Source organism: Pseudomonas sp. R25(2017) (assembly GCF_002112565.1).
Taxonomy (GTDB): Bacteria; Pseudomonadota; Gammaproteobacteria; order Pseudomonadales; family Pseudomonadaceae; genus Aquipseudomonas; species Aquipseudomonas ekonensis.
Map to the genome: position 1 here is coordinate 170340 of NZ_NEHZ01000011.1, position 49466 is coordinate 219805.

The window sequence follows — 49466 nt, forward strand, 5'->3', positions numbered from 1 at the left end:
GCCCTGACGCTCTATAACGGCCAACACAAGGAAGTCGGCGACGCGGTCGCCAAGGCTTTCGAAGCCAAGACCGGCATTCACGTCAACGTGCGCAAAGGCAGCAGCAACCAGCTCGCCAGCCAGGTCATCGAAGAAGGCGACCGCTCCCCCGCCGACGTGATCTACACCGAAGAGTCCCCGCCCCTGAACAACCTCGGCGAACTGGGCCTGCTGGCCAAGGCCGACGACACCACCCTGGCGGTGCTGCCCAAAGAATACGTGGCCGGCAACGGCACCTGGATCGGCGTCACCGCGCGGGTGCGTGTCGTGGCGTTCAACCCCAAGCTGATCGATGAGAAAGACCTGCCCAAGTCAGTGCTGGACTTCGCCGATCCGCAGTGGCAAGGCAAGGTCGGCTTCGTCCCGACCAGCGGCGCCTTCCAGGAACAGGCCGTGGCGATCATCAAAAAGCACGGCCGCGACGCCGCCGAAGAATGGCTGACCGGCCTGCGCGCCTTCGGCAAGACCTACAGCAACAATATGGTCGCCCTCAAGGCGGTGGAAAACGGCGAAGTGGCCACCGTGCTGGTGAACAACTACTACTGGTTCGCCCTGCAGCGCGAGAAAGGCAAACTGGATTCGAAACTGCACTACTTCACCGGCGGCGACGTCGGCGGGCTGATCACCGTATCCAGCGCCGCGGTCCTCAAATCCAGCAAGCACCCCAAGGAAGCCCAGCAACTGCTCGCCTACATGGCCAGCGAAGAAGGCCAGCGCGTGATTACCCAGACCACTGCCGAATACCCGCTGCACAAAGGCATGGAATCGGATCGCGGGCTCAAGCCGTTCAGCGAGCTGGAAGCGCCGGACGTGACCCCGGCCGACCTCGGCAACGCCGAAGAGGCGCTGGACCTGGAACGTGAAGTCGGCCTGAACTGATGGCCGCCCCGCTCTCCGCCCCCGCCCGCGGCGGTTACTTGCCGCGGCGCAAACGGCCGTCGGTCTGGCTGTTGCTGCCGGTTTTGCTGCTGGTGGTGCTGAGCCTGCTGCCGCTGGCCTACGTCGGCCTGAAGGCCTGGCAGGCCGGCTGGGCCCAGGCGCTGCACTTGTTGTGGCGCCCCTACGTGTTCGGCCTGCTGCGCAATACCCTGGCGCTGATGGTCGGCGTGACGCTGGCCTGCGGCGTGATCGGCCTGTCGCTGGCCTGGCTGCTGGAACGCAGCAACCTGACGGGGCGGCGCCTGTGGGGCGTGATCCTGTGCCTGCCGTTCGCGGTGCCGGCGTTCGTCAGCAGCTTCACCTGGGTGTCCCTCAGCGCGCAGTTCGAAGGCCTGGGCGGGGCGATCCTGGTGATGAGCCTGTCCAAGTATCCGCTGATCTTCCTGCCGGTCGCGGCGACGCTGCGCAACCTCGACCCGTCCCTGGAAGAGTCGGCCCGCACGCTGGGACAGAGCCGCTGGGGTGTGTTCTTTCGCGTCACCCTGCCGCTGCTCTGGCCGTCGCTGCTGGCGGGTTCACTGTTGATCGCGCTGCACATGCTGGTGGAGTTCGGCGCACTGTCGATCATCGGCCTGCAGACCTTCACCACCGCGATCTATCAGCAGTTCGAACTGGAATTCAGCAACGCCAACGCGGCCATGCTGTCGGCGGTGCTGCTTGCCCTGTGCCTGACCCTGCTTTGGCTGGAACTGCGCATGCGCGGCAAGGGCCGCCACGTACGCACCGGCCAGGGCGCCGCGCGCCGGGCCGAACAGGTGCGCCTCGGCGCCTGGGCGATCGCCGGCCAGTCGTACTGCCTGTTGCTGGCGGTCGTGGGCAGCGGCATTCCTCTCGGCATGCTGGGCTACTGGCTCGCCGTGGGGTCTTCGGCCGCGTTCCCGGTCGCCGCCATCAGCGAAGCGCTGCTGTCGTCGCTGGCGCTGTCACTGGGCGGCGCAGCGTTGTGCCTGGTGCTGGCGGTGCCGGTCGGGTTGCTGGTGGTGCGCCACAAGGGCCGCCTGGCGATCTGGGCCGAGCGCCTGCCGTACCTGCTGCATGCGCTGCCGGGACTGGTGATCGCGCTCACGCTGGTGTATTTCGCCCTGCATTACGTGCCTGCGCTGTACCAGACTTCGGCGCTGCTGCTGATCGCCTATGCCTTGCTGTTCCTGCCGCTGGCCCAGGCGCCGATCCGCACCGCGCTGAACAAGGCCGCGCCGCAGCTGGAAGAAGCGGCGCGCACGCTGGGCGCGTCGTCCTTCACTGCGTTTTGCCGGGTGACCCTGCCGATCATCTTCCCGGCGCTGGGCGCAGCGTTCGCGCTGGTCTTCCTGGATGCGATGAAGGAACTGACCGCGACGCTGCTGCTCAGTCCGACCGGACTCAACACCCTGGCGACCGAAGTCTGGGCCCATACGGCGAACGTGGAGTTTGCGGCGGCGGCGCCTTATGCGGCGCTGCTGATCGTGGTGTCGGGGTTGCCGGTCTATCTGCTGACCACCCGGATGTACCTGAGCCGCTGAGACCGCCCCCACAGGATCCGTGTTGCACACGTATCCTGTGGGAGCCAGCCTGCTGGCGATGGCGTCAGCCCAGACACCACACGGCAAGGGCAGAATGCTGCCCCCACATGGATTGGCGCCGGGCGCACAGCCTGTGGGAGCGGGCTTGCCCGCGAAAGGGCCCGCCCAGACAACCGCTAGGCCCGGAACTGCCCCAGGCTCGCCTTGAGCTGCGCCGCCAACCCGTCCAGCACCTTGCCGCTGGCCGTGGTCTCCTGAACCGCCTGAGCCGCTTTCTCGGCCTGGGCATGGATCGTCTCGACCCGCCCGCGCACCGCCTGCGCGCCCTGCGCCTGATGCGCCGCCGCCTGGGTGGCCAGACCGATGGCCGCATGCACCTGCTCGACCGACGCCTGCACCGACTGCTGCAGCCGCGCGCTGTCGCGCAACACCAGCAAGCCTTCGCTGGCCTGGCGTCCGGCCTGGCCGATGGCGTCCACCGCCTCGCGCGCGCCCTGCTGCAAGGCCACGATGTGCGCCTGGATGTCGCCGGTGGAGCTTTGGGTCTTGCTCGCCAGCGCCCGCACTTCGTCCGCCACCACCGCGAACCCGCGTCCGGTCTCGCCGGCCCGCGCCGCCTCGATGGCCGCGTTGAGCGCCAGCAGATTGGTCTGCTCGGCGATGCCGTGGATCACGGTCAGCACCACTTCGATCTGCTCGCTCTGCTGGGCCAGCCGCTCGATGACCTTCGCCCCAGTGTCGACCTGCCCCGCCAACGCTTCGATCAGGCTGCCGACCTTGGCCGAGGTGCGGGTGTTCTCGTCGGTGGCCTGACGGATGTCGACCACCTGCTGCAGCGCCGCCTGCATCGCCTGGCTTTCCGACTGCGCCTCGTCGGCCATCTGCGACAGCGCCCGCAGGCTTTCGGCGACCTCATCGCGCTGCATGCCGGCCGCCGCGTCGGCCCCGGCATTGCGCAGGGTCATCGCGCCGATTTCCACGCCCGTGCGCTGGGCCACATCCCCCGCTTCGCGCACGATCGGCTGCAACTTATCCACAAAGCGGTTGACCGCCGAGGCCATGTCGCCGATCTCGTCCTTGCTGTTGATCTGCACACGCTTGGTCAGGTCGCCCTCGCCTGCCGCCAGGTCGTCCATCGCCGTATTGAGCATCTTCAGGCGGTTGACCACCCGGTGTCCCAGCACCACCGCCAGCAACAGCAGCACACCGCAACCGACCAACGCCAGGCCCATACCGATGCGCCAGCGCAGCGTCGCGGCGGCGTCCTGCACGGTGCTGGCGGTGTTGGCCTTCATTTCCGCGGCCGTGGTCTGCGCCGATTGCAGGCGCGCGCGCATGGCCGCGGCGCTGTCGGCGGCGGCGCCCTTGAGGCTGTCGCCGACCAACTGGTCGCTGCTGGCGATCAGAGCCGAGAAGCGCTGGTCGAGGGCGGCCAGGTCGGCATCCACCGACGCCGTCGAGACACCCATCAGCACCTTGCCGATCTCCACACCGTTGGGGTTGATCGAGGCTTCGAGGTAAAAGACCGACGGATCGCGCTTGGCTGCATCCAGCAGCTTGTCCAGCGCCCGCTCGCCCTGGCCTTTCTCCAGCAATGCCTTGTTGATCGGGTTTTCGCGGTTGAGGTAACGGGTCAGGTGCTGGCCGGTGGCGTCGTCGTAGACCACGAACAGCACGTTGGGATTGCGCTGGGCCCGGCGGGCGAACTCGGACAGGGTCGGCACGTCGCTGTCCCACATGGCGCGGGGCGCGACCGAGGCCAGCAACTGGGCCATGTCGTTGGCCGAGTCCTTCAGGTCCTTTTCCAGGGTCGCACGCAGCTGGGCCTGTTCGTCCTTCAGGCGCGAGGACAGGCCGGCGGTGAGCCGCTGACGGGTATTGGTCGAGAGCGTATCGAGACTGGAGGTGACTTCGCGCCCGGCCTGCTCCAGCTCGCCGGAGAGTTTCTGGCTGTCGGCGCCCAGGCGTGTGCCGAGGTCGGCCTCCAGCGCCGTGACGGTGCTCCGTGTCAGGGCAACGGCCACCAGCACTTGCACCAAAAGGGCGATACCGAGGGTAACGAACACAGGCCGCAGCAAACGGCTTTGTAACAGTGAGAGAACAGCCGACACTTTGAATCCCTCTACTTTGACGCCATTAAATTGATGGCACTTCTTGTGGGGATATTTGCAGCAAAGGTCATGCCGTCCAACAGGCATAAACGACAAAGGCCCCGATCAAGGGGCCTTTGTGTTTTTACATCAATGACTTATCAAGCGAACGGATGGCGCAGAACGATGGTTTCGTTGCGGTCCGGACCCGTCGAAATAATGTCGATCGGCGCGCCGACCAGCTCTTCGATGCGCTTGATGTAGTTGCGCGCAGCCTGCGGCAGCTCTTCCAGGGTCTTGGCGCCCAGGGTCGATTCGCTCCAGCCCGGCATCTGCTCGTACACCGGCTCCAGGCCGATGTAGCTGTCGGCGTCGGTCGGCGCGTCGATCACTGCACCGTCCTGGTTCTTGTAGCCGACGCAGATGTTGATGGTTTCCAGGCCGTCCAGCACGTCCAGCTTGGTCAGGCACAGGCCCGAGATGCTGTTGACGTCGATGGCGCGACGCAGGATCACGGCATCGAACCAGCCGCAGCGGCGGGCACGGCCGGTGGTGGCGCCGAACTCATGGCCGCGCTTGGCCAGGAACGCGCCGACGTCGTCGAACAGTTCAGTCGGGAACGGGCCCGAACCGACGCGGGTGGTGTACGCCTTGGTGATGCCCAGGATGTAGTCCAGGAACATCGGGCCGACGCCGGAACCGGTGGCGATGCCGCCGGCGGTGGTGTTGGAGCTGGTGACGTACGGGTAGGTGCCGTGGTCGATGTCCAGCAGCGAACCCTGGGCGCCTTCGAACATGATGTCCTTGCCGTCGCGGCGCAGGCTGTGCAGCTCGGCGGTGACGTCGAGCATCATCGGCTTGAGCAGCTCGGCGTACTCCATGCACTCGTCCAGGGTCTTCTGGAAGTCGATGGCCGGCTCTTTGTAGTAATTGACCAGCACGAAGTTGTGGTAGTCCAGCAGCTCGCCCAGCTTGGCGGCGAAACGCTCGCGGTGGAACAGGTCACCGATGCGCAGGCCGCGGCGCGCGACCTTGTCTTCGTAGGCCGGGCCGATGCCGCGGCCGGTGGTGCCGATCTTCAGCTCGCCGCGGGCCTTTTCACGGGCCTGGTCCAGCGCCACGTGGTAGGACAGGATCAGCGGGCAGGAAGGGCTGATGCGCAGGCGCTCGCGCACCGGCACGCCTTTTTCTTCCAGCTTGTTGATTTCCCGCAGCAGGGCGTCGGGTGCAACCACCACGCCGTTGCCGATCAGGCACTGCACGCCTTCGCGCAGCACGCCCGACGGAATCAGGTGCAAGACGGTTTTCTCGCCGTCGATCACCAGGGTGTGGCCAGCGTTGTGGCCACCTTGGTAGCGCACTACGGCGGCAGCATGTTCGGTCAGCAGATCAACGATCTTGCCTTTGCCCTCATCACCCCACTGGGTGCCCAGGACTACGACATTCTTACCCATAACACTTGTCCTCATTCGCGCAAACTTGGTGCCGGCACCTGCCGGCAGGAAAACTCAAGAAGCCAGTGGCGATACTTGCCAAAGCCCGTTCTGCTGGATCAATTGACGGTCGCAGTCCGCTTCACGGGCGGCGGCCAAAGGTTGCCCAGGCAAGGCCTGGACGACACGCTGACCCTCACTGCGCAACTGGCAGACCTGCTGCCAGAGTGCCGCATCCGTACTGTCAGGCATCCAGATACCGCCGGACGGTAGCTCGATCTCAGCACGCCCCAGGGTCACCAGGGTTTTCAAATCGGTGGAGAAGCCGGTGGCCGGACGGGCGCGGCCGAAGTCGGCGCCGATGTCGTCGTAGCGGCCGCCCTGGGCGATGGACTGGCCCACGCCCGGCACGAACGCCGCGAACACCACACCGGTGTGGTAGTGGTAGCCGCGCAGCTCGCCCAGGTCGAAATACAGCGGCAGCTGCGGGAAGCGCGCCGCCAGGCGCTCGGCGATCGCCAGCAGATCCTCCAGCGCCGCCAGCACCGGCGCCGGCGCATTGGCCAGGCGCTCGCGGGCGGCGGTCAGCACTTCACGGCCGCCGCACAGGTCCACCAGCGCGCGCAGCATGCCCGCCAGCTCCGCCGGCAGGCCTTCGGTCAAGGCTGTGACCTCGTCGATGGCCTTGCGTTGCAACGCGTCGAACAGCTGTTGCTCGACCTCGCCGGACAGTCCGGCAGCACGGGCCAGGCCGCGGTAGATGCCGACATGCCCCAGGTCCATGTGCACGTCCGGCACATCGGCCAGCTGCAGCATGGCCAGCAGCAGGCTGATGACTTCGACGTCGCTGCTCGGGCTGGCGTCGCCGTAGAGCTCGGCGCCCAACTGGATCGGGCTGCGCGAGGACGACAGCGCACGCGGCTGGGCGTGCAGCACGCTGCCGGCGTAGCAGAGGCGGTTTGGGCCTTCGCGGCGCAGGGTGTGCGCGTCGATGCGCGCCACCTGCGGGGTGATGTCGGCACGGAAGCCCATCTGCCGGCCCGACTGCGGGTCGATGACCTTGAAGGTACGCAGATCCAGGTCCTGGCCCGCGCCGGTCAGCAAGGATTCCAGGTACTCGATATGGGGAGTCACGACGAACTCGTAACCCCAGCTCTGGAACAGATCCAACACCTGACGACGCGCCACTTCAATGCGCGCCGCTTCCGGTGGCAGCACTTCTTCGATGCCATCTGGCAGCAGCCAGCGGTCTACCGTTGCCATTACGCCATTCCCCTTTGATCCGGGCGGCCAGCCCGAGGGCGAGCCTTGAGTGAAGCAGAAAATGACTGGCCTGCGCAAAAGACACGCGCATGGGCGACGAAGCGAAAAGCCCTGTCACCGGCTTCGCCAATCACTTTCCTCGAAAAACCGTCGGGCCCTCGGGCCCGCGCCCTGCACCAAAAACAGCAATCAAACGTGCAGACGCAAAAAAGCCGGGAATTTCCCGGCTGCCGCATCATACACACGTTTTCCAAAAGGATCACCCCGCCCGAGGTTTTAGCCGCCGGGCGGAATGACGCAGGTCAACGTCGAATCAAGGCTTGGCCTTCTCCAGGTACTTGAAGAAGTCGCTGCTCGGGTCGAGCACCATGACGTCGGACTTGTTCGCGAAGCTTTCACGGTAGGCGCGCAAGCTACGGTAGAACGCGTAGAAATCCTGGTCCTGGCCGTAGGCCTTGGAGTAGATCGCAGCGGCCTGGGCGTCGCCGTCACCGCGAACCTCTTCGGACTCGCGATAGGCTTCGGCCAGCAGCACGCGGCGTTGGCGATCGGCGTCGGCACGGATGCCTTCGGCCAGCTCGTTACCCTTGGCACGGTGCTCGCGGGCTTCACGCTCGCGCTCGGTGCTCATCCGCTCGAACACGCTGCGGTTGACTTCCTTCGGCAGGTCGATGGCCTTGACCCGGACGTCGACCACTTCGATGCCCAGTTCCTTCTCCGCCATCTTGTTCAGCGACGCGGTGATGTCGGCCATCAGCGCATCGCGCTCGCCCGACACCACTTCGTGCAGGGTGCGCTTGCCGAACTGGTCACGCAGGCCCGACTCCAGACGACGGGACAGACGCTCGTCGGCGATCTGCTTGAGGCCGGAGGTCGCGGTGTAGAAACGCTCGGCGTCCTTCACCCGCCATTTGGCGTAGGCATCGACCATGACGGCTTTCTTTTCCAGGGTCAGGAAGCGCTGCGTCGGTGCGTCCAGCGTCATCAGGCGGGCGTCGAACTTGCGCACCTGGTTGACGTACGGCACCTTCACATGCAGGCCCGGCTGGACATCGGCCTGGACCACGCGACCGAATTGCAGCAACACCGCACGCTCGGTCTGAGCCACGATGTAGAAGCAGTTCCAGGCAGCGATCGCCACGACCACGCCGACGATAAGGGCGATCAGCGATTTATTGCTCATCAGCGACTCTCCCGGGTACGTGCCTGCTGTTGCTGCAGATCCGCTGCGGCACGCACATTGGCTTCATTGCTGGTGGCTGCCGCACCGCCGCTCACCGGAGCGCTGGTGTTGCGGCCACTTTCGACCATCTTGTCCAGCGGCAGGTAAAGCAGGTTGCTCTGGCCGTTCTTGTTGCCGGTCACGAGCACCTTGCTGGTGCTGCTGAAGACTTCCTGCATGGTGTCCAGGTACAGGCGCTGACGGGTGACCTCAGGTGCCTTGCGGTACTCGGCGACCAGCTTGGTGAAGCGGTCGGCCTCACCCTTGGCGCGGGAGATCGTCTCGTCGCGGTAGCCGTTGGCGTCCTCGATGATGCGCTGGGCCTGGCCACGGGCTTCCGGCACCACGCCGTTGGCGTAGGTCTCGGCCTGGTTGCGGGAACGCTGCTCGTCTTCACGGGCACGGATCACGTCGTCGAAGGCTTCCTGGACTTCGCGCGGCGCCGCGGCGCTCTGCACGTTGACCTGGGTGACGGTGATGCCGGTGCGGTAGGTGTCGAGGAAGCGTTGCAGGCGCTCCTTGATCTCGCTGGCCATCAGCTCACGGCCTTCGGTCAGCACCTGGTCCATGGCGGTGGAACCCACCACGTGGCGCAGGGCGCTGTCGGTCGCATGCTGCAGGCTGATTTCCGGCTGGTCGACGTTCAGCACGAAGTCCTGCAGGTTGCTGATCTTGTACTGCACGGTCAGCGGCACTTCGACGATGTTCTCGTCTTCGGTCAGCATCTGACCCTGCTTGGTGTACGCACGCTCACGCGTGACGTTTTCCATGTACTTCTTGTCGATCGGCGGGAAATAGATGTTCAGGCCCGGGCCGACGGTCTCGTAGTACTTGCCGAAGCGCAGCACCACGGCCTGCTCCTGCTCGTCCACCACGTACACCGCGCTGTACAGCCACACGGCCGCCAGCACGACCAGACCGATGCCGAGCAGGCCGCCGAAGCCGCCGCCCTTGCCCGATCCGCCCCCGTCGTCACCCCGTTTCTTGCCACCACCGAACAACCCGTTAAGGCTTTCCTGCAGCTTGCGGAAGGCCTCGTCGAGATCCGGCGGGCCCTTGCGGTCGCCATTGTTGCGACGCTTGCCACCCCAAGGATCCTGATTGTTCGAGTTGCCACCCGGCTCATTCCAAGCCATAGCGCTCTCCATCTGATAAAGCAAAGACGCGCCCACGGCGCGCCGCCCCATGCTACAGAATGCCTGTCACCGCGGCACAACCGCTTTTTCAGGCTTTTATTGCAAAGTGTGTTGCTCGATGAAGTCCACCGGCTGCAATCCTTCGCGGCTCACCAGCCGGTTCAGCTCGATCCGCGGCAACCGGACGGCCAGCAGGCTGGCGCCTTCGTCGTCGTGTTCTTCTTTCTGCACCGCGCCCAGTTCGAAGAACTGCGCGCGCAACCTGGCGAAACGTTGCGGCAAGCGCAGCGTGCCGACGAACAGGTCATCGCCGAGCAGCTCGGCCACCGCCTGCTTGAGCAGGTCCAGGCCGGAGCCGTCCCGCGCCGACAGCCAGACCCGCTGCGGCCGGCCATCGGCGTCGCGCTGGATCTGCGGCTCAACGCCCTCGAGCAAATCGAGTTTGTTGTATACCTCCAGGATCGGCAAGTCTTGCGCCCCGATCTCGTCGAGCACCACCATCACCTGCTCGATCTGCTCCATCCGGTCCGGCTCGTGGGCGTCGATCACGTGCAGCAGCAGGTCGGAGTTGCTCGACTCTTCGAGCGTAGCCCGAAACGCCTCGACCAGTTTGTGCGGCAGGTGACGGATGAAGCCCACGGTGTCGGCCAGCACGATCGGCCCGAGGTCTTCCAGATCCAGACGGCGCAGGGTCGGGTCGAGGGTGGCGAACAGTTGGTCCGCCGCATACACCTCGGACTCGGTCACCGCGTTGAACAGCGTCGATTTGCCGGCGTTGGTGTAGCCCACCAGCGACACCGTCGGGATGTCCGCGCGCTTGCGTCCGCGCCGCGACTGCTCGCGCTGGCTGCGCACTTTCTCCAGCCGGGACTTGATCTGCCGCAGACGAACCCGCAGCAGGCGCCGGTCGGTCTCGAGCTGGGTCTCGCCCGGGCCGCGCAGGCCGATGCCGCCCTTCTGCCGCTCAAGGTGGGTCCAGCCGCGCACCAGCCGCGTGCTCATGTACTCAAGCTGGGCCAGTTCAACCTGGAGCTTGCCTTCATGGGTGCGGGCGCGTTGGGCGAAAATATCGAGAATCAGACCCGTGCGGTCGATCACGCGGCACTCGAACTCGCGCTCGAGGTTGCGTTCCTGACTGGGTGAGAGGGTGTGATTGAAAATCACCAGGTCGACCTGTTCGGCCTTGACCAGGTCGCGCAACTCCTCGACCTTGCCACTGCCAATCAGGGTCTTGGCGGTTGGCCGATGACGCGGCACGCTGAAAAACGCGACGGTCTCGGCGCCAGCCGAAAGTGCCAACTCCTGAAACTCCTGCGGATCTTCGCGCGCCTCAGGGTCCTGACCATCCAAGTGAACGAGAATGGTTCGTTCACCACCACCGTGGCGCTCAAAGAACAAAGGAGACTCCTATCAGGCGTTACCAGGCTCTGCGTCACCTGCATCGGATTCGGTTGCGCTTGGCAGACGAATTGGACGGACCGGCACGACGGTAGAGATAGCGTGTTTGTAGACCATCTGGCTGACGGTGTTCTTCAGCAGGATGACGAACTGGTCGAACGACTCGATCGTACCTTGCAGCTTGATGCCGTTGACCAGGTAGATGGAAACCCCCACTTTCTCTTTACGTAAAGTATTCAGGTAAGGGTCTTGTAGCGAATGCCCTTTTGACATGTGCCGCACTCCTTTAAGGATTCAATAATAAAAAAATAGGTAAACGGGTGGCTTTTGCCGCCACACCCCCAAGGATAGACGGCAATTGCAGGGACTCAGCTCAATATGGAGATCGTCCCAAGGTATTTCAAGGCGCGTGGCAGATTGTCGCAATCCAGACTGTCGAGCCAATGCAAACCATCCCAGCTGCGCAGCCAGGTGAACTGGCGTTTGGCCAATTGGCGCGTGGCGATGATGCCCCGCTCCTGCATTTCGGCCGACGTCAGCTTGCCGTCCAGATAATCCCAGACCTGGCGGTAACCCACCGCACGTATAGACGGCAACCCGGCATGCAGGTCACTTCTATTGCGCAGGGCTACGACCTCGTCGATGAATCCCTGTTCCAGCATATTTGTGAATCTTTGTTTAATGCGCTCGTGCAGTACCTGGCGATTTGCCGGAGCGATCGCCAGATTCGCGACAGTATAGGGCAATTGTTGCCGCCCCGATGCGGCTGCGTCGGCACTTTGCGCAGATTGTTGCTGGCGCAGCGCGGTCATGCTCTGACCGCTGACCCGGTAGACCTCCAGCGCACGACTCAGGCGCTGCGGATCGTTCGGGTGAATCCGCGCCGCCGACACCGGGTCGATGGCCGCCAACTGCTCGTGCAGGGCCTGCCAGCCAAGGCGCGCCGCCTCTTCTTCGATCTGCGCACGCACTTCGGGATCGGCCGCCGGCATGTCGGCCAGGCCCTCGACCAGCGCCTTGTAGTAGAGCATGGTGCCGCCCACCAGCAGCGGGATCTTGCCCCGGGCGGTGATGTCGGCCATGGCGATCAGCGCATCACGGCGGAAATCCGCAGCCGAGTACGCCTCGGCCGGATCGAGGATGTCGATCAGGCGGTGGGGAAACTCGGCCAACAGTTCCTTGGACGGCTTGGCGGTGCCGATGTCCATGCCGCGGTAGACCAGCGCCGAGTCGACGCTGATCAGCTCGCACGGCAGCACCTTGGTCAGCTCGATGGCCAGGTCGGTCTTGCCCGCAGCGGTCGGGCCCATCAGGAATATCGCTGGAGGAAGCTGGCTCATCAACGACCGCGCAAAAACAGTTTGTCCAGGTCGTCCAGGCCCAATTGGGTCCAGGTCGGCCGGCCATGGTTGCATTGACCGCTGCGCTCGGTGTTTTCCATGTCGCGCAGCAGGCCGTTCATTTCCGGCAGGGCCAGGCGCCGGTTGGCGCGGACCGCGCCGTGGCAGGCCATGGTGCCCAGCAGTTCGTTCAGGTGCGCCTGGATCCGGTCGCTGGTGCCGTACTCCATCAGGTCGGCCAGCACGTCGCCGACCAGCCGGTTGGCCTCGGCCTGTTTGAGCAGCGCCGGAATCTGCCGGATCGCCAGGGTTTCCGGGCCCAGGCGCTGCAGTTCGAAGCCCAGGCGCTGGAACCACGCCGCGTGCTCTTCGGCGCAGTCGGCCTCGCGCTGGCTCACCGCCAGCGACTCCGGCACCAGCAGCGGCTGGCCGCTCAGGCCTTCACTGGCCATGGCGATCTTCAGGCGCTCGTACATGATTCGCTCATGGGCGGCGTGCATGTCCACCAGCACCAGGCCCTGGGCGTTCTCGGACAGGATGTAGATGCCCTTGAGCTGCGCCAGCGCGTAGCCCAGCGGCGGGATGTCGCCCTGACCGCTCGGCAGCGCATTGCCGCCGGCCGGGGTTGCGGTTTCCGGCAGCGGCGCGAAGAACTCGCGGTAGGCGGCCTGGGCTTCGGCGGCCGGCACGGCGGACTGCGGACGCGGCGTGTACTGGTACTGGTAGCCCGCCCCGCTGCCGCCGCCGGCCGGCGCGTTGAACGACGGCTGCGCCTGGGGTTGCTCCAGCAGGGTGTTGGCCGCCAGGCGCATCTCGCCCTGGGGGCCGAACTCGCCGGCTTCGAGGCCGGTCGGGCGGACGAATCCGCTGGAGGCGACCGGCGCCGCCACCTGATCCTCCGGACGCACATCGCCCAGCGCCCGGTGCAGGGTGCCGTAGAGGAAGTCGTGCACCATGCGCCCGTCACGGAAGCGCACTTCGTGCTTGGTCGGGTGGACGTTGACGTCCACCGCCGCCGGATCGACCTCGAAGAACAGCGCGAAGGTCGGATGGCGGCCATTGAACAGCACGTCGCGGTAGGCCTGGCGCACCGCGTGGGCCACCAGCTTGTCGCGCACCGCGCGGCCGTTCACGAAGAAATACTGCAGATCCGCCTGGCTGCGGTTGAACGTCGGCAGGCCGACCCAACCCCACAGGCGCAGGCCGCTGCGCTCGATCTCGATCGGCAGCGCCTGCTCCAGGAAGCCCGAACCGCAGATCGCCGCCACACGCCGGGCGCGGGCCGCGTCGTCGCGGGCCTCATGCAGGCTGAGGATGGTCTTGCCGTTGTGACGCAAATGGAAAGCCACGTCGAAGCGCGCCAGCGCCAGACGCTTGATCACTTCTTGCAGGTGATCGAATTCGGTCTTTTCGGTCTTGAGGAACTTGCGCCGCGCCGGTGTATTGAAGAACAGGTCGCGCACCTCCACCGAGGTGCCCACCGGATGCGCCGCCGGCTGCACCCGGGGCGCCATGTCGCGGCCTTCGGTCTCCACCTGCCAGGCCTGGTCGGCGTCGCGGGTGCGCGAGGTCAGGGTCAGGCGCGCCACGGAGCTGATCGACGCCAGCGCCTCGCCCCGGAAGCCCAGGCTCATCACTTGTTCGAGGTCTTCGAGGTTGCGGATCTTGCTGGTGGCGTGCCGGGCCAGCGCCAGCGGCAGGTCATCGGCGGAAATGCCGCTGCCGTCGTCGCGCACCCGCAGCAGCTTGACGCCGCCCTGCTCGACGTCGACATCGATGCGCCGGGCGCCGGAGTCCAGGCTGTTTTCCAACAGTTCCTTGATCACCGACGCCGGGCGCTCGACCACCTCGCCGGCGGCGATCTGGTTCGCCAGCCGGGGGCTGAGCAGTTCAATGCGGGCCGAACTCAACACTTGGTTCATTCCTTGGACGCCAGTTCAGTGCCGGGAATGGTCAGGTGCTGACCGACCTTGAGCTCATCGCTGCTCAGGTTGTTGGCGCTGCGCAGCGTGGCCGGCGACACCTGATAGCGCACGGCGATCATCGCCAGGGTTTCGCCCGGGCTCACCCGGTGGTCGCGCGGCCCCTGGGCGATCTTGCCCGAGTCACGCAGCCAGGCGATGTAGGTGCCCGGCGGCGGGTTCTGCTGGAAGAACTGACGCACGCCGCTGCTGATCGACCGCGCCAGCGCCTGCTGGTGGCTCGATGCCGCCAGCTTGGAGGCCTCGTTGGCGTTGGAGATGAAGCCGGTCTCGACCAGGATCGACGGGATGTCCGGCGACTTCAGCACCATGAACCCGGCCTGTTCCACCCGTTGCTTGTGCAGCGGTGTGACCCGGCCGATGTTGCTCAGCACCTTCTGGCCGACGTTGAGACTGGAGGTCAGCGAGGCGGTCATCGACAGGTCGAGCAGCACGCCGGCGAGCATTCGGTCCTTGTCGTCGAGGCTGACGTTGCCGGCACCGCCGATCAGGTCGGAACGGTTTTCGCTGTCGGCCAGCCAACGGGCGGTCTCCGAGGTGGCGCCACGGTCGGACAGGGCGAACACCGACGCGCCGAACGCGGCGGCCGAAGGTGCGGCGTCGGCGTGGATCGAGACGAACAGGTCGGCGCCCTTCTTGCGGGCGATCTCGGTGCGGCCGCGCAGCGGGATGAAGTAGTCGCCGGTGCGGGTCAGCTCGGCGCGAAAGCCCTTCATGCCGTTGACCTGACGCTGCAGCTCGCGGGCGATCTGCAGCACCACGTCTTTTTCACGCTGGCCGCGCGAGCCCGAGGCGCCGGGGTCTTCGCCGCCGTGGCCGGCGTCGATCACCACGATGATGTCGCGTTTGCCGGCCGGGGCCGGCGGCAGCTTGATCGCCGGTTCCGCCGGGGTCACCGGCACGGCCGGCACGGTGGCCACCGACGGCGTCGGCGCAGGCGGCGGCGCGGCGTCGGCCGGGTTGTCGAACAGGTCGACCACCAGACGGTTGCCGTACTGCGCATTCGGCGCCAGGGAGAAGCTTTTCGGGGTGACGGCCTTCTTCAGGTCGATGACCACCCGCAGGTCGGTCGGCGTACGCTGGGCCGAGCGCATGGCGGTGATCGGCGTGTTGGCGGTCTGTACGTTCAGCGGCGCACCGAGGGTGGCGCCGTTGATGTCGATCACCAGCCGGTCCGGCGCGGTCAGGGTGAACACGCTGTGCTGCACCGGGCCGCTCAGGTCGAACACCAGACGCGTGTTGTCCGGCGCCCGCCACAGGCGCACGCTGTTGACCTTTGTGTCGGCCACAGCGCTGACGGTCACTGCCATCAACATCAGCCCAGCGGCAGCCACCAACGCGCGAAAGCGCATACCTAACCCCATCATTTATTTGGATTCCAACGCCAAAGCGGCACACCAGGCCTCGCCGCGCGAGCCCTGGGACAAAATGGTCAGCGAACGCCCGCTGTCTTGCGGGCTAATGGTAATGGTCAGGTCAGGCTTTGGCAAAAAGCCTGCACCTTTGTCGGGCCACTCGATCAGGCACAGGGCATCGTCTTCGAAGTAGTCGCGGATGCCGAGGAATTCCAGCTCCTCCGGGTCGACCAGCCGGTACAGGTCGAAGTGGAAGGCGCGGATGTCGCCGATCTCGTAGGGCTCGACCAGCGTGAAGGTCGGACTCTTCACCGCGCCCTGGTGGCCCAGGCCCCGGATCAGCCCGCGGGACAGGGTGGTCTTGCCCATGCCCAGGTCACCCACCAGGAAAATCAGGCCATGCCCCCCGGTGATGCGGGCGATCCGTGCGCCAAAGTCGGTCATGGCCTGTTCATCGGCCAGGTACAGGGTTACTTCAGACACGGTGCATGCTCCTCCAACAGCTGACGAATGGCTGGAATCAGATCACTGGCCGCCAGCCCACGGCCGAATTCACCTTGTTGCAGACCCGCATTGGCATGCAGCCAGACCGCCAGGCAGGCGGCCTGGAAACTGTCCATGCCTTGGGCCATCAGTGCGCCGAGCAACCCGGCCAGCACATCGCCGAGGCCGGCGGTCGCCATCGCGGGGTGGCCCTGATGGCACACGGCCAACCTGCCGTCGGGATGGGCGATCAGGCTGCCGGCGCCCTTGAGCACCACTACCGCTGTATATTTCTGGCTCAACGCCAGGGCCGCCGCCGGCCGGTCGGCCTGCACTTGCGCGGTGCCGATCCCGAGCAAACGGGCCGCCTCCCCCGGATGCGGCGTGATCACGCAATCCTTCGGCAAGCTCACCCGGCCTGCGGCCAGTTGGTTCAGCGCGTCGGCGTCCCACACCTGGGGCAACGGCGCATTGGCCGCCGCCGACAGCAGGCTGCGCGCCCAACCGGCCTGGCCCAGCCCCGGCCCGACCACCAGCACCGAAGCCTTCTCCAGAAGCCCCATCAACTGATTGGCCGACGATACGCCCAGGGCCATGGCTTCCGGCACCCGGGCCAGCGCCGCCGGCACATGCTCTGCCCGGGTCGCCAGCGACACCATGCCCGCACCGCTGCGCAGCGCGCTTTCGGTGCTGAGCACGATCGCCCCGCCGAAGCCGTGGTCGCCGCCGATCAGCAGCACATGACCGAACCGGCCCTTGTGCGCCGTCGCTGCGCGAGGGGCCGGCCGCGGCAGGTTAGCGACGTCGAGACGACGGGCGGCAACGGGAATGTCACTGAAGGTTTCGGCCGGCGCCTGCAGATCGTTGAACGCCAGTTCACCGACATGGTCGGCGGCATCACCGGTGAACAGCCCCAACTTGAGGCCGATGAACGTCACGGTGAGGTCGGCACGCACCGCCACGCCCAGCACCCGCCCGGTGTCGGCGCACAATCCGGACGGCACATCCACCGCCGCCACCGACAGGCCGCTGGCGTTGATCCCGTGGATGGCCGAGGCATACGGCTCGCGCACCTCGCCGCTCAGGCCGGTCCCGAGCAGCGCATCGAGGATCACGCCGCGCAGTTCGCTCTGCGCATTCCAGCCCTGCACGGCCACCCCTTCGGCCAGGGCCTGCCCATGGGCCTGCGCCGCATCCCCCTGCAAACGCTGCGGATCGCCGACAGCCAGCACCCGCACATGCCAGCCGGCACGGTGCGCCAGCGCCGCCACCAGATAACCGTCGCCGGCGTTGTTGCCGTGGCCGGCCAGCACCGTCAGTTCGTTGGCCGCCGGCCAGCGGCGCACCAGCGCGCGCCAGGTCGCCCGGGCGGCGCGGTGCATCAGTTCCAGGCCCGGCGTGCCGGCAGCGATCAGCCGCGCGTCGATGTCCCGCACCTGGGCGGCGCGGTACAGCGCGTCGGGTAAATGATCTTTCGTGTGCGGCATGCGTCTTCGGGCTCCGATGTCTGGCAGAATTATACGCACCTCAGTTCCGGTTTCTCTCGCCTCATGTCCGCCATCACCACAGACCTCCCCGCCCTGGCCCAATCCATCAAGGACTGGGGCCGCGAGCTGGGCTTTCAGCAAGTCGGCATCAGCGGTCTGGACCTGGCCGAGCACGAGGGGCACCTGCAGCGCTGGCTCGAGGCCGGCTACCACGGCGAAATGGACTACATGGGCGCCCACGGCAGCAAGCGCTCGCACCCCGAAGAGCTGGTGCCGGGCACGCTGCGCGTGGTCTCGCTGCGCATGGACTACCTGCCGGGCGACACGCACATGGCGCAGCTGCTCGCCCAACCGGAAAAGGCCTACATCTCCCGCTACGCCCTGGGCCGCGACTACCACAAGCTGATCCGCAAGCGCGTGCAGCAACTGGCGGACCGGATCCAGGCGCAGATCGGCCCGTTCGGCTTCCGCGCCTTCGTCGACAGCGCCCCGGTGCTGGAGAAGGCCATCGCCGAACAGGCCGGCCTGGGATGGATCGGCAAGAACACCCTGGTCCTGAACCGCAAGGCCGGCAGCTATTTCTTCCTCAGCGAACTGTTCGTCGACCTGCCGCTGCCGGTCGACCCGCCCCACGCCACCGAACACTGCGGCCGGTGCAGCGCCTGCCTGGACATCTGCCCGACCAACGCCTTCGTCGGCCCCTATGTGCTGGACGCCCGGCGCTGCATTTCCTACCTCACCATCGAGCTGAAGAACGCCATCCCCGAAGACCTGCGGCCGCTGATCGGCAACCGGGTGTTCGGCTGCGACGATTGCCAGATCGTCTGCCCGTGGAACCGCTTCGCCCGCGCGACCGGGGAAAGCGACTTCAAGCCCCGGCACAACCTGGACAACGCCGAACTGGTCGAGCTGTTCCTGTGGGACGAAGATACGTTCCTCAGCAGCACCGAAGGCTCACCGCTGCGCCGCGCCGGCTACGAGCGCTGGCTGCGCAACCTGGCAGTGGGGCTGGGCAACGCCCCGTCGAGCATTCCGGTGCTGCAAGCGCTGAAGGCACGCCGCGACCATCCGTCGGAACTGGTGCGCGAACATGTCGAGTGGGCCCTCAGGCAGCATGCCGCACGCAGCGCATGAAATCCTTAAAGCTTTTTCCACTTGGCGCTGCGTCCCTTCCCTGTCGACTCGATCAATCCCTCAGCCTTCAGCGAACGTAAAACCATCCGCACGGTATCGCGACTGATGCCAGGGCAGGACACCTCTATCTCTGTGATGGAGAACGGCAGACTGCGCTTCAAGGCTTCGCCCCTGACTCTATCGCTCTTACCCCCACGACGCTTTTCTATCGTGCCGACACGTTCTTCGAGTTCCTTATATGCCCTGAGCAGCGTCCCCCAGAAGTAGTCAATCCATGGCCGAACGTCGTGCGTTGCGTCGTGCCACCCCTGGGAACTCAATTCGAGCGTTGAGTAATAGCTTTCCTTCGAATCTTCGAATATTCGCTCAAGGCTTATGAAGCGCCCGACGCGGTAATCAAATTGGTAAAGCAGCAACAATGTCAGCAACCGGGCAACCCGCCCGTTGCCGTCGGAAAAGGGATGAATGCAAAGGAAATCGAGGATGGTCAGCGGAACCAGCACCAAGGGATCCGTCAGATTCAGCTCCAGCGCCTGGCGATAACGCACCATCATTTCGCTCATGGCGATGGGCGCCATGTGTGCGGAAACCGGCTGAAAGCGGATACGTGACGATCCGTCCGTGCGGCGCTCGATGATGTCGTTGTTCGTTGCCTTCCAGTCACCCCCGTCCTGCGGCAGGTAACGGTAAAGCAAGCTGTGCAACTGCCTGACCACACCTTCGGAAAACGGCATACCCTCAGCCGCTTCATGGATCAGTGCGAGGGCGTCTCGATAGCCCGCGATTTCCTGCTCGGATCGACTTTTCGGTTCAGAGTGTTTGCTCATCAAGGACTTCAAGCGAGCGGGCGCCACGGTCACGCCCTCAAGCCTGTTGGACGACTCGGCTGATTCGATCACTGCGATCTGCCTCAAGCCATGCAGCACTTGAGGCGATTGCGCAATGAACAACTGTTGCTTGCCCCGGAACTCACCTAGCGTCCGAAGCGTTGAAATCTGTAATCCGTCGTAGCGCAAATCGCTGAGGTACCGGGGCGTCAGTGAGTGCATCTCAAGGCATCCTGCAAAATAGGGCACAGAAGACAAATAGGGTAATGAAGAGTCAATTAACCCCCTATAAGCTTCTGTTACCCCATTCGATCAGCCCCAACTATTCAACAAGTCCGACAGGATGTTTCCGCCGGCCAAGCGATACCGCCCTCAATGCTCGTCGTTATAGACGAACTTCGGCATTTCCCAATGAAACCGGATAGCCAGCAGCCGCAGCAGGAAGCCGCCGAACAGGGTGATCAGGATCGCCTGCTCGCTCGGTACGTTCAGGAACAGGCAGAGCATGTAGCACCATGCGGCGGCGAAAGAGACGCTGGCGTACAGTTCGCGCCGGAAGATCAGCGGGATGTCGTTGCAGAAGATGTCCCGCAGGATGCCGCCGAACACCCCGGTGATCACGCCGCTGACCGAAGCCACGAGCATGCCGTGGCCCATTTCCAGGGCGGTCATGCAGCCGATCAGGGTGAACGCCACCAGGCCGACAGCGTCGAGCACCAGGAACAGTGAGCGCAGGTGGCGCATCCAGCGTGCGGTGAACACGGTCAGCATCGCGGCGGCCGAGGTCAGCACCAGGTATTCGGGATGCTTCACCCAGGTCAGCGGATAGTGCCCCAGCAGCACATCGCGCACCGAACCGCCGCCGAGCGCCGTGACGCAGGCGATCAGCACCACGCCGAACCAGTCCATGCCGCGTCGGCCGGCGGACAGGGCGCCGGTCATGGCTTCGGCGGTGATGGCGATCAGGTAGAGCATCAGCAGCATGGTGGCGGTCCTGGCAGGAAGGCGCGCAGTCTAGCCATTTCGCGGCCGCACCAGAAGGGGGCGGATGCGCCGTGGCGAGGGAGCTTGCTCCCGTCGGAGGGCGGAGCACTCCCATGCACCCTTTCAAGCAGGACGCGCCCGCGGGGACTGCGGCGGCTGCGCAGCCGAGCGGGAGCAAGCTCCCTCGCCACAGGGGCCCGCTGCGGCGGATCAGAACTTGATGAAGTGCTCGCGGTAGTGGCGCAGCTCGGCGATGGACTCGCGGATGTCGTCCAGCGCCAGGTGGGTGCTGCCTTTCTTGAAGCTGTCGCGCACGTCCGGCGCCCAGCGGGCGGCCAGTTCCTTGAGGGTGGAGACGTCGAGGTTGCGGTAGTGGAAGTAGCTTTCCAGCGCCTTCATGTGGGCGAACAGGAAGCGCCGGTCCTGGCAGATGCTGTTGCCGCAGATCGGCGACTTGCCCTTCGGCACCCACTTCTCCAGGAAGGCGATGGTTTCGGCTTCGGCCTCGGCCATGCTCACGCGGCTTTCGCGCACACGTTGGGTAAGGCCCGAGTTGCCGTGGGTGCGGGTGTTCCATTCGTCCATGCGGGCGAGGACGTCGTCGCTGTGGTGGATGGCGATCACCGGGCCTTCGGCCAGGGTGTTCAGGTCGCTGTCGGTGACGATGGTGGCCATCTCGATGATGACGTCGGTGTCCGGGTTCAGACCGGTCATTTCCAGGTCGATCCAGATCAGGTTCTGCGGGTTCTGCATGATTCGTCTCCTAAGCAATGGTGCGCAGTTTAGCCTAGGCGGGTGGCCGGGCGTGCTAAACTCGCCGCCGTTTTACCCATTCGCTGCATTCTTTTTATTACGGAACACCCATGGCCAAACGCCAACTCAACCGCCGCCAGAGCTGGCGCATCGAAAAGATTCAGGGCGAGCGCGCCGCCCGCGCCGCCAAACGCGAGTCCTCGGCCGTCGAGGCCCTGGAGGGCGGCGACCTGGGCCCGGAACAGCACGGCCTGGTGATCGCCCACTTCGGTGTGCAGGTCGAGGTCGAGGCGACCGACGGCGACCAGGCCGGCCAGGTGTTCCGCTGCTACCTGCGCGCCAACCTGCCGGCGCTGGTGACCGGCGACCGGGTGGTCTGGCGCGCCGGCAACCAGGGCATCGGCGTGATCGTCGCGCAGCTGCCGCGCAGCACCGAGCTGTGCCGCCCGGACAGCCGCGGCCAGCTCAAGCCGGTGGCGGCCAACGTCGACATGATCGTCATCGTCTTCGCCCCGCTGCCCGAGCCCCACGCCAACCTGATCGACCGCTACCTGGTGGCGGCCGAGCACGCCGGCATCCGTCCGCTGCTGCTGCTCAACAAGTTCGACCTGATCGACGAGCAGAACGCCCCGGCGCTCAATGCGCTGCTGGCGGTGTACCGCACCCTCGGCTATCCGGTGCTGGAAGTCTCGGCCCACCACGGAAACGGCATGGAACAGCTGCAGCAGTTGCTCGACGGCCGCATCAGCGTGTTCGTCGGCCAGTCCGGCGTCGGCAAGTCGTCGCTGGTCAACAGCCTGCTGCCGGAGGTGGAGACCCGCGTCGGCCCGCTGTCGGAATGGTCCGGCCAGGGCCAGCACACCACAACCACCGCGCGCCTGTTCCACTTCCCCGGCGGCGGTGAGCTGATCGACTCGCCGGGCATCCGCGAATTCGGCCTGGGCCACGTCAGCCGCGCCGACGTCGAGGCCGGTTTCATCGAGTTCGAAGACCTGCTCGGCACCTGCCGCTTCCGCGACTGCAAGCACGATCGCGAACCCGGCTGCGCCCTGCTCAAGGCCCTGGAAGACGGGCGCATCCAGCAGCAACGGATGAACAGCTACCGCTCGATCATCGCCAGCCTGCCCGATAACGGCTACTGAACCGCCGGACACAAAAAAGCCGCGAGATCATCGCGGCTTTTTTGTGGGTCACTGCTTCGGCGCGGGGGCTGCGGGAGCCGCCGGTGCCGGAGCGGGCGCCGGAGCCGGAGCCGGAGCCGGAGCCGGCGCATGGGTGCCCGGCTCGGCTGGTTTCGGCAACGGATCGTCGAACAGGTTCAGCCGTTCGCGCAACTCGTGCGGCGCCACCGGTTGCTGATCCGCCGGCAAGGCGTTCGGATCGGCCGGGATGGCCGGCGCGGCGCCTTCCTGGCCGTCGGCCGGCTTCGCCGGGTCGGCGCCCTGGGAGCCTTCGATGGCGGCCTGGGCCTTCTTGGTCAGCACCACGATGTCGATGCGGCGGTTGACCGGGTTGAACGGGTTTTCCTTGTCGAACAGCGCCGACGAGGCATAACCCACCACCCGCGCCACCTGCGACTCCGGATAGCTGCCCGCCACCAGTGCACGCCGGGCGGCGTTGGCGCGGTTGGCGGAAAGCTCCCAGTTGCCGAACTCGCCGCTGCCGGTGTACGGCTTGGCGTCGGTGTGGCCGCTGATGCTGATCTTGTTCGGCACCGCCTTGATGGTGTCGGCCATGGCCAGCAGGATGTCCTCGAAGTACGGCTTCAGGCGCGCGGAGCCCGAGTCGAACATCGGCCGGTTCTCGGCGTCCATGATCTGGATGCGCAAGCCGTTCGGGGTGATCTCGAACAGGATCTGATCCTTGAACTTCTGCAGCTGCGGGTTCTCTTCGACCTTGTTCTGCAGTTCCTGCAGCAACAGTTCCAGGCGTTCCTTCTCGACCTGCTCGGCCATGCCCTCGACCTGCTCGGTGTCGACCGTGACCTTGTCTGGCTGCGGCTGCGACTTCACCTCAGGGTTGAGGGTGTTTTCCGGCGCCAGGGTCGGCGTGCCGCCCAGGTCGATGATGTACGGCGTGCCGCTTTCGGAGAAGCCGACCGGATCCTTGAAGTAACCGGCGATGGCGATCTTCTGCTCGGGCGTGGCGGTGGACAGCAGCCACAGCACCAGGAAGAACGCCATCATCGCCGTGGCGAAGTCGGCGAAGGCGATTTTCCAGGCGCCGCCGTGATGTCCGCCACCGTAGCGCTTGACGCGCTTGATGATTATCGGCTGGTTGTTTTCCATGGCTTAACGACCGCGAACCGCTTGTTCCAGCTCGGCGAAGCTCGGACGGTGCGCCGGGTACAGGACCTTGCGGCCGAACTCCACGGCCAGCGACGGCGGCATGCCGGAAGCCGAAGCCACCAGCGAGGCCTTGATGGCTTCGTAGACGTTCAGCTCTTCCTTGGCGTCATGGGCCAGGGAGTGGGCCAGCGGGCCGAAGAAGCCGTAGGCCGCGAGAATACCGAAGAAGGTACCGACCAGCGCCGCACCCACGTGCAGGCCGATGGATTTCTGATCGCCTTCGCCCAGGGAGGCCATGGTCACCACGATACCCAGTACCGCCGCGACGATACCGAAGCCGGGCATGCCGTCGGCGATGCCGTTGACCGCGTGGGACGGGTGCTCCAGTTCTTCCTTGAGGCTGAACAGTTCCATGTCGAACAGGCCTTCGAGCTCGTGCGGGGCCATGTTGCCGGAGGACATGATGCGCAGGTAGTCGCAGATGAACGCGGTCATGCGCTCGTCTTTGAGCACGGCCGGGTACTTGGCGAAGATCGGGCTCGCGGCGGCGTCTTCGATGTCGCCTTCGATGGCCATCATGCCTTCGCGGCGGCTCTTGTTGAGGATCTCGTAGATCAGGCCGAGCACTTCCAGGTAGAAAGTGTGGCTGAAGCGCGAACTGAACATGCCCAAGGCTTTCTTGAACACGTGCATCGTCATGTAGCCGGGGTTGGCTTGAAGGAAGGCGCCGAGGGCCGCGCCGCCGATGATCATCACCTCGAAGGGCTGGATCAGGGCCGCGATCTTGCCGTGGGAGAGCACGTATCCGCCGAGCACGCTCGCGAATACGACGATGATGCCGATAATTTTAGCCATAGATAGAAAGTACTTGTTTAAGTCGGGTTCAAGGTCATATTCGGAAGTTAAAAAATCTCTTCTTCTACTTATCGGCAAAACTGCGCCAGACTATAGGCAGTTCAGGCGAAAAGCCAATTTAGCCCATGCCGGGCGCGTCTTTCGAAGATCAAGATCCCGTCCCGACATGGCTAATGAAACGAACGTCCCACACGCAACACCGAACACCCTGGAAGGCTGGGTCAAGCTGCTCGACGGCGTCCGCCTGCCGGTGCCGCAGTCGGCCCACGACCGCGTCTGCCGGGCGATCCGCGACAACCGCAGCTCGCTGCGCGACATCGCCGGCCTGATGCAGGACAGCCCGGCGCTGGCCCTGAGCATCATCCGCGAAGCCAACCGCCACACCCAGGGCAGCATGGCGGAGCCGGCGGAAAACCTCGAAGTCGCCATCAACCGCCTGGGCCTGGCCCGCACCGAAGAACTGCTCGCGCGCCTGCCCGCCGAGCCTGACGGGCAGATCCCCCAGGCCCTGCGCCAGCTGCAGATGATCAGCCAGCACGCCACGCAGCAGGCCAACGGCTTCTTCGCCGGCCGCCTGGCGCGGCTGTGGCAGGACATCCACTGGGGCAGCCTGCTGTTCCTGTCGCCGCTGTGGCCCCTAGCGCTGACCCACCCCAAACTGCTTGAGGAATGGGAACTGCGGGTGATCCACAAGGGCGAATCGGCCCGCGACGTGGAACGGCAACTGTTCGGCGTGCGCCTGCTGAAGATCGGCCAGGCGCTGATCGATGCCTGGCGCTTGCCGATCTGGGTGCAGCAAGGCTACCGGCTGTTGCTCAACGAGCGGCGCGAACTGGTCAAGGTGCTGCGCATCGCCCGCGACAGCGAGCATCCGCTGCGCCAGCAGAACCGCCTCGACGACGACCCGACCCTGCGCCATTGGCTCAACCAGCCGGCCAACACGGTGCTGCTGGCCAACGGCCTGGCGCTGTCGGCACAACAGGCCTGGGACTGCCCCCACAGCGAGCGCTGGCAGTACCTGACCAGCCTCTATCTGCAGATCCCCATGGACGAGGTGCAGCAACAACTGCACCAGCAGGCCGCCATCAGTGCGCGCCAGCACTTCATGCCGGACCTGTGGCACCCCGCGATATCCCTGCTCTGGCCCTCGGGCACCCGCCGGGTCCCGGCCGGCCTGCTGCCGCCCGCCGCCCCCAGCGCCGAGGACCTGGCCAAGTGGCGCCGGCAATGCGCCGAGCTGCTGGCCGAGCCGAGCCGCTTCACCAACGCCATGCACCTGACCATCGCCGCCCGCGACGCCCTGGTCGCCAGCGGCCTGCGCCGGGTGATGATCCTGATGGCCGACCGCACCCATTCCAACCTGCGCGTGCACCAGACGGCCGGGCTGCCGCCGGAGGCCGCCGCGCTGAATGTCGCGGTCAGCCAGAGCACCGTGCTGCAGCGCCTGCTGGCCCAGCAGGCGCAGGTGCGCATCACCCCGGACAACAACGCGCAGTTCTCCGCCCTGCTGCCGCCGGCCCTGCGCGCGCTGTTCCGCGGCGAGCACCTGTTCCTGCGTTCGCTGGTGAACAACGGCCGGGTGATCATGATCGTGGTCGCCGACCAGGGCGGCGGGCCGTTCGCCGACGTCACCGTGCAGGCCTTCGGCAAAACCGCGCAGTGCATCGAGAAAGCCCTGCACAGCTTTAGCCACCGCCGCCAATGACGGCTACAATCGTTTCCCTTTGTGCTCTGGAGACCTCACATGTCTGACTTCTCTGGCCTGGCGCTGGTGATCGAGCCGAGCGACCTGCTCCCGCGCCTCGATGCCCCCAACCTGATCCTGGTGGATCTGACCAGCCCTGCCCGCTATGCCGAGGGGCACATTCCCGGCGCACGCTTCGTCGACCCCAAGCGCACCCAGCTCGGCCAGTTGCCGGCGCCGGGGCTGCTGCCGTCCAAGGACAAGCTCGAAGAGCTGTTCGGCGAGCTGGGCCACCGCCCGGACGCGGTCTACGTGGTCTACGACGACGAAGGCGGCGGCTGGGCCGGGCGCTTCATCTGGATGCTCGACGTGATCGGCCACCGCCACTACCACTACCTGGACGGCGGCCTGCCGGCCTGGCTGGCGGAGGGCTCGCCGATGTCGATCCAGGTGCCGCAGCCGGGAGACGGCCCGGTGACCCTGACCCTGCACGAAGAGCCCACCGCCACCCGCGAATACCTGCAAAGCCGCCTCGGCGCCGCCGACCTGGCGATCTGGGACGCCCGCGGGCCGCTGGAATACTCCGGCGAGAAAGTGCTGGCGGCCAAGGGCGGGCACATCCCCGGCGCGGTCAATTTCGAATGGACCGCCGGCATGGATCGGGCGCGCCAGCTGCGCATCCGCACCGACATGCCGCAAATCCTGGAACGCCTCGGGATCACCAAGGACAAAGAAATCATCACCCACTGCCAGACCCATCACCGGTCGGGCTTCACTTATCTGGTGGCCAAGTCCCTCGGTTATCCGCGGGTCAAGGGCTACGCCGGTTCCTGGGGCGAATGGGGCAACCACCCCGACACGCCCGTCGAGCTTTAAAGGTTTTTAAGGACAGTCAATGAAAGAGCGTTTGTTCATCCTCAGCCAGTACCTGCTGCCCCATCACCTGCTGTCGCGCCTGGCCGGCTGCATCGCCGAGTGCCGTGTGCGCTGGTTCAAGAATGCCTTCACCACCTGGTTCGCCAAGCGTTATCAGGTGGACATGTCCCAGGCGCTGGTGGAGGACGTGACGGCCTACGAGCACTTCAACGCCTTCTTCACCCGGGCCCTGAAAGACGGCGCACGTCCGCTGGACACCACACCAGGCGCGATCCTCAGCCCCGCCGACGGCGCCGTCAGCCAGCTCGGCCCGATCGAGCACGGCCGCGTGTTCCAGGCCAAGGGCCACAGTTTCAGCGTGCTGGAACTGCTGGGCGGCGACGCGGCCAACGCCGCGCCGTTCATGGGCGGCGATTTCGCCACCATCTACCTGTCGCCGAAGGACTACCACCGCGTGCACATGCCGCTGGCCGGCACCCTGCGCGAAATGGTCTACATCCCCGGGCGCATCTTCTCGGTCAACCAGACCACCGCCGAGAACGTGCCTGAGCTGTTCGCCCGCAACGAGCGCGTGGCGTGCATCTTCGACACCGAGCGCGGCCCGATGGCCGTGGTGCTGGTGGGCGCGATGATCGTCGCGTCGATCGAAACCGTCTGGGCCGGCCTGGTGACCCCGCCCAAGCGCGAGCTGAAGACCTTCCGCTACGACGAAGCCGCCCGTGCGCCGATCCACCTGGAAAAAGGTGCGGAACTTGGGCGCTTCAAGCTGGGTTCCACCGCGATCGTGCTGTTCGGCCCGGATCAGGTGAAATGGGTCGAATCCCTGTCCGCCGGTTCCCCGGTGCAGATGGGTCAGGCCCTCGCCCTGCCGTCCGCCTGAGCCTGACGCCGCGCCCTTTCGCACCGTTGCGAAGGGGCGCGGCGCACCTTGCCTTCCCGCCTGCCGGCTCGCCTCCCGAGCGCAAAAAACCTTCCGCACACCGGCGAAGCAGAGCACACCTGCTAGAGTTCTGGGCATTGCCCCATTCGCCGCCGGAGGCCGTCACGGCATGAGCGAACCTCGACTCCAACCGCAGTTGCAGGCCCCAGTCCCGACCCAATTGCGCCTGACCTTCTGCGCCCCCGCCCCACGCGACCTCAAGCGCTGGATCGCCGCCCTGCCCAAGGCCAACATCGGCGAGTCCGCACGCCAGCTCTACCAAGGGCTGGGCGAGCTCAACCAGTTGCTCACCCCCAGCGACAACCGCCTGCAACTGCTGGAACTGCTGCGCCCTGAGGTGTATTTCGTCTGTCAGCACCTGGAGCGGCACTTCCTGCACCAGGCGATCATGCTCGACGACCGCTCGCGCAAGATCAGCAACCTGTGCCAGGCCCTCCAGGGCCAACTGGCGACCGGCTACAAACAGATCGTCCTGCGGATCGCGCCGAAATACACCAGCCCTCGCGCCGCCCTGCTCAGCGCCGCGCTGCAGCGGGCCACCCATGCGCTCAAGGGCCAACTGCTGCGCGCGACGCAGCTCTACAGCCCCGCGCCCGAGGGCCTGTGGTTCGAGCTGCATCAGCTGTTCCTCACCGCTGCGCGGCTGCAACTGCAGCATCGGCGGGTGCGCGACGACCTGGCCAGCCTCACGGCGGAGCTGAGCGTCGAACAGACCTACATCGCCGCCCTGCTGCTGGGCAGCGCTCGCTGCAACCAACTGCGCCAGAACCAGATTGCCCGGCTCGCAGAAGTGCTGGAGCCGTGGGCCGCCTGGCTCAAGCTGCATCCCGGGGTGACGGGCGAAGGCCTGTTCGCCGTTTCGGCCGAACTCGACACAGGGCCGCGCTACCGCAGCATGTTCCGCAGCGAGCAGCAGGCCGGCCTGCTCGGCTTCGACCCGCAGCCCCTGGTGAACGCCATCGAAGCCCATCTGCTGCACCAGGACACGCCGAACCCGCTGCCGGTGCCGTCGGGCCTGAGCCACGACAGCCTGCAACACCTGCACGCCACTTGGGGCCAGACGGCCGAACGCAGCTTCCAGCGCACCGTCGGCCAGGGCAACCTGACCGTGTGCATCGGCATGAGTGCGCTGCATTTCTATTTAGGGGGCGAGCGCACGTTCAGCGAGTTGCTCAGGCATCCCGGCGCCCGCACGGCGAACTTCAGCCAGGCGGTGGCCCGGAGCGAAAAGGACAGTTGGAGCCAGGCGTTCGACGCAGCGCCCCAGAGCCCGTCCGACGAATTGCTGCCGTATGAGGAAATCAACTACGAACCGCTGGCCGACGACAGTGACGACGCCGACAACCCGCCGCATTACCCGACCTACGCCTTGCCGGTGATCAACCACAGCCCCGGCGGCTATTGCCTGGCGTGGCCCAAGGAAGTGCCCGCCGAATTGCAGGCGGGTGAAATGGTCGGCATCCAGGACAGCGCGAACCAGGGCTGGAGCATCGCCGTGGTGCGCTGGATCCGCCAGGTGCGCGACGGCGGCACGCAGATGGGCATCGAACTGGTGGCGCCCCATGCCCAGCCCTGCGGGCTGCAACTGGTGCGCACCCGGGACGACCACAGCCATTACCTGCGCGGCCTCTTGCTGCCGCAGATCAGCGCGATCGACCTGCCGGCGACGCTGCTGGCGCCGCGCCTGCCGTTTCAGGAGGGCAACAAGGTGCTGATCAATACGTTGGGGGAAGAGCACCGCGCCGGGCTGGACCGGCGGGTGGCCAGCACCCACAGCTTCAACCAGTTCGCCTACCGCTCGCTGGAAGCCGCGCAGAACGGCGGGAGCGAGGAGGATTTCGATTCGTTGTGGAAGTCGCTGTGAGGCGGCAAGGCCTTGGGGCGAGGGAGCAGGCTCCCGCACCACAGGCCCTTCCGGACACCGTGCCCGTCAGAGCTGCCCGTCGCGGTCGCGGAAACCCAACAGGTACAGCACGCCGTCCAGGCCCAGGGTGGAGATCGCCTGCTTGGCCGACTGCTTGACCAGCGGCTTGGCGCGGAACGCCACGCCCAGGCCGGCGATCGCCAGCATCGGCAGGTCGTTGGCGCCGTCGCCCACCGCAATGGTCTGCTCCAGGCGCAGGCCTTCCTTGTGCGCCAGCTCCTTGAGCAGGTCGGCCTTGCGCTGGGCGTCGACGATCGGCTCGACCGCCACGCCGGTGCACTTGCCGTCGACCACTTGCAGTTCGTTGGCGAACACGTAGTCGATGCCGAGCTTGGCCTGCAGTTGCTTGGCGAAGTAGGTGAAGCCGCCGGACAGGATCGCGGTCTTGTAGCCCAGGCGCTTGAGCTCGGCGAACAGGGTTTCGGCGCCTTCGGTCAGGCGCAGCGAGGCGCCGATGGCGTCCAGCACGCTGACGTCCAGGCCCTTGAGCAGCGCCAGGCGCTCCTTGAAGCTTGCCCGGAAGTCCAGTTCGCCGGCCATCGCCCGCTCGGTGATCGCCGACACTTGTTCGCCGACGCCGGCGGCCTTGGCCAGCTCATCGATGACTTCGGCCTCGATCAGGGTCGAGTCCATGTCGAACACCGCCAGGCGGCGGTTGCGGCGGAACAGCGAGTCTTCCTGGAAGGCGATGTCGACGTTCAGTTCCTGCGCCACGCTGAGGAACTCGGCGCGCAGCGCCTGCGGATCCGCGGCCTCGCCGCGCACGGAGAACTCGATGCAGCCCTTGCCCTTGTCGTCCGGGGTGTCCAGCGGCATGCGCCCGGACAGGCGGTCGATGTGGTCGATGTTCAGGCCATATTTGGCGGTGATCGAGCTCACGGCCTGCAGCTGGCCGGCGGTCACCTTGCGGGTCAGCAGGGTGACGATGTGGCGCTGCTTGCCCTGGTTGCCCACCCACTGCTGGTAGTCCGCTTCGGACACCGGGGTGAAGCGCACCTGCTGGTCCAGCTCGTAGCCCTTGAACAGGATGTCCTTGAGCACGGACTTGCCCTGCTCGCTGTCGGGGATCTCGACCAGGATGCCGAACGACAGGGTGTCGTGGATCACCGCCTGACCGATGTCGAGGATGTTAACGCCACCCTGGGCCAGAACGCCGGTAATGGCCGCGGTCAGACCCGGACGGTCGGACCCTGTGATGTTAATCAGGACGATTTCGCGCAACGCGCACCCCCGCAACTGGAAAAAAACCGCATTCTACCCATTTTCAGTGACCATCGGGCACCGCAGGCGCTTTGCCGGTCTGGGGCCTGTCGCTATACTGCGCGTCAACTTCACGGACTAAAGAGCCGAGCTCAGTGAACCGGCCCACGCCAGTAAAAACCGACAACTTCTTCCTGCTGATCTTCCGTGCGCTGCGCCACCGCCGTGTGCCGATCGCATTGCGCATCGCCAGCCATAACGTGATCCTGGTCGCCCTGGCCCTGGTGATCTACGCCTGCGTGATGGGCCTGCAGTTCAAGCAGGCCATGCACGAGCAGGCCGACGCCCTGGGCGAGAGCCTGACCACGCAGACCGCCACCTCCGCCACCGAGCTGCTGGTGTCCAACGACATCCTCAGCCTCAATGTGCTGCTCAACAACCTGACCAAGAACAAGCTGGTGGCCCACGCCGCCATCTACAGCGTGGACAACCGCATCCTCGCCGAGTCCGGCCAGCGGCCCAAGCACGGCCTGCTGGGCGAAGCCGAGGGCATGTACCAGAGCAAGATCACCTTCCAGGACGTGACCGCCGGCCAGTTGCGCATCAGCCTGGACATGGATCAGTTCCAGCAGCCGATGACCATCAGCCTGCAGAGCATGGGCATCCTCAGCGCAATCCTGCTGGCGCTGTCCCTGGCCCTGAGCCTGCGCCTGGGCCGCCACCTGTCCACGCCGCTGCTGCAGCTGCGGGTGTGGCTGCGCAACATCGACGAATACACGCCGGGCACCGACCGCCAGGACGAGATCGGCGACCTGGCCCGCCAGCTGCACGCCAACTTCGCCCCGGAGCCGGCCGCGCCGCCGCCCGAGCCGGAACCCGAGTTCGAGGACGACGACGTCGACCCGGCCTTCGAGGTGCGCAACCTGCGCGACCCGAGCTTCGACGAAAGCCGCCCGGTGGAGGCCCGCAAGCCGGCGCCCCGGCAGGTGGTCAGCACCGTGGAAGACGACGAGGACGACGAAGACCCGTTCGCCGACCTGCGCAACGACTCGCTGAACGGTTCGGCCCAGCCGGCCACCCGCAAGGCCACGCCGAGCGTGCCCCAGCACAGCGCGGTGCTGGCGGTGCAGCTGGGTTCGCAGGAACAACTGCGCCGCCTGCCCCGGGCCCGCCTGGAAGAACTGCTGGACCGCTACCGCGATTGCCTGGACCAGGCCGCCTCGCTGTACCAGGGCGAGATCGAAACCCTGAACGACGGCAGCACGCTGATGCTGTTCCACACCGAAGACAGCGGCGACGATTACCTGACCAACGCCATCTGCTGCGGTGAGCTGCTGCGGGCCTTGAGCCATCAGTTGCAGATCGAAGTCGCCGACAGCGGCATCACCCTGCAATTGCAGCTGGGCCTGACCCTGGGCGACGAGCTGTTCGGCCTGAGCCAGATCGACCTGCTGCTGACCGACTCGGCCCAGGACGCCCTGGCCCTGTCGCAGCACAGCCGCAACCTGCTGCTGGTGGAGCGCAAGATCAGCGATGACGCGCTGATCCGCCAGCGCGCACGGATCCGCCCGATCGCCAGCCCCGAAGGCGCCTGCTGCGTGGAGCGGCTGATGGAGCCTTACCCGTCGATGCTGGAGCGGCAACTGGCGCGGATGCACGAACGCCGGGCGTAAGCCGATGCGAAAAGCCCGCAGGCAAGTCATTGCCTGCGGGCTTTTTGTTGCCCCACAAAACCTGTGAGAGCTTGCCTGCAAGCGATGAGGCCGGCACTGCCGACATCCCTGTTGCCTGACCCACCGCCATCGCCAGCAGGCTGGCTCCCACAAAGGATCCCGGCTGCCCGCAGCATCCCAGCACACCGCAAAACCCTGTGGGAGCTTGCCTGCAAGCGATGAGGCCGGTGCAGCCGACATCCCTGTTACCTGACCCACCGCCATCGCCAGCTGGCTGGCTGGCTCCCACGGGGAATTGCGGCGTCATCAGAACTGAACCGACAGGCAAGAAAAAGCCCGCACTTGGCGGGCTTTTTATCGGAGCGGGGCGATCTCAGAAGCGGAACACTTCCATGTCGGTGCGGATCGGCGAAGCCATCGGGATCTTCGGCTGCTTCTCGGCTTCCGCCGCCGGCGCTGCCGGCTTGGGGGCCGGCTTGCGTGGCACTTCAGCCACCGGAGGCTGGTTGGCCAGCGGCTTGAGCGCCACCGACAACTGCTCCGCCAGGCGCTGCAGCAAGATGCCCTGGGCCTGGACCTGCGAAGCGGTGCTGCCGGCGTGCAGCTCTTGCAGATGGACGATGCGGTTGTCCCGCACCTGGCCACGGCGGTCGAGCAGACGCCATTGCGCATCGAGGATCGCCGGCTGCGAAGTGCCGGAATCCAGCCGGGTGATGGTCAGCAGCACCTGCACGTCCGGGGTGAAGCCCTGGGTGGCGGGCGCCAGCACCACACGCTGGCTGTCCAGATGGCCGGCGACCTGGCGCAGCAGCAACTGGTCGATATCCGACGAAAGGCTACCGGCCCAGCGGCCGTCGGTGGCGGCCTGCAGGCTGCCGTCGGGCTGACGCTGCAGCAGGGTTTCGCGTTGCAGGTAGTCGGCGACCACCACAGGGCCCAGCAAAACCGCCATGCCCGCGCTTTGCGCAGGCTGAGCCGGACTTCCGCTGTCCAGCTGATACAGCGACACCGGTTGGTGAACGCTGCAGCCCGCCAGGCCGAGAACGCCGGCGAGCAACAAAATTAGAGGAAGGCGCAGAGCAGTCATCGTCCCGTCCAGGTGGCCGCCACAAGGCTGACCACAGTGAAAATACTCAATAAACATGAAGAACGCGCGGCCACGCCGGCGCTTGAAAGGCCATATCATCCGTGAATATGCGTTCCGACTCCAGCGCCAAAGCGTCGATCCACGCGTTAAATCGTGGATCGGGCGCTCTGGGACGCCTCATTGAGTTATTCGACGAGCAGCGCATCCACCCGCTGGAAGCCACGCGGCAACTTGTTGCCCCGCCGGCCGCGCTCACCTTTGTAGTGTTCGAGGTCGTCGGCCTTCAGCGACAAGGTCCGTTTTCCGGCCTGCAGCACCAAGGTGGCGCCTTCCGGAAGGACGGCGATGTCCGTGACGTATTCTTCGCGGCTGGCCACGCGCTCACCGGGGATGCCGATGATCTTGTTGCCCTTGCCCTTACCCAATTGTGGCAGATCGCTGATCTTGAAGATCAGCAGGCGACCCTCGGTCGTCACCGACGCCAGCCAGTTCTGCTCGCGGTCGGCCACCGGACGCGGCGCGATCACCTTGGCGTTGTTCGGCAGGCTCAGCAGGGCCTTGCCGGCCTTGTTCTTGGCCTGCAGATCCTCACCCTTGACCACGAAACCGTAGCCGGCGTCGGACGCGATCACGTACATCGCATCGTCTTCAGGCATCAGCACGCATTCGAAGGTGGCGCCGGGCGGCGGCGTCAGACGGCCGGTCAGCGGTTCGCCCTGGCCCCGGGCCGACGGCAGCGTGTGCGCGGCCAGCGAGTAGCTGCGACCGGTGGAGTCAATGAGCACGGCGAACTGGTTGGAACGCCCCGCCGCCGAGGTCTTGAAGCCGTCGCCGGCCTTGTACGACAGGCCGGTGGCGTCGATCTCGTGACCCTTGGCCGAGCGGATCCAGCCCTTTTCCGACAGCACAACGGTCACTTTCTCGTTCGGCAGCAGGTCGTGCTCGGTCAGCGCCTTGGCCTCGGCGCGCTCGACGATCGGCGAGCGGCGGTCGTCGCCGTAGGTCTCGGCGTCCTTGAGCAGTTCGCTGCGCACCAGTTTCTTCAGCTTGGCTTCGCTGCCCAGCAGGGCTTGCAGCTTGGCCTGCTCCTTGAGCAGTTCGTCCTGCTCGTCGCGCAGCTTCATCTCTTCCAGCCGCGCCAACTGGCGCAGGCGGGTGTCGAGGATGTAGTCGGCCTGGATCTCGCTGAGGGCGAAACGCTCGATCAGCTTGGCCTTGGGCTGATCCTCGGTGCGGATGATGTGGATCACTTCATCCAGGTTGAGGTAGGCGATCAGCAAACCGTCCAACAGGTGCAGGCGGCGCTCGACCTTGTCGAGGCGGAACTGCAGGCGGCGACGGACGGTCTGCACGCGGAATTCCAGCCACTCCACCAGCAGCGCGCGCAGGTTCTTCAACTGCGGCCTGCCGTCCAGGCCGATGATGTTGACGTTGACCCGGTAGGTCGATTCCAGCTCGGTGCTGGCGAACAGGTGCTGCATCAGCGCTTCGTGGTCGACGCGGCTGTTGACCGGGATGATCACGATGCGGCACGGGTTCTCGTGGTCGGATTCGTCGCGCAGGTCGGCGATCTGCGGCGCCTTCGACGGCTTGGCCTGCATCAGCGCGGCGATCTGCTCCAGCACCTTGGCCCCGGAGACCTGGTGCGGCAGCGCGGTGATGACGATGTCGCCGTCCTCGACGTGGTACACGGCACGCATGCGCACCGAGCCCTTGCCGGTCTCGTACATCTTCACCAGGTCGGCGCGCGGCGTGATGATTTCCGCTTCGGTCGGGTAGTCCGGGCCCTGGATGTGCTCGCACAGTTGCTCGACCGTGGCCTTCGGCTCGTCGAGCAGTCGCACGCAGGCGCTGGCGACTTCGCGCAGGTTGTGCGGCGGCACGTCGGTGGCCATGCCCACGGCGATGCCGGTGGTGCCGTTGAGCAGGATGTTCGGCAGGCGCGCCGGCAGCACCAGCGGTTCCTGCAGGGTGCCGTCGAAGTTCGGGCCCCAGTCCGCCGTGCCCTGGCCCAGTTCGCTGAGCAGCACTTCGGAGTAGCGCGACAGCCGGGCTTCGGTGTAGCGCATGGCGGCGAAGGACTTCGGATCGTCCGGCGCACCCCAGTTGCCCTGGCCGTCCACCAGCGTGTAGCGGTAGCTGAACGGCTGGGCCATCAGCACCATCGCTTCGTAGCACGCCGAGTCGCCGTGGGGGTGGAACTTGCCGAGCACGTCGCCGACGGTGCGCGCCGACTTCTTGTGCTTGGCGTCGGCATCCAGCCCCAGCTCGCTCATGGCGTAGACGATACGCCGCTGCACGGGTTTCAGGCCGTCGCCGATATGCGGCAGGGCACGGTCCATGATCACGTACATGGAGTAGTTGAGGTAGGCATTTTCGGTGAAGTCAGCCAGCGACCGGCGTTCCACACCGTCCAGGCTGAGATCAAGGGAGTCGCTCATGCGGGCCTCATCGGTTCGTTGTCTGGCGCAGCAGCATGGTGCCGCCGCGCTGGGTGAATTCAAGTTTGTTCAGGGCGCTCATGCCGAGCAGCACCTGTTCGCCGTGCAGGCCGGGCGCCACCAGTGCGCGGACGTCCCGCAGCACGATGTCGCCCAGTTGCAGGCGGTCGATCCGGGTACGGTAGCCCTGGCTCAGGCCGTTGGCCGTGCTCAGGGTCACGCCGAACCCCTCTTCCAGTTTCAGGCGCGCGGCCAGGTCCGCCGGGATCGACACGTCGGTCGCGCCGGTGTCGAGCATGAACTCCACCGTCTGACCGTTGATCTGGCCGCTGGCGACGAAATGCCCTTGGGCATTGCCGGCCAGTTTCACCTCGATGTAGCCGTCGCCCTGTTCAGAGCTGACCACCACGTTGGGGTTCTGCTGACGCTCTTCCCACTGGCCGAAGAACCGCGTGGCCAGAAACAGCGCCGCGCACCAGGCCAGGATCATCATCACCCGGCCGGCGCGCTTGCCCGGCGGCTGCGGGCTCATGGCTTGGCGCTCCAGCCGCCGTCGGGGGCGGCAAAGCGCCAGACGATCGGACGCTTCTCGCCGTCGGCGCGGGCGCCGTCGTTGTTGTCGAGGCCGATCCAGGCGCCCTGGGCGTCGATCACCAGCGCCTCCGCCAGCCCGTAGGGCTGCGGATAACGGCGTTTTTCCTGCAAGGCGTCTTCGGCGAACGACCAGCAGCGCTCGACCTTGGCCGTCTCCAGGTCGCGCCGGCAGACCTGGAACGCATTGCGCTCCAGGGTGAACAGCTTGCCGTCGAACAGCGACAGGTCGGCGAAGTCACGGGTGACCGCCCGGGCCTTGGGAAACTGCGGCGGCTGCATCTCGACGCCGGCTTCGCTGAGCAGCACGCAGCCGCCGTCGCAGTCCCACACCGTCTGCTGGCGCTTGATCCGCAGCAGGCCGCGGCGCTCACGCTCGGCGGCCAGCCACATCCGGTCGCCCGCCGGGTTGATCGCCAACCCTTCGAACAGGGCGTTGAAGTGCAGCAGCATGCCGCTGGCCCGGGCCTCGCGCACCAGCAGCGGCGAGATCTTCAGCCACGCGGCCTGCCCTTGCGCCGGCACTTGCAGCACCGCCGCATGGGCCTCGCTGACGATGTAGCGGTTGCCCGCGCCGTCGCAGGCGATGCCTTCGAAGTCCAGGTCGCCGCCGCGCACGAACGAAGCCGCCCAGGTGCGCGAACTGATGCCCCACGGCAGGCCGCTGTCCGGCACCGGCGGAGGGTCGATGCGCACGGTTTCCGCGCGCCAGACCGGGTCGCGGGTGTCGAGGCGGTAGATCTGGTCATCGTCGCGGTCCGACACGGTCCACAGCTCGTTGCCGCACAGCGCGAGCCCCGACAGGTTGCCGCCGCGCATGCCTTCGACCGGGTGCTCGGCCAGCAGCCGCAGCTGCGGCGCCGGCTCGGCGGACGCCATTGTCCAGGCAAACGTCGAAGCCAGCAGCAACGCACCCGCCTGGATCCCGCCAAACCGCATCAGGCCTGCACCTCGGCAAGGTTGCCCTTGGACTCCAGCCAGGTCTTGCGGTCGCCGGCGCGTTTCTTCGCCAGCAGCATGTCCATGATTTCCGAGGTCTGGGCGTAGTCTTCGCCCAGCGTCAGCTGCACCAGGCGCCGGGTGTTCGGATCCATGGTGGTTTCACGCAGCTGCGGCGGGTTCATCTCGCCCAGGCCCTTGAATCGGGTGACCTGCGGCTTGCCGCGCTTCTTCTCGGCCACAAAGCGGTCGAGGATCCCGTCGCGCTCGGGTTCGTCCAGGGCGTAGTAGATCTCTTTGCCCAGGTCGATGCGGAACAGCGGCGGCATCGCGACATAGACGTGGCCGGCATCCACCAACGGGCGGAAGTGCTGGACGAACAGCGCGCACAGCAGGGTCGCGATATGCAGGCCGTCGGAGTCGGCGTCGGCGAGGATGCAGATCTTGCCGTAGCGCAGCTGGCTCATGTCCTCGGCGCCCGGGTCGACGCCGATGGCCACCGCGATGTTGTGCACTTCCTGACTGGCCAGCACTTCGCTGCCGTCGACTTCCCAGGTGTTGAGGATCTTGCCGCGCAGCGGCAGGATCGCCTGGAATTCCTTGTCCCGCGCCTGCTTGGCCGAGCCGCCGGCGGAGTCGCCCTCCACCAGGAACAGTTCGGAACGCATCGGGTCCTGGCCTGCGCAGTCCGCCAGCTTGCCCGGCAGCGCCGGGCCCTGGGTGACGCGCTTGCGCTCGACCTTCTTGCTCGCCTTCAGGCGGCGGCCGGCGTTGTTGATCGCCAGTTCCGCCAGGGCCAGGCCGGTCTCCGGGTTGGCGTTGAGCCACAGGCTGAACGCGTCCTTGACCACGCCGGAGACGAACGCCGCCGCCTCGCGGGACGACAGGCGCTCCTTGGTCTGGCCTGAGAACTGCGGCTCCTGCATCTTCATCGACAGCACGAAGGCGATGCGCTCCCAGACGTCTTCCGGCGCCAGCTTCACGCCGCGCGGCAGCAGGCTGCGGAATTCGCAGAACTCGCGCATCGCGTCGAGCAGGCCCTGGCGCAGGCCGTTGACGTGGGTGCCGCCCTGGGCCGTGGGGATCAGGTTGACGTAGCTTTCCTGCACCGCGTCGCCACCCTCGGGCAGCCACAGCAGCGCCCAGTCCACGGCTTCCTTGTTGCCGGCCAGGTTGCCGCAGAACGGCTCGTTCGGCAGGCGCTCGAATTCGCTGACCGCGTCCACCAGGTAGGAGCGCAGGCCGTCTTCGTAGTGCCACTCGACCTTCTCGCCGGTGCTCTTGTCCTCAAACGTCACCGACAGGCCCGGGCACAGGACGGCCTTGGCCTTGAGCACGTGCTTGAGGCGGCTGATGGAGAACTTGGCGGAGTCGAAATACTTCGGGTCCGGCGAGAAGAACACGCTGGTGCCGGTGTTGCGCTTGCCGACGGTGCCGACGATCTCAAGCTCGGACGCCTTGAAGCCGTCCTTGAACGTCATCTGGTATTCGTTGCCGTCGCGCTTGACCCGCACGCGGACTTCGGTCGACAGGGCGTTGACCACCGAGATGCCCACGCCGTGCAGGCCGCCGGAGAACTGGTAGTTCTTGTTGGAGAACTTGCCGCCGGCATGGAGCTTGGTGAGGATCAGCTCGACGCCCGACACGCCCTCTTCCGGGTGGATGTCCACCGGCATGCCGCGGCCGTCGTCGCAGACCTCCAGCGAGTGGTCGGGGTGGAGGATGACCTGCACCGACTTGGCGTGGCCGGCCAGGGCTTCGTCGACGCTGTTGTCGATGACTTCCTGGGCGAGGTGGTTCGGCCGACTGGTGTCGGTGTACATGCCGGGGCGCTTGCGCACCGGGTCGAGGCCCGAGAGGACTTCGATGGCGTCGGCGTTATAGGAGCTAGCGCTGGGAGTGGCCATAGGGTCTCGTCGTCAGTGATTCAGTGAAAATGGGGCAAGGTTTCACAGTGCGGTGAAATCGATTGCCTGATACATATCGGCGCCGATGCCGGCAAACCCGAGCAGCGCCGGCAATTGCGCGGCAAAACCTTGATAGCCGTGGTCGCCGCCGGCCTGGATGCGCAACGCACAGGCCCGGTAATACCGCTGGGCGAGGCGATAGTCCAGCGTTTCGTCGCCGGTCTGCAGCCACACCTGATAGCGCTGCGGATCCTGGGGCGCCGGCACTTCCAATTCGGCCAGGGCCGTGACGTGGTCGTGGGTCAGCTCCCAGGTTTCGTCGGTGTACAGGTTTTTCTGCGTGCCCAGGAACCCGTCGAACATCCGGTGCGGGCTGACGGCCGGGTTGACCAGCAAGGCCTTCAGGCCATGGCGCTCGGCCAAGTGAGTCGCATAGTAGCCGCCGAGCGAGCTTCCCACCAGCAGCGGCCGGCCCAGCTCGGCGATCGCCTGTTCCAGTTGACCGATGGCTTCGCGTGGATGGTGATGCAGCGCCGGAACCCGCAATTGGCCGCCCAGGCCCAGCCGCTCCATCACTTCGACCAGCTGACAGGCCTTTTTCGAGGCCGGAGCGCTGTTGAAACCGTGGATGTAGAGGATCGAACCGGACATTTGAGCTCCCTGGGCGTCGGCGAAGAAATGCGGAGTCTACAGGGAGTCAGCCGGTTCGGGGACGTTTGTGCGGACGCCTTCGCGGGCATGCCCGCTCCCGCAGGGAGCAGCGCTGCCGTTGGAGGGCTCAGTAGCCGTTGGAGCCGTAGTCGATGGTGAAGTCGAACCCGGTCACGCGCTCCACGCCGGTCTCCAGCCGCCCGTCCGGCAACAGCCGCAGCCAGCGGTAGCCCGGCGCCTGTTCGCCGACCTTGAAGTCGTCGCTGCCCGGCTCGAACTGGATGCAGGTCGAGGGCGAGGCGATCAGCCGCACGCCGTTGCGCTCGCGGTCTATTTCCTGGTGCACGTGCCCCCACAGCACCGCCCGAACCTGGGGAAAGCGGTCCAGCACCTCGAAGAACGCCTCGGGGTTGCGCAGACCGATCGGCGCCATCCACGCGCACCCGATGGGCACCGGGTGATGATGGAAGCACACCAGATGATGGCGCTCGGGCGCCTCGCTCAGGGCGCGGGCGAGCAGTTGCAGTTGCTCGTCCTGCAAGTACCCCGGCACCGAGCCGGGCACCGCCGAATCGAGCAGCGTCACCCGCCAGTTGCCGATGTCCACCACCGGTTCAAGCAACGCGCTCTGCACGGCCGCCTCGGCCATGACCTGCGGTTCGTCGTGGTTGCCGGGGATCCACCGCGAAGGGGCGTCGATCTGTTCGGCCAGGCGGCGAAACGCCTGGTAGGACGCCAGCGTGCCGTCCTGGGACAGGTCGCCGGTGGCGATCATCAGGTCGATCCGCGGCTGCTGGCCGAGCACCAGTTCGATGACCTTCTGCAGGCTGTCGCGGGTGTTCATGCCCAGCAGGGTGCCGTCCGCTTCGGCAAACAGGTGGCTGTCGGACAACTGCACCAGCAACGCCGCATCGGCGGTGGTCAACGTGGATACGCTCGGCAAGGCGTTCTCCCAGGCGGAATCACAAAGGGTGCGGCAATTATGCTGGGGGATCGGCAAAAGGGGAAACCGACGAACCGGACGCAGTTCACAACTCGCCGCTATCGGACCGCCGCGTACTCGTGGCCGCAGGCCAGGCAGTGGCTCAGCCATTCGCCGAGGAACAGGTTGAGCTGGGCCTTTTCGTCCGGCTGGTGCATGGCCGCGTTCGGATAAGGGTAGATACCGCGAAAGCGCCGCGAGTGCTCGGCGCTGATGACTTCGGCCATGCGCGCGTCGTGGTAGACCTGCACCTCCAGCTGCGGCACCGGCAGCCACGGCAGGCTGTGCTCCTGGCGCACCTGCAGGGTCGTGGTGTACGGGCAGGCCTGCAGCACTTCCAGGGTCAGCACGCCAAGCATCTGGTCGCCCTGGGTCATGGCGATGCGCCGCGCCTGGGGTTCGTGGCGCATGTCCGGCAGCAGGCGCATCAGACGCGCGTAGTTCGCCTCGCAGGCCGCCTGCAGCCCCGCCAGGTCGACCCGGTAGCGGTCGCGCTGCAGGCTTACGACCATAGCCCCCTCACTTCGGCGCGGTTCAGCGCCAGCCAGTGCAGGGCGATGATGCTCGCCGCATTGGCGATGCGACCGTCGCGCACCGCCTGCAAGGCATCTTCGAACGCCCAGACCGTGACGCGGATATCTTCGGCCTCCTCGACCAGCCCGTGCAGGCCGCCGACGCCTTCGGTGCTGCAGCGCCCCAGGTACAGGTGGACGAATTCGTCGCTGCCCCCCGGCGACGGGAAATAGCGGGTCATCGGCCACAGGGCCTTGATGTCCAGCCCGGCCTCTTCCTGGGCCTCGCGGCGGGCGACCTCTTCCGGCTCCTCGTCCTTGTCGATCAGGCCGGCGACCAGTTCCACCAGCCAAGGGTTGTCGGTCTTGTCCAGCGCGCCGATGCGGAATTGTTCGATCAGCACCACTTCATCGCGCTGCGGATCGTAAGGCAGCATGCACACCGCGTCGTGGCGCACGAACAGCTCGCGGTCGATCTCACGGCTCATGCCGCCGTCGAACAGCTCATGGCGCAGGTAGAGCCGGTCGAGCCGGTAGAAGCCCTTGTAGCACTGCTCGCGCCGCACGATATCAACGGCGCTCGGAGTGGTTTTGGCGAAATCGGTCATGAGCATCCTCTTTACTGCGAATCCGACACGAGGCGCCTCTTGGTCACTTGCGGCCTCGACTTCGCGCCATCCTAACGCGCCCGTACGGTTTGATGCAGCCCCTTTACCGTCAGCGGGATGGACGGTGGAGGCGAAACCCACTCTAATTAGCTTAGTGGCGAACTGACTGCTCCGTTGAGAGTCGAAGCCGTAACTTTTTCGCCTTCCCCTGCTTTCGAAAGGACGTCCATGTCGCTTTTCAAAATCGCTTCCGTGGCTGCCGTCGCCCTGACCCTGGGCGCCTGCGCCAGCCTGTTCCAGCCCAACTACCGCACGCCGCTGGAAACCGTCCGCGACGCGTCCGAACAGCTCAAGCCCGGCTGCGCCAACGCCGACTGCCCGCTGGTGAACATCGACACCCTGCGCTTCCCGGCCGAGCCTGCGCTGGACGGCATCATCGAAAAACGCCTGCTGCAGATGACCCGCACCGAACCGGGCGCCCCGAGCGCGCCGACCCTGGCGGCTTACCGCGAGCAGTTCCTGCGCGACGCCGGCCCGCGCAACAGCAGCTACCTGCAGGCCAAGGTACGCGAGCAGCATGACGGACTGGTGATCGTCGAACTGTCGAGCTACCTCGACACCGGCGGCGCCCACGGCACGCCAGGGCGCGGCTTCATCAACTATTCGCGCCAGCAGCACAAGGTGCTGACCCTTTCGGACATGCTGCTGCCGGGCCAGGAAGAGGCGTTCTGGAAGGCTGCGCAAGTGGCGCACAACAGCTGGCTGATCAGCACCAAGCTCGATCAGGAAGCGGATTTCGTGAAGAACTGGCCGTTCGTGAAGACCCCGAACGTGGCGCTGACCTACGGCGGCGTCATCCTCAAGTACGACGTGACCACCATCGCGCCTTACGCGCTGGGCCACGTCGAACTGAAGATCCCCTACCCGCGCCTGAACGGCATCCTCAAGCCTGAGCTGTTTCCCGGCCGTAACTGAAGGCCCGGCCAAGCACCAGCTGCAGCAGCCCTGCCAGCACCAGCGCCGGCAGGGTCGCGCCCACGTCCGGATACAGGTTGGCCAGCAGGTGATAGGTGCTGATGCCGCCCAGCCAGGCCAACAGCGCCGGCCAGCGCAGCGCGGTTGAAGCGGTCTGGCCGCTGCGCTTGCGCAGGATGAAGTGATCCACCAGCACCACGCCGAACAGCGGCGCGAACACCGAACCGATCAGCAGCAGGAAATTCTGGTACTGGGCCAACGGCGCCAGCAGCGCGATCAGGGTGCAGACCACGCCGATGGCCAGCGCCAGATGCTCCACCTTCAGCCGCAGCAGGATCCCGCTGGACACCGCCGCCGAGTGGATGTCGGCGAAAGCGTTCTCCGACTCGTCCAGCAGGATCAGCAGCAGCGGAATCCCCAGCCCCGCCCCGGCCAATGCCAGCAGCAGCGCGTTGACTTCACCGCTCGGCGCGAACGCCAGGGTGTAGGCCACGCCCAGGCTCATCAGCCAGAAGTTGCCGATGAAGAAACCGACGGCGGTGCCGCCGAACACGTTCTTCGCCCGCTTGCCGAAACGCGAGTAGTCGGCGATCAGCGGCAGCCACGACAGCGGCATGGCGATGGCGATGTCGAAGCCCACGGCGAACGGCATCGAACCGTCGCCCGAACGCGCCCACAGGGCCGCCAGGTCAGCCTTGGCGAACAGGTTCCAGGTCAGCCAGACGCACGCGGCCAACAGCAGCCAGATACCCCACTTGCGCAGGATCTTGCGCACGAACGTCAGCGGCCCGCTCACGGCCAGGAGCGTGGCCAGCGCTCCGAAGAACAGTGTCCACAGCACCGGGTTCGCCCACAGTGAACCCTCGCTGAATGCGCGGGTGCCGAGCAAGCTCGCGGCATCGCGCATGACGATGATCTCGAACGAGCCCCAGCCGATCAGTTGCAGCAGGTTGAGCAGCGCCGGCAGGCTCGCGCCCTGGCGGCCGAGACTGAGCTTGAGCGCCGCCATCGACGACAGGCCCGTGTCGCTGCCGATCACGCCGACGGCGGCCAACAGCAGGACACCCACCAGCGTGCCGAGGAAGATCGCCAGCAACGCGCCCGACAGGCCCAGGCCCGGCGCCAGCAGCGCACCGGTCTGCAGCACCATCAGGCCGATGCCGAGGGAGAACCACAGGGAAAACAGATCACGGCCGCCGAACACGCGCTTGTCGGCGGGCACGGCGAGGTCGGGGGAATAGGTGCTGGGTTGAATGCTCAAGGGTGTTATCTCAGAGGGACATGTGTTGTTGTGTCGATCGCTATCGCCGGCAGGCTGGCTCCCACACAGAACTCGCGAACGCCGCAAATCCTTTGTGGGAGCCAGCCTGCCGGCGATGGGGCCTGTGCAGGCCCCTTTTTTACGGCCGGATCAAACCTTCTTGTACAGCTGGCTGCCTTCCTTCTTGAACCGCTCGGCCTGCTCGGCCATGCCCTGGGCGACGTCCACGTCCACCGCGTCGATCCGCTGGTTGGCCGCGTATTCGCGCACTTCCTGGGTGATCTTCATCGAGCAGAACTTCGGCCCGCACATCGAACAGAAATGCGCGACCTTGGCCGAGTCCTTCGGCAGGGTCTCGTCGTGGAACGAACGGGCGGTGTCCGGATCCAGGCCGAGGTTGAACTGGTCTTCCCAGCGGAACTCGAACCGTGCCTTGCTCAAGGCGTTGTCGCGGATCTGCGCGCCCGGGTGCCCCTTGGCCATGTCGGCGGCGTGGGCCGCGATCTTGTAGGTGATGATCCCGGTCTTCACGTCATCCTTGTTCGGCAGGCCCAGGTGCTCCTTCGGCGTCACGTAGCAGAGCATGGCGCAGCCGAACCAGCCGATCATCGCCGCACCGATGCCGGAGGTGATGTGGTCGTAGCCCGGCGCGATGTCGGTGGTCAGGGGGCCGAGGGTGTAGAACGGCGCCTCGTCGCAGCATTCCAGCTGCTTGTCCATGTTCTCCTTGATCAACTGCATCGGCACGTGGCCCGGGCCTTCGATCATGCACTGCACGTCGTGCTTCCAGGCGATCTTGGTCAGCTCGCCCAGGGTCTCCAGTTCGCCGAACTGCGCTTCGTCGTTGGCGTCGGCGATGGAGCCCGGACGCAGGCCGTCGCCCAGCGAGAAGCTGACGTCGTAGGCCTTCATGATTTCGCAGATTTCTTCGAAGTGGGTGTAGAGGAAGTTTTCCTTGTGGTGCGCCAGGCACCACTTGGCCATGATCGAACCGCCGCGGGACACGATGCCGGTCACCCGCTTGGCGGTCAGCGGCACGTAGCGCAGCAGCACGCCGGCGTGGATGGTGAAGTAGTCCACGCCCTGCTCCGCCTGCTCGATCAGCGTGTCGCGGAACAGCTCCCAGGTCAGGTCTTCGGCCACGCCGTTGACCTTCTCCAGCGCCTGGTAGATCGGCACCGTGCCGATCGGCACCGGCGAGTTGCGGATGATCCACTCGCGGGTCTCGTGGATGTGCTTGCCGGTGGACAGATCCATCACGGTGTCCGAGCCCCAGCGGATGCCCCAGGTCAGTTTCGCCACTTCTTCTTCGATGGACGAACCCAGGGCGCTGTTGCCGATGTTGCCGTTGATCTTCACCAGGAAGTTGCGGCCGATGATCATCGGTTCCAGTTCGGTGTGGTTGATGTTGGCCGGAATGATCGCGCGGCCCCGGGCGATCTCTTCGCGCACGAACTCAGGGGTGATTTCCTTGGGGATGCTCGCGCCGAAGCTGTGGCCGGCGTGCTGCTGCTTCAGGAGGCCGGCGGCGCGGGCCTCCTGCAGCTTCATGTTTTCGCGGATGGCGACGTATTCCATCTCGGCGGTGATGATGCCCTTGCGCGCGTAGTGCATCTGGCTGACGTTGGCCCCGGCCTTGGCGCGGCGCGGGTTGTTGACGTGGGCGAAGCGCAGCTTGGTCAGCTCGGGGTCGGCGAGACGCTGCTGGCCGAAGTCCGAGCTCAGGCCGGCCAGGCGCTCGGTGTCGCCACGGTCTTCGATCCAGGCCGAACGCACGTCGCCCAGGCCCTTGCGCACGTCGATCACCACATTCGGGTCGGTGTACGGGCCCGAGGTGTCGTAGACGGTGACGGGGGCGTTGATCTCGCCGCCGAAGTCGGTGGGGGTCACATCGAGGGTGATTTCGCGCATCGGCACGCGGATGTCCGGGCGCGAGCCCTGAACGTAGACTTTTTGCGAACGGGTGAACGGCTGAACCGACTGCTCATCGACCTTGGCCGAATCACTGAGGTTGATCGCGCTTTTTTCTTTTGTCGTCATCACGGGCTCTCCAGACAGCATCCAGGCAGTGGATTGTCGGGGCAGAACCTGAAAGGCACGGACGCACCGGGGGCGGTGCTGTGCATCGTCGTCGAGCGTTCGATTGTCGAACAATTTCCCGGACGAAGCACAAGAGGACTCGCCGGGCTGACGAGAAATCTTGTTCCCTACGCAGGCGCTAACCTGATCAGGTTCAACGGGATCCGAAATGATTCGATCTCAGCCTCACAGCAAGGCACCCCGACAAGAACCCGGCCAGTCTAGACACAACCGCCGAAGAACGCCAACGCCACGGCAAACACCATGATGAATGGCGCAATCGCACGGCTCGCCAGGATTGTGAGGGGCCCGAAGCGCTACTACACTCGCCTTGCCCCGCTGCGCCTTGACGCTGCGCAGGCCGCGCCTTACCTTTGGCGCCCGGATTATTCTCATAATATTCAAGCTAGGGATCGCCTCATGCTGCGCAAACTCTCACTGGCTGTCGCCGTGTCCTGTGCGTCCAATGCCATGGCCTGGGCAGCGGAAGCGCCGTTGTCGACCAAGACCGATCTGGTCAGCGTCTACCAGGAAGCGGTCGACAACAACGCCGACCTGGCCGCCGCCCGCGCCCAGTACGGCGCCCAGAAGGAAGTGGTGCCCCAGGCCCGCGCCGGGCTGCTGCCCAACCTCTCCGGCGGCGCCGAAGTGGCCAACGTGCGCACCAGCATCGATCAGCCGTCGGCCACCGCCAACCGCAGCGCCCATTCCTATCAGGCGACCCTGGCCCAGCCGCTGTTCCGCGCCGACCGCTGGTTCCAGTACCAGGCCGCCAAGGACGTCAACGAGCAGGCCGCCCTGCAACTGTCCGCCACCGAGCAGAACCTGATCCTGCAATCGGCGGAAAGCTACTTCAACGTGCTGCGCAGCCAGGACAACCTGGCCTCGACCAAGGCCGAGGAAGCCGCGTTCAAGCGCCAGCTCGACCAGTCCAACGAACGCTTCGACGTGGGCCTGTCGGACAAGACCGACGTGCTCCAGTCCCAGGCCAGCTACGACACCGCCCGGGCCAACCGGATCGTCGCCCAGCGCCAGGTGGATGACGCCTTCGAGGCGCTGATCACCCTGACCAACCGTCAGTACAACTCGATCCAGGGCATCGTGCACACATTGCCGATCCTGCCGCCGGCGCCCAACGACGCCAAAGCCTGGGTCGACACCGCCGCCCGGCAGAACCTCAACCTGCTGGCCAGCAACTACGCCGTCAGCTCGGCGGAAGAGACCCTCAAGCAACGCAAGGCCGGCCACTTGCCGACCCTCGATGCGGTGGCCAAGTACGAAAAGGGCGACAACGATGCCCTCGGCTTCGCCAACCCGAACGCCTTCGGCACGCCTTACCGCGGCAACGTCGAGCAGGGCACCGTGGGCCTGCAACTGAACATCCCGATCTACAGCGGCGGGCTGACCAGCTCCCAGGTGCGCCAGTCCTATGCGCAACTGGACCAGAGCGAGCAGCAACGCGAATCCTTGCGCCGGCAGATCGTCGAAAGCACCCGCAACCTGCACCGCGCGGTCAACACCGACGTCGAGCAGGTGCAGGCGCGCCGCCAGTCGATCATCTCCAACCAGAGCGCGGTGGAAGCCACCGAAATCGGTTATCAGGTGGGCACGCGCAACATCGTCGACGTGCTCGACGCCCAGCGCCAGCTCTACACCTCGGTGCGCAACTACAACAACACCCGCTACGACTACATCCTCGACAACCTGCGCCTGAAGCAGGCGGCCGGCACGCTCAACCCCGGCGACCTGCAGGATCTGACCCGCTACCTCAAGCCCGACTACAACCCGGACAAGGACTTCCTGCCGCCGGACCTGGCCTCGGCGGCGGAAGCGCAGCTCAAGGCCCGCCCTTGAAGGCAGCAAAAACCCGCAGAAATGCGGGTTTTTTGTGGTTGCGCAACGGCAAGGGCGCCAGATAGTCATTGCGCGAAAACATCCCTTTTTTCGTGGTGCCGGCCGGCGGCGTGCTCATGCCGGCGCCTCGGCTTGAGCGGCCAATTCCGCTTCGCGCTGGGCGATGGCGGCTGCAAGCGCCGGGGAGCGTTGGGCCCATTGCTCGGGGGGCAGGGGTTTTGACCATTCGAGGATGTCGGGATGGAGCAGGTCGGGGGGTGGCGATAACTTCCAGGCTTGCAGCATCATCGCCAAGGGCACGTTCATGAAGATCGCACCTATCACCAACCACACCGCCTTGCCGAACTCCTGCGCCACCCAGTATTGCCGGATGCCATCCAGGTATTCACAAGTGATGCCCCAGATAACGCCTCGACCCCGCAGCTTTTCCCGGCCGCCCTCAAAGTCGTTGGTCTGCGGCAAAACCTGCGGCCCGATCTCCATGTAACTGCGCATGCACTCCCACAACGCCATCGCCGTGGTGCCGCCGCCGCAAGGGAAGCCCAGCGAAAAATGCCTGTTGTCCTCGCTGGCGGTCGGGTCGGGGTTTTCGAAGCCGATGACCAACAGGCCCATCGTGGCCCTGCCGCCCTGACTGACCGATGAATGCTGGGTGGCGGCGGCGGTCACGGTCTCCCAGGGGACGATCCAGTATTCGCCGTTGTCGCGGGGCACGCAGACTTCGCGGCGCTGGCGGTTGAAGCGGACGGGCAAGGGGACTTCGCGGAAGAGG

At 65.9% G+C, this 49466-nt stretch carries 42 protein-coding genes and 1 riboswitch (1 of these 43 only partly in view); of the genes, 11 read left to right on the forward strand and 31 right to left on the reverse strand.

The window, feature by feature from the left end; genetic code table 11:
- Positions 1-918, forward strand: the 3' portion of a protein-coding gene (locus CAG31_RS16270; protein ID WP_085582879.1) for an extracellular solute-binding protein. The gene continues 93 nt to the left of window position 1, outside the view; only the last 918 of its 1011 coding nucleotides appear in the window; its start codon lies beyond the left edge, outside the window; its stop codon occupies positions 916-918.
- Positions 918-2480, forward strand: a complete 1563-nt coding sequence (locus tag CAG31_RS16275; protein WP_085582881.1) for an iron ABC transporter permease — start codon at positions 918-920, stop codon at positions 2478-2480. Before CAG31_RS16270 ends, CAG31_RS16275 begins: the two co-directional genes overlap by 1 nt.
- 176 nt (positions 2481-2656) lie before the next feature.
- Here CAG31_RS16275 and CAG31_RS16280 read toward each other — a convergent pair whose 3' ends face one another.
- From CAG31_RS16280 to CAG31_RS16335, 12 genes are all read right to left on the reverse strand, one after another.
- Complete coding sequence (locus tag CAG31_RS16280) at positions 2657-4591, reverse strand: methyl-accepting chemotaxis protein (RefSeq protein ID WP_085582883.1); 1935 nt, start codon at positions 4589-4591, stop codon at positions 2657-2659.
- Between the two features lie 140 nt (positions 4592-4731).
- Positions 4732-6024 (reverse strand): adenylosuccinate synthase, encoded by a 1293-nt coding sequence (locus CAG31_RS16285; protein WP_085582885.1) that lies wholly within the window; start codon positions 6022-6024, stop codon positions 4732-4734.
- Between the two features lie 54 nt (positions 6025-6078).
- A complete protein-coding gene (locus CAG31_RS16290; protein ID WP_085582887.1) occupies positions 6079-7266 on the reverse strand; it encodes an ATP phosphoribosyltransferase regulatory subunit in 1188 nt (395 codons plus the stop codon).
- Positions 7267-7579: 313 nt separating this feature from the next.
- A complete protein-coding gene (gene hflC / locus CAG31_RS16295) occupies positions 7580-8449 on the reverse strand; it encodes a protease modulator HflC (protein ID WP_085582889.1) in 870 nt (289 codons plus the stop codon).
- Positions 8449-9624, reverse strand: coding sequence for an FtsH protease activity modulator HflK (gene hflK, locus CAG31_RS16300; protein ID WP_085582891.1), 1176 nt, complete (start codon positions 9622-9624; stop codon positions 8449-8451). The genes hflC and hflK overlap by 1 nt, the downstream gene beginning before the upstream one ends.
- A gap of 96 nt (positions 9625-9720) precedes the next feature.
- Entirely contained in the window at positions 9721-11022 is a 1302-nt protein-coding gene (gene hflX / locus CAG31_RS16305; RefSeq protein WP_085582893.1) for a ribosome rescue GTPase HflX, read from the reverse strand.
- Positions 11023-11034: 12 nt separating this feature from the next.
- The gene (gene hfq / locus CAG31_RS16310) at positions 11035-11295 is read right to left on the reverse strand and encodes an RNA chaperone Hfq (protein WP_003221112.1); all 261 of its coding nucleotides are present in this window, start codon (positions 11293-11295) and stop codon (positions 11035-11037) included.
- A gap of 95 nt (positions 11296-11390) precedes the next feature.
- Positions 11391-12362: a tRNA (adenosine(37)-N6)-dimethylallyltransferase MiaA gene (gene miaA / locus CAG31_RS16315; protein ID WP_085582894.1), complete on the reverse strand. Its 972-nt coding sequence runs from the start codon at positions 12360-12362 to the stop codon at positions 11391-11393.
- A complete protein-coding gene (gene mutL / locus CAG31_RS16320; protein ID WP_085582896.1) occupies positions 12362-14284 on the reverse strand; it encodes a DNA mismatch repair endonuclease MutL in 1923 nt (640 codons plus the stop codon). The genes miaA and mutL overlap by 1 nt, the downstream gene beginning before the upstream one ends.
- Positions 14281-15660: an N-acetylmuramoyl-L-alanine amidase gene (locus CAG31_RS16325; RefSeq protein ID WP_371856111.1), complete on the reverse strand. Its 1380-nt coding sequence runs from the start codon at positions 15658-15660 to the stop codon at positions 14281-14283. Before CAG31_RS16325 ends, mutL begins: the two co-directional genes overlap by 4 nt.
- A gap of 51 nt (positions 15661-15711) precedes the next feature.
- Entirely contained in the window at positions 15712-16182 is a 471-nt protein-coding gene (gene tsaE / locus CAG31_RS16330; protein WP_085582900.1) for a tRNA (adenosine(37)-N6)-threonylcarbamoyltransferase complex ATPase subunit type 1 TsaE, read from the reverse strand.
- Entirely contained in the window at positions 16170-17669 is a 1500-nt protein-coding gene (locus tag CAG31_RS16335) for an NAD(P)H-hydrate dehydratase (RefSeq protein WP_085582902.1), read from the reverse strand. The genes tsaE and CAG31_RS16335 overlap by 13 nt, the downstream gene beginning before the upstream one ends.
- A 63-nt stretch (positions 17670-17732) precedes the next feature.
- On the opposite strand from CAG31_RS16335, the gene queG reads away from it, so the two are divergent.
- Entirely contained in the window at positions 17733-18803 is a 1071-nt protein-coding gene (gene queG, locus CAG31_RS16340; protein WP_085582904.1) for a tRNA epoxyqueuosine(34) reductase QueG, read from the forward strand.
- A 5-nt stretch (positions 18804-18808) separates the two neighbouring features.
- On the opposite strand, the gene CAG31_RS16345 is transcribed toward queG, so the two are convergent.
- The 3 genes from CAG31_RS16345 to orn all read right to left on the reverse strand — a co-directional run bounded on the left by CAG31_RS16345 (position 18809) and on the right by orn (position 21367).
- Complete coding sequence (locus CAG31_RS16345; protein WP_085582905.1) at positions 18809-19852, reverse strand: Fic family protein; 1044 nt, start codon at positions 19850-19852, stop codon at positions 18809-18811.
- Positions 19853-20002: 150 nt separating this feature from the next.
- Positions 20003-20614 (reverse strand): trimeric intracellular cation channel family protein, encoded by a 612-nt coding sequence (locus tag CAG31_RS16350; protein WP_085582906.1) that lies wholly within the window; start codon positions 20612-20614, stop codon positions 20003-20005.
- Between the two features lie 210 nt (positions 20615-20824).
- Positions 20825-21367 carry an oligoribonuclease gene (orn, locus tag CAG31_RS16355; RefSeq protein ID WP_085582908.1) on the reverse strand — a complete coding sequence of 181 codons (543 nt, stop codon included), beginning with the start codon at positions 21365-21367 and terminating at the stop codon, positions 20825-20827.
- Between the two features lie 110 nt (positions 21368-21477).
- On the opposite strand from orn, the gene rsgA reads away from it, so the two are divergent.
- Entirely contained in the window at positions 21478-22509 is a 1032-nt protein-coding gene (rsgA, locus tag CAG31_RS16360) for a small ribosomal subunit biogenesis GTPase RsgA (RefSeq protein ID WP_085582910.1), read from the forward strand.
- Between the two features lie 48 nt (positions 22510-22557).
- Here the strand turns inward: rsgA and motB are convergent, their stop codons facing one another.
- Together motB and motA are read right to left on the reverse strand one after the other, a co-directional pair.
- Positions 22558-23655, reverse strand: a complete 1098-nt coding sequence (gene motB / locus CAG31_RS16365) for a flagellar motor protein MotB (protein ID WP_085582912.1) — start codon at positions 23653-23655, stop codon at positions 22558-22560.
- Positions 23656-23658: 3 nt separating this feature from the next.
- On the reverse strand, positions 23659-24510 hold the full coding sequence (motA, locus tag CAG31_RS16370; protein ID WP_085582914.1) for a flagellar motor stator protein MotA: 852 nt from the start codon (positions 24508-24510) through the stop codon (positions 23659-23661).
- Between the two features lie 166 nt (positions 24511-24676).
- Here motA and CAG31_RS16375 point away from each other — a divergent pair, with 166 nt between their 5' ends.
- From CAG31_RS16375 to CAG31_RS16390, 4 genes are all read left to right on the forward strand, one after another.
- The gene (locus CAG31_RS16375; RefSeq protein WP_085582916.1) at positions 24677-26215 is read left to right on the forward strand and encodes an HDOD domain-containing protein; all 1539 of its coding nucleotides are present in this window, start codon (positions 24677-24679) and stop codon (positions 26213-26215) included.
- Between the two features lie 39 nt (positions 26216-26254).
- Positions 26255-27070: a rhodanese-like domain-containing protein gene (locus CAG31_RS16380; RefSeq protein WP_085582918.1), complete on the forward strand. Its 816-nt coding sequence runs from the start codon at positions 26255-26257 to the stop codon at positions 27068-27070.
- A gap of 19 nt (positions 27071-27089) precedes the next feature.
- Positions 27090-27950, forward strand: a complete 861-nt coding sequence (gene asd, locus CAG31_RS16385) for an archaetidylserine decarboxylase (protein WP_085582920.1) — start codon at positions 27090-27092, stop codon at positions 27948-27950.
- A 169-nt stretch (positions 27951-28119) separates the two neighbouring features.
- Positions 28120-29874: a molecular chaperone gene (locus CAG31_RS16390; protein ID WP_085582922.1), complete on the forward strand. Its 1755-nt coding sequence runs from the start codon at positions 28120-28122 to the stop codon at positions 29872-29874.
- A 66-nt stretch (positions 29875-29940) separates the two neighbouring features.
- Here CAG31_RS16390 and serB read toward each other — a convergent pair whose 3' ends face one another.
- Complete coding sequence (gene serB / locus CAG31_RS16395) at positions 29941-31155, reverse strand: phosphoserine phosphatase SerB (protein ID WP_085582924.1); 1215 nt, start codon at positions 31153-31155, stop codon at positions 29941-29943.
- 134 nt (positions 31156-31289) lie between these two features.
- Between serB and CAG31_RS16400 the strand changes: the two genes are divergently transcribed.
- Complete coding sequence (locus CAG31_RS16400; protein WP_085582926.1) at positions 31290-32807, forward strand: AhpA/YtjB family protein; 1518 nt, start codon at positions 31290-31292, stop codon at positions 32805-32807.
- Positions 32808-33180: 373 nt separating this feature from the next.
- On the opposite strand, the gene CAG31_RS16405 is transcribed toward CAG31_RS16400, so the two are convergent.
- The 9 genes from CAG31_RS16405 to CAG31_RS16445 all read right to left on the reverse strand — a co-directional run bounded on the left by CAG31_RS16405 (position 33181) and on the right by CAG31_RS16445 (position 42525).
- Positions 33181-33894 carry a membrane integrity-associated transporter subunit PqiC gene (locus tag CAG31_RS16405; RefSeq protein WP_085582928.1) on the reverse strand — a complete coding sequence of 238 codons (714 nt, stop codon included), beginning with the start codon at positions 33892-33894 and terminating at the stop codon, positions 33181-33183.
- 185 nt (positions 33895-34079) lie between these two features.
- Positions 34080-36335 carry a DNA topoisomerase IV subunit A gene (gene parC, locus CAG31_RS16410; RefSeq protein WP_085582930.1) on the reverse strand — a complete coding sequence of 752 codons (2256 nt, stop codon included), beginning with the start codon at positions 36333-36335 and terminating at the stop codon, positions 34080-34082.
- Between the two features lie 7 nt (positions 36336-36342).
- Positions 36343-36867 carry a TIGR02281 family clan AA aspartic protease gene (locus tag CAG31_RS16415; protein ID WP_085582932.1) on the reverse strand — a complete coding sequence of 175 codons (525 nt, stop codon included), beginning with the start codon at positions 36865-36867 and terminating at the stop codon, positions 36343-36345.
- A complete protein-coding gene (locus CAG31_RS16420) occupies positions 36864-37865 on the reverse strand; it encodes an esterase-like activity of phytase family protein (RefSeq protein WP_085582934.1) in 1002 nt (333 codons plus the stop codon). Before CAG31_RS16420 ends, CAG31_RS16415 begins: the two co-directional genes overlap by 4 nt.
- A complete protein-coding gene (gene parE / locus CAG31_RS16425) occupies positions 37865-39772 on the reverse strand; it encodes a DNA topoisomerase IV subunit B (RefSeq protein WP_085582936.1) in 1908 nt (635 codons plus the stop codon). Before parE ends, CAG31_RS16420 begins: the two co-directional genes overlap by 1 nt.
- A gap of 42 nt (positions 39773-39814) precedes the next feature.
- Complete coding sequence (locus CAG31_RS16430) at positions 39815-40423, reverse strand: YqiA/YcfP family alpha/beta fold hydrolase (RefSeq protein WP_085582938.1); 609 nt, start codon at positions 40421-40423, stop codon at positions 39815-39817.
- Between the two features lie 127 nt (positions 40424-40550).
- The gene (cpdA, locus tag CAG31_RS16435; RefSeq protein WP_085582940.1) at positions 40551-41366 is read right to left on the reverse strand and encodes a 3',5'-cyclic-AMP phosphodiesterase; all 816 of its coding nucleotides are present in this window, start codon (positions 41364-41366) and stop codon (positions 40551-40553) included.
- 98 nt (positions 41367-41464) lie between these two features.
- A complete protein-coding gene (locus CAG31_RS16440) occupies positions 41465-41917 on the reverse strand; it encodes a DUF1249 domain-containing protein (RefSeq protein WP_085582942.1) in 453 nt (150 codons plus the stop codon).
- The gene (locus CAG31_RS16445; protein ID WP_085582944.1) at positions 41908-42525 is read right to left on the reverse strand and encodes an NUDIX domain-containing protein; all 618 of its coding nucleotides are present in this window, start codon (positions 42523-42525) and stop codon (positions 41908-41910) included. Before CAG31_RS16445 ends, CAG31_RS16440 begins: the two co-directional genes overlap by 10 nt.
- Positions 42526-42753: 228 nt before the next feature.
- On the opposite strand from CAG31_RS16445, the gene CAG31_RS16450 reads away from it, so the two are divergent.
- The gene (locus CAG31_RS16450; protein WP_085582946.1) at positions 42754-43500 is read left to right on the forward strand and encodes an RsiV family protein; all 747 of its coding nucleotides are present in this window, start codon (positions 42754-42756) and stop codon (positions 43498-43500) included.
- On the opposite strand, the gene cytX is transcribed toward CAG31_RS16450, so the two are convergent.
- Positions 43469-44761, reverse strand: coding sequence for a putative hydroxymethylpyrimidine transporter CytX (cytX, locus tag CAG31_RS16455; protein ID WP_085582948.1), 1293 nt, complete (start codon positions 44759-44761; stop codon positions 43469-43471). The genes CAG31_RS16450 and cytX overlap by 32 nt on opposite strands.
- A 150-nt stretch (positions 44762-44911) precedes the next feature.
- Positions 44912-46801, reverse strand: a complete 1890-nt coding sequence (gene thiC / locus CAG31_RS16460; RefSeq protein ID WP_085582950.1) for a phosphomethylpyrimidine synthase ThiC — start codon at positions 46799-46801, stop codon at positions 44912-44914.
- 147 nt (positions 46802-46948) lie between these two features.
- A riboswitch (TPP riboswitch) is annotated at positions 46949-47054 on the reverse strand.
- A gap of 206 nt (positions 47055-47260) precedes the next feature.
- On the opposite strand from thiC, the gene CAG31_RS16465 reads away from it, so the two are divergent.
- Positions 47261-48694 (forward strand): TolC family outer membrane protein, encoded by a 1434-nt coding sequence (locus CAG31_RS16465; RefSeq protein WP_085582952.1) that lies wholly within the window; start codon positions 47261-47263, stop codon positions 48692-48694.
- Here CAG31_RS16465 and CAG31_RS28720 read toward each other — a convergent pair.
- The gene (locus tag CAG31_RS28720) at positions 48678-48812 is read right to left on the reverse strand and encodes a hypothetical protein (protein ID WP_256575535.1); all 135 of its coding nucleotides are present in this window, start codon (positions 48810-48812) and stop codon (positions 48678-48680) included. The genes CAG31_RS16465 and CAG31_RS28720 overlap by 17 nt on opposite strands.
- The coding region (locus tag CAG31_RS16470) for a hypothetical protein (RefSeq protein WP_085582972.1) at positions 48809-49466 on the reverse strand (658 nt) is incomplete at its 5' end. The genes CAG31_RS16470 and CAG31_RS28720, both read right to left, overlap by 4 nt.

Bases quoted from the DNA above. Each gene is read 5' to 3' on its own strand.
- CAG31_RS16440 (WP_085582942.1), bottom strand. From the start codon at position 41,917: ATGGTCGTAAGCCTGCAGCGCGACCGCTACCGGGTCGACCTGGCGGGG.
- CAG31_RS16450 (WP_085582946.1), top strand. From the start codon at position 42,754: ATGTCGCTTTTCAAAATCGCTTCCGTGGCTGCCGTCGCCCTGACCCTG.
- asd (WP_085582920.1), top strand. From the start codon at position 27,090: ATGAAAGAGCGTTTGTTCATCCTCAGCCAGTACCTGCTGCCCCATCAC.
- CAG31_RS28720 (WP_256575535.1), bottom strand. From the start codon at position 48,812: ATGAGCACGCCGCCGGCCGGCACCACGAAAAAAGGGATGTTTTCGCGC.
- CAG31_RS16350 (WP_085582906.1), bottom strand. From the start codon at position 20,614: ATGCTGCTGATGCTCTACCTGATCGCCATCACCGCCGAAGCCATGACC.
- queG (WP_085582904.1), top strand. From the start codon at position 17,733: ATGTCCGCCATCACCACAGACCTCCCCGCCCTGGCCCAATCCATCAAG.
- orn (WP_085582908.1), bottom strand. From the start codon at position 21,367: ATGCAGAACCCGCAGAACCTGATCTGGATCGACCTGGAAATGACCGGT.
- CAG31_RS16380 (WP_085582918.1), top strand. From the start codon at position 26,255: ATGTCTGACTTCTCTGGCCTGGCGCTGGTGATCGAGCCGAGCGACCTG.
- CAG31_RS16325 (WP_371856111.1), bottom strand. From the start codon at position 15,660: ATGTTGATGGCAGTGACCGTCAGCGCTGTGGCCGACACAAAGGTCAAC.
- CAG31_RS16375 (WP_085582916.1), top strand. From the start codon at position 24,677: ATGGCTAATGAAACGAACGTCCCACACGCAACACCGAACACCCTGGAA.
- parC (WP_085582930.1), bottom strand. From the start codon at position 36,335: ATGAGCGACTCCCTTGATCTCAGCCTGGACGGTGTGGAACGCCGGTCG.
- mutL (WP_085582896.1), bottom strand. From the start codon at position 14,284: ATGAACCAAGTGTTGAGTTCGGCCCGCATTGAACTGCTCAGCCCCCGG.
- hfq (WP_003221112.1), bottom strand. From the start codon at position 11,295: ATGTCAAAAGGGCATTCGCTACAAGACCCTTACCTGAATACTTTACGT.
- motA (WP_085582914.1), bottom strand. From the start codon at position 24,510: ATGGCTAAAATTATCGGCATCATCGTCGTATTCGCGAGCGTGCTCGGC.
- CAG31_RS16345 (WP_085582905.1), bottom strand. From the start codon at position 19,852: ATGCACTCACTGACGCCCCGGTACCTCAGCGATTTGCGCTACGACGGA.
- CAG31_RS16430 (WP_085582938.1), bottom strand. From the start codon at position 40,423: ATGTCCGGTTCGATCCTCTACATCCACGGTTTCAACAGCGCTCCGGCC.
- CAG31_RS16445 (WP_085582944.1), bottom strand. From the start codon at position 42,525: ATGACCGATTTCGCCAAAACCACTCCGAGCGCCGTTGATATCGTGCGG.
- CAG31_RS16415 (WP_085582932.1), bottom strand. From the start codon at position 36,867: ATGAGCCCGCAGCCGCCGGGCAAGCGCGCCGGCCGGGTGATGATGATC.
- rsgA (WP_085582910.1), top strand. From the start codon at position 21,478: ATGGCCAAACGCCAACTCAACCGCCGCCAGAGCTGGCGCATCGAAAAG.
- hflC (WP_085582889.1), bottom strand. From the start codon at position 8,449: ATGAGCAATAAATCGCTGATCGCCCTTATCGTCGGCGTGGTCGTGGCG.
- miaA (WP_085582894.1), bottom strand. From the start codon at position 12,362: ATGAGCCAGCTTCCTCCAGCGATATTCCTGATGGGCCCGACCGCTGCG.
- CAG31_RS16390 (WP_085582922.1), top strand. From the start codon at position 28,120: ATGAGCGAACCTCGACTCCAACCGCAGTTGCAGGCCCCAGTCCCGACC.
- parE (WP_085582936.1), bottom strand. From the start codon at position 39,772: ATGGCCACTCCCAGCGCTAGCTCCTATAACGCCGACGCCATCGAAGTC.
- CAG31_RS16465 (WP_085582952.1), top strand. From the start codon at position 47,261: ATGCTGCGCAAACTCTCACTGGCTGTCGCCGTGTCCTGTGCGTCCAAT.
- CAG31_RS16420 (WP_085582934.1), bottom strand. From the start codon at position 37,865: ATGCGGTTTGGCGGGATCCAGGCGGGTGCGTTGCTGCTGGCTTCGACG.
- hflK (WP_085582891.1), bottom strand. From the start codon at position 9,624: ATGGCTTGGAATGAGCCGGGTGGCAACTCGAACAATCAGGATCCTTGG.
- CAG31_RS16290 (WP_085582887.1), bottom strand. From the start codon at position 7,266: ATGGCAACGGTAGACCGCTGGCTGCTGCCAGATGGCATCGAAGAAGTG.
- CAG31_RS16335 (WP_085582902.1), bottom strand. From the start codon at position 17,669: ATGCCGCACACGAAAGATCATTTACCCGACGCGCTGTACCGCGCCGCC.
- CAG31_RS16285 (WP_085582885.1), bottom strand. From the start codon at position 6,024: ATGGGTAAGAATGTCGTAGTCCTGGGCACCCAGTGGGGTGATGAGGGC.
- CAG31_RS16275 (WP_085582881.1), top strand. From the start codon at position 918: ATGGCCGCCCCGCTCTCCGCCCCCGCCCGCGGCGGTTACTTGCCGCGG.
- CAG31_RS16405 (WP_085582928.1), bottom strand. From the start codon at position 33,894: ATGACTGCTCTGCGCCTTCCTCTAATTTTGTTGCTCGCCGGCGTTCTC.
- motB (WP_085582912.1), bottom strand. From the start codon at position 23,655: ATGGAAAACAACCAGCCGATAATCATCAAGCGCGTCAAGCGCTACGGT.
- thiC (WP_085582950.1), bottom strand. From the start codon at position 46,801: ATGACGACAAAAGAAAAAAGCGCGATCAACCTCAGTGATTCGGCCAAG.